57 protein-coding genes and 1 pseudogene (1 of these 58 only partly in view) are annotated in these 55,641 nt (G+C 70.9%); 29 read left to right on the top strand and 29 right to left on the bottom strand.

Going from position 1 to position 55,641, the window contains the following annotated elements; translation table 11 throughout:
• A protein-coding gene (locus tag AB0J90_RS12590) for a TioE family transcriptional regulator (RefSeq protein WP_363595161.1) crosses the window boundary here: on the bottom strand, positions 1-447 show its 5' portion. 186 nt of this gene lie to the left of the window's left edge; only the first 447 of its 633 coding nucleotides appear in the window; the start codon lies at positions 445-447; its stop codon lies beyond the left edge, outside the window.
• A 131-nt stretch (positions 448-578) separates the two neighbouring features.
• Here AB0J90_RS12590 and AB0J90_RS12585 point away from each other — a divergent pair, with 131 nt between their 5' ends.
• Together AB0J90_RS12585 and AB0J90_RS12580 are read left to right on the top strand one after the other, a co-directional pair.
• The gene (locus tag AB0J90_RS12585) at positions 579-1,763 is read left to right on the top strand and encodes an erythromycin esterase family protein (protein WP_363595159.1); all 1,185 of its coding nucleotides are present in this window, start codon (positions 579-581) and stop codon (positions 1,761-1,763) included.
• A gap of 71 nt (positions 1,764-1,834) precedes the next feature.
• Positions 1,835-2,362, top strand: coding sequence for an LURP-one-related family protein (locus AB0J90_RS12580; RefSeq protein WP_363595157.1), 528 nt, complete (start codon positions 1,835-1,837; stop codon positions 2,360-2,362).
• Between the two features lie 108 nt (positions 2,363-2,470).
• Here AB0J90_RS12580 and AB0J90_RS12575 read toward each other — a convergent pair whose 3' ends face one another.
• Both AB0J90_RS12575 and AB0J90_RS12570 read right to left on the bottom strand, forming a co-directional pair.
• Entirely contained in the window at positions 2,471-3,097 is a 627-nt protein-coding gene (locus tag AB0J90_RS12575) for a hypothetical protein (protein ID WP_363595155.1), read from the bottom strand.
• A 274-nt stretch (positions 3,098-3,371) separates the two neighbouring features.
• Positions 3,372-3,908, bottom strand: coding sequence for a lipoyl domain-containing protein (locus AB0J90_RS12570; RefSeq protein WP_363595153.1), 537 nt, complete (start codon positions 3,906-3,908; stop codon positions 3,372-3,374).
• A gap of 176 nt (positions 3,909-4,084) precedes the next feature.
• Here AB0J90_RS12570 and AB0J90_RS12565 point away from each other — a divergent pair, with 176 nt between their 5' ends.
• Positions 4,085-5,887, top strand: coding sequence for a 5'-nucleotidase C-terminal domain-containing protein (locus AB0J90_RS12565; protein ID WP_363595151.1), 1,803 nt, complete (start codon positions 4,085-4,087; stop codon positions 5,885-5,887).
• Between the two features lie 127 nt (positions 5,888-6,014).
• Entirely contained in the window at positions 6,015-6,794 is a 780-nt protein-coding gene (locus AB0J90_RS12560) for an alpha/beta hydrolase (RefSeq protein WP_363595149.1), read from the top strand.
• A gap of 13 nt (positions 6,795-6,807) precedes the next feature.
• Here the strand turns inward: AB0J90_RS12560 and AB0J90_RS12555 are convergent, their stop codons facing one another.
• Positions 6,808-7,005: a hypothetical protein gene (locus AB0J90_RS12555; RefSeq protein WP_363595147.1), complete on the bottom strand. Its 198-nt coding sequence runs from the start codon at positions 7,003-7,005 to the stop codon at positions 6,808-6,810.
• Positions 7,006-7,202: 197 nt separating this feature from the next.
• Between AB0J90_RS12555 and AB0J90_RS12550 the strand changes: the two genes are divergently transcribed.
• The 5 genes from AB0J90_RS12550 (at position 7,203) to AB0J90_RS12530 (ending at position 10,345) form a co-directional block, all read left to right on the top strand.
• Positions 7,203-7,979, top strand: a complete 777-nt coding sequence (locus AB0J90_RS12550) for a hypothetical protein (protein WP_363595145.1) — start codon at positions 7,203-7,205, stop codon at positions 7,977-7,979.
• Between the two features lie 74 nt (positions 7,980-8,053).
• Positions 8,054-8,374: a hypothetical protein gene (locus tag AB0J90_RS12545; protein ID WP_363595143.1), complete on the top strand. Its 321-nt coding sequence runs from the start codon at positions 8,054-8,056 to the stop codon at positions 8,372-8,374.
• Positions 8,375-8,415: 41 nt separating this feature from the next.
• Positions 8,416-9,219, top strand: coding sequence for a hypothetical protein (locus AB0J90_RS12540; RefSeq protein WP_363595141.1), 804 nt, complete (start codon positions 8,416-8,418; stop codon positions 9,217-9,219).
• Positions 9,216-9,635: a hypothetical protein gene (locus tag AB0J90_RS12535; protein WP_363595139.1), complete on the top strand. Its 420-nt coding sequence runs from the start codon at positions 9,216-9,218 to the stop codon at positions 9,633-9,635. Before AB0J90_RS12540 ends, AB0J90_RS12535 begins: the two co-directional genes overlap by 4 nt.
• Entirely contained in the window at positions 9,632-10,345 is a 714-nt protein-coding gene (locus AB0J90_RS12530; protein ID WP_363595137.1) for a hypothetical protein, read from the top strand. The genes AB0J90_RS12535 and AB0J90_RS12530 overlap by 4 nt, the downstream gene beginning before the upstream one ends.
• A gap of 64 nt (positions 10,346-10,409) precedes the next feature.
• On the opposite strand, the gene AB0J90_RS12525 is transcribed toward AB0J90_RS12530, so the two are convergent.
• Positions 10,410-11,525 carry a geranylgeranyl reductase family protein gene (locus tag AB0J90_RS12525; RefSeq protein WP_363595135.1) on the bottom strand — a complete coding sequence of 372 codons (1,116 nt, stop codon included), beginning with the start codon at positions 11,523-11,525 and terminating at the stop codon, positions 10,410-10,412.
• Between the two features lie 484 nt (positions 11,526-12,009).
• Between AB0J90_RS12525 and AB0J90_RS12520 the strand changes: the two genes are divergently transcribed.
• From AB0J90_RS12520 to AB0J90_RS12485, 8 genes are all read left to right on the top strand, one after another.
• Positions 12,010-13,884 (top strand): S8 family peptidase, encoded by a 1,875-nt coding sequence (locus AB0J90_RS12520; protein WP_363595133.1) that lies wholly within the window; start codon positions 12,010-12,012, stop codon positions 13,882-13,884.
• 223 nt (positions 13,885-14,107) lie between these two features.
• Positions 14,108-14,344: a hypothetical protein gene (locus AB0J90_RS12515; RefSeq protein WP_363595131.1), complete on the top strand. Its 237-nt coding sequence runs from the start codon at positions 14,108-14,110 to the stop codon at positions 14,342-14,344.
• Positions 14,325-15,782 carry an MFS transporter gene (locus AB0J90_RS12510; RefSeq protein WP_363595129.1) on the top strand — a complete coding sequence of 486 codons (1,458 nt, stop codon included), beginning with the start codon at positions 14,325-14,327 and terminating at the stop codon, positions 15,780-15,782. The genes AB0J90_RS12515 and AB0J90_RS12510 overlap by 20 nt, the downstream gene beginning before the upstream one ends.
• Before the next feature lie 123 nt (positions 15,783-15,905).
• Positions 15,906-16,106 (top strand): hypothetical protein, encoded by a 201-nt coding sequence (locus AB0J90_RS12505; protein ID WP_363595127.1) that lies wholly within the window; start codon positions 15,906-15,908, stop codon positions 16,104-16,106.
• A gap of 66 nt (positions 16,107-16,172) precedes the next feature.
• The gene (locus AB0J90_RS12500) at positions 16,173-16,661 is read left to right on the top strand and encodes an Asp23/Gls24 family envelope stress response protein (protein ID WP_363595125.1); all 489 of its coding nucleotides are present in this window, start codon (positions 16,173-16,175) and stop codon (positions 16,659-16,661) included.
• Positions 16,658-16,990 (top strand): hypothetical protein, encoded by a 333-nt coding sequence (locus AB0J90_RS12495; protein WP_363595123.1) that lies wholly within the window; start codon positions 16,658-16,660, stop codon positions 16,988-16,990. The genes AB0J90_RS12500 and AB0J90_RS12495 overlap by 4 nt, the downstream gene beginning before the upstream one ends.
• A gap of 3 nt (positions 16,991-16,993) precedes the next feature.
• Positions 16,994-17,518, top strand: a complete 525-nt coding sequence (locus AB0J90_RS12490; RefSeq protein ID WP_363595121.1) for a hypothetical protein — start codon at positions 16,994-16,996, stop codon at positions 17,516-17,518.
• Entirely contained in the window at positions 17,515-18,114 is a 600-nt protein-coding gene (locus AB0J90_RS12485; RefSeq protein ID WP_363595119.1) for a hypothetical protein, read from the top strand. Before AB0J90_RS12490 ends, AB0J90_RS12485 begins: the two co-directional genes overlap by 4 nt.
• A 21-nt stretch (positions 18,115-18,135) precedes the next feature.
• On the opposite strand, the gene AB0J90_RS12480 is transcribed toward AB0J90_RS12485, so the two are convergent.
• The 8 genes from AB0J90_RS12480 to AB0J90_RS12445 all read right to left on the bottom strand — a co-directional run bounded on the left by AB0J90_RS12480 (position 18,136) and on the right by AB0J90_RS12445 (position 27,459).
• On the bottom strand, positions 18,136-18,819 hold the full coding sequence (locus AB0J90_RS12480; RefSeq protein ID WP_363595117.1) for a response regulator: 684 nt from the start codon (positions 18,817-18,819) through the stop codon (positions 18,136-18,138).
• A 22-nt stretch (positions 18,820-18,841) separates the two neighbouring features.
• Positions 18,842-21,385: a DUF4118 domain-containing protein gene (locus AB0J90_RS12475; RefSeq protein WP_363595115.1), complete on the bottom strand. Its 2,544-nt coding sequence runs from the start codon at positions 21,383-21,385 to the stop codon at positions 18,842-18,844.
• Positions 21,386-21,431: 46 nt separating this feature from the next.
• A complete protein-coding gene (locus tag AB0J90_RS12470) occupies positions 21,432-22,313 on the bottom strand; it encodes a potassium-transporting ATPase subunit C (protein WP_363595113.1) in 882 nt (293 codons plus the stop codon).
• Positions 22,313-24,502 (bottom strand): potassium-transporting ATPase subunit KdpB, encoded by a 2,190-nt coding sequence (kdpB, locus tag AB0J90_RS12465; protein ID WP_363595111.1) that lies wholly within the window; start codon positions 24,500-24,502, stop codon positions 22,313-22,315. Before kdpB ends, AB0J90_RS12470 begins: the two co-directional genes overlap by 1 nt.
• A gap of 23 nt (positions 24,503-24,525) precedes the next feature.
• On the bottom strand, positions 24,526-26,181 hold the full coding sequence (gene kdpA, locus AB0J90_RS12460; protein WP_363595109.1) for a potassium-transporting ATPase subunit KdpA: 1,656 nt from the start codon (positions 26,179-26,181) through the stop codon (positions 24,526-24,528).
• A complete protein-coding gene (kdpF, locus tag AB0J90_RS12455) occupies positions 26,182-26,271 on the bottom strand; it encodes a K(+)-transporting ATPase subunit F (protein ID WP_363595107.1) in 90 nt (29 codons plus the stop codon).
• Positions 26,268-26,399, bottom strand: a complete 132-nt coding sequence (locus AB0J90_RS12450) for a hypothetical protein (RefSeq protein ID WP_363595105.1) — start codon at positions 26,397-26,399, stop codon at positions 26,268-26,270. The genes kdpF and AB0J90_RS12450 overlap by 4 nt, the downstream gene beginning before the upstream one ends.
• Positions 26,400-26,778: 379 nt before the next feature.
• Positions 26,779-27,459 (bottom strand): copper resistance CopC family protein, encoded by a 681-nt coding sequence (locus AB0J90_RS12445; RefSeq protein WP_363595103.1) that lies wholly within the window; start codon positions 27,457-27,459, stop codon positions 26,779-26,781.
• Between the two features lie 151 nt (positions 27,460-27,610).
• On the opposite strand from AB0J90_RS12445, the gene AB0J90_RS12440 reads away from it, so the two are divergent.
• Positions 27,611-28,030, top strand: a complete 420-nt coding sequence (locus AB0J90_RS12440; RefSeq protein WP_363595101.1) for an OsmC family protein — start codon at positions 27,611-27,613, stop codon at positions 28,028-28,030.
• A gap of 17 nt (positions 28,031-28,047) precedes the next feature.
• On the opposite strand, the gene AB0J90_RS12435 is transcribed toward AB0J90_RS12440, so the two are convergent.
• Positions 28,048-28,998 carry an endonuclease/exonuclease/phosphatase family protein gene (locus tag AB0J90_RS12435; protein ID WP_363595099.1) on the bottom strand — a complete coding sequence of 317 codons (951 nt, stop codon included), beginning with the start codon at positions 28,996-28,998 and terminating at the stop codon, positions 28,048-28,050.
• A 118-nt stretch (positions 28,999-29,116) separates the two neighbouring features.
• On the opposite strand from AB0J90_RS12435, the gene AB0J90_RS12430 reads away from it, so the two are divergent.
• The 3 genes from AB0J90_RS12430 to AB0J90_RS12420 all read left to right on the top strand — a co-directional run bounded on the left by AB0J90_RS12430 (position 29,117) and on the right by AB0J90_RS12420 (position 32,363).
• Positions 29,117-29,839, top strand: a complete 723-nt coding sequence (locus tag AB0J90_RS12430) for a Clp protease N-terminal domain-containing protein (protein WP_363595097.1) — start codon at positions 29,117-29,119, stop codon at positions 29,837-29,839.
• Positions 29,836-31,155: an MFS transporter gene (locus AB0J90_RS12425; protein WP_363595095.1), complete on the top strand. Its 1,320-nt coding sequence runs from the start codon at positions 29,836-29,838 to the stop codon at positions 31,153-31,155. The genes AB0J90_RS12430 and AB0J90_RS12425 overlap by 4 nt, the downstream gene beginning before the upstream one ends.
• Before the next feature lie 293 nt (positions 31,156-31,448).
• Positions 31,449-32,363, top strand: a complete 915-nt coding sequence (locus AB0J90_RS12420) for a hypothetical protein (protein ID WP_363595093.1) — start codon at positions 31,449-31,451, stop codon at positions 32,361-32,363.
• 12 nt (positions 32,364-32,375) lie between these two features.
• Here AB0J90_RS12420 and AB0J90_RS12415 read toward each other — a convergent pair whose 3' ends face one another.
• Both AB0J90_RS12415 and AB0J90_RS12410 read right to left on the bottom strand, forming a co-directional pair.
• On the bottom strand, positions 32,376-32,921 hold the full coding sequence (locus tag AB0J90_RS12415) for an ATPase (protein WP_363595091.1): 546 nt from the start codon (positions 32,919-32,921) through the stop codon (positions 32,376-32,378).
• Positions 32,922-33,103: 182 nt separating this feature from the next.
• A complete protein-coding gene (locus tag AB0J90_RS12410) occupies positions 33,104-33,550 on the bottom strand; it encodes a response regulator (protein ID WP_363595089.1) in 447 nt (148 codons plus the stop codon).
• A gap of 206 nt (positions 33,551-33,756) precedes the next feature.
• Between AB0J90_RS12410 and AB0J90_RS12405 the strand changes: the two genes are divergently transcribed.
• Positions 33,757-34,593, top strand: a complete 837-nt coding sequence (locus AB0J90_RS12405) for an aldo/keto reductase (RefSeq protein WP_363595087.1) — start codon at positions 33,757-33,759, stop codon at positions 34,591-34,593.
• Between the two features lie 75 nt (positions 34,594-34,668).
• Here the strand turns inward: AB0J90_RS12405 and AB0J90_RS12400 are convergent, their stop codons facing one another.
• Positions 34,669-34,989, bottom strand: a complete 321-nt coding sequence (locus tag AB0J90_RS12400; protein ID WP_363595085.1) for a hypothetical protein — start codon at positions 34,987-34,989, stop codon at positions 34,669-34,671.
• Between the two features lie 166 nt (positions 34,990-35,155).
• Here AB0J90_RS12400 and AB0J90_RS12395 point away from each other — a divergent pair, with 166 nt between their 5' ends.
• Positions 35,156-36,136, top strand: a complete 981-nt coding sequence (locus tag AB0J90_RS12395) for a DUF2267 domain-containing protein (protein WP_363595083.1) — start codon at positions 35,156-35,158, stop codon at positions 36,134-36,136.
• 61 nt (positions 36,137-36,197) lie between these two features.
• Here AB0J90_RS12395 and AB0J90_RS12390 read toward each other — a convergent pair whose 3' ends face one another.
• Together AB0J90_RS12390 and AB0J90_RS12385 are read right to left on the bottom strand one after the other, a co-directional pair.
• Entirely contained in the window at positions 36,198-37,382 is a 1,185-nt protein-coding gene (locus AB0J90_RS12390) for a ThuA domain-containing protein (protein ID WP_363595081.1), read from the bottom strand.
• A gap of 178 nt (positions 37,383-37,560) precedes the next feature.
• Positions 37,561-38,856 carry an ROK family transcriptional regulator gene (locus tag AB0J90_RS12385; protein WP_363595079.1) on the bottom strand — a complete coding sequence of 432 codons (1,296 nt, stop codon included), beginning with the start codon at positions 38,854-38,856 and terminating at the stop codon, positions 37,561-37,563.
• A 174-nt stretch (positions 38,857-39,030) separates the two neighbouring features.
• Between AB0J90_RS12385 and AB0J90_RS12380 the strand changes: the two genes are divergently transcribed.
• Positions 39,031-39,870, top strand: a complete 840-nt coding sequence (locus tag AB0J90_RS12380) for a fused MFS/spermidine synthase (RefSeq protein ID WP_363595077.1) — start codon at positions 39,031-39,033, stop codon at positions 39,868-39,870.
• A gap of 26 nt (positions 39,871-39,896) precedes the next feature.
• Here AB0J90_RS12380 and AB0J90_RS12375 read toward each other — a convergent pair whose 3' ends face one another.
• The gene (locus AB0J90_RS12375; protein WP_363595075.1) at positions 39,897-41,204 is read right to left on the bottom strand and encodes an NAD(P)/FAD-dependent oxidoreductase; all 1,308 of its coding nucleotides are present in this window, start codon (positions 41,202-41,204) and stop codon (positions 39,897-39,899) included.
• Positions 41,205-41,323: 119 nt separating this feature from the next.
• Between AB0J90_RS12375 and AB0J90_RS12370 the strand changes: the two genes are divergently transcribed.
• Both AB0J90_RS12370 and AB0J90_RS12365 read left to right on the top strand, forming a co-directional pair.
• On the top strand, positions 41,324-42,772 hold the full coding sequence (locus tag AB0J90_RS12370; protein ID WP_363595073.1) for a M20/M25/M40 family metallo-hydrolase: 1,449 nt from the start codon (positions 41,324-41,326) through the stop codon (positions 42,770-42,772).
• Positions 42,773-42,946: 174 nt separating this feature from the next.
• The gene (locus tag AB0J90_RS12365) at positions 42,947-44,038 is read left to right on the top strand and encodes a hypothetical protein (protein WP_363595071.1); all 1,092 of its coding nucleotides are present in this window, start codon (positions 42,947-42,949) and stop codon (positions 44,036-44,038) included.
• Between the two features lie 67 nt (positions 44,039-44,105).
• On the opposite strand, the gene AB0J90_RS12360 is transcribed toward AB0J90_RS12365, so the two are convergent.
• Entirely contained in the window at positions 44,106-44,516 is a 411-nt protein-coding gene (locus AB0J90_RS12360; protein WP_363595069.1) for a hypothetical protein, read from the bottom strand.
• 136 nt (positions 44,517-44,652) lie between these two features.
• Between AB0J90_RS12360 and AB0J90_RS12355 the strand changes: the two genes are divergently transcribed.
• Positions 44,653-46,380: a DEAD/DEAH box helicase gene (locus AB0J90_RS12355; RefSeq protein ID WP_363595067.1), complete on the top strand. Its 1,728-nt coding sequence runs from the start codon at positions 44,653-44,655 to the stop codon at positions 46,378-46,380.
• Positions 46,381-46,402: 22 nt separating this feature from the next.
• On the opposite strand, the gene AB0J90_RS12350 is transcribed toward AB0J90_RS12355, so the two are convergent.
• The 3 genes from AB0J90_RS12350 to AB0J90_RS12340 form a co-directional block, all read right to left on the bottom strand.
• Complete coding sequence (locus AB0J90_RS12350; protein ID WP_363595065.1) at positions 46,403-47,377, bottom strand: alpha/beta hydrolase; 975 nt, start codon at positions 47,375-47,377, stop codon at positions 46,403-46,405.
• Positions 47,378-47,478: 101 nt separating this feature from the next.
• Positions 47,479-48,723, bottom strand: coding sequence for a phosphatase PAP2 family protein (locus AB0J90_RS12345; RefSeq protein ID WP_363595063.1), 1,245 nt, complete (start codon positions 48,721-48,723; stop codon positions 47,479-47,481).
• A gap of 188 nt (positions 48,724-48,911) precedes the next feature.
• On the bottom strand, positions 48,912-50,066 hold the full coding sequence (locus AB0J90_RS12340) for a nucleotide disphospho-sugar-binding domain-containing protein (protein ID WP_363595061.1): 1,155 nt from the start codon (positions 50,064-50,066) through the stop codon (positions 48,912-48,914).
• 191 nt (positions 50,067-50,257) lie between these two features.
• Between AB0J90_RS12340 and AB0J90_RS12335 the strand changes: the two genes are divergently transcribed.
• Entirely contained in the window at positions 50,258-51,250 is a 993-nt protein-coding gene (locus tag AB0J90_RS12335) for a methyltransferase domain-containing protein (protein WP_363595059.1), read from the top strand.
• On the opposite strand, the gene AB0J90_RS12330 is transcribed toward AB0J90_RS12335, so the two are convergent.
• The gene (locus AB0J90_RS12330) at positions 51,232-52,422 is read right to left on the bottom strand and encodes a 4-hydroxybenzoate 3-monooxygenase (RefSeq protein ID WP_363595057.1); all 1,191 of its coding nucleotides are present in this window, start codon (positions 52,420-52,422) and stop codon (positions 51,232-51,234) included. The genes AB0J90_RS12335 and AB0J90_RS12330 overlap by 19 nt on opposite strands.
• Positions 52,419-53,114, bottom strand: coding sequence for a hypothetical protein (locus AB0J90_RS12325; protein WP_363595055.1), 696 nt, complete (start codon positions 53,112-53,114; stop codon positions 52,419-52,421). Before AB0J90_RS12325 ends, AB0J90_RS12330 begins: the two co-directional genes overlap by 4 nt.
• A 628-nt stretch (positions 53,115-53,742) precedes the next feature.
• Between AB0J90_RS12325 and AB0J90_RS12320 the strand changes: the two genes are divergently transcribed.
• On the top strand, positions 53,743-54,486 hold the full coding sequence (locus AB0J90_RS12320) for a hypothetical protein (RefSeq protein WP_363595053.1): 744 nt from the start codon (positions 53,743-53,745) through the stop codon (positions 54,484-54,486).
• A 34-nt stretch (positions 54,487-54,520) separates the two neighbouring features.
• Here the strand turns inward: AB0J90_RS12320 and AB0J90_RS12315 are convergent, their stop codons facing one another.
• The 3 genes and pseudogenes from AB0J90_RS12315 to AB0J90_RS12305 all read right to left on the bottom strand — a co-directional run.
• Complete coding sequence (locus AB0J90_RS12315; protein ID WP_363595051.1) at positions 54,521-54,811, bottom strand: DUF6510 family protein; 291 nt, start codon at positions 54,809-54,811, stop codon at positions 54,521-54,523.
• A 1-nt stretch (position 54,812) separates the two neighbouring features.
• On the bottom strand, positions 54,813-55,577 hold the full coding sequence (locus tag AB0J90_RS12310; protein ID WP_363595049.1) for a ferredoxin reductase: 765 nt from the start codon (positions 55,575-55,577) through the stop codon (positions 54,813-54,815).
• A pseudogene (locus AB0J90_RS12305) lies at positions 55,547-55,641 on the bottom strand (molybdopterin-binding protein); the annotation flags it as partial. The gene AB0J90_RS12310 and the pseudogene AB0J90_RS12305, both read right to left, overlap by 31 nt.

Below are 55,641 nucleotides of genomic sequence, written 5' to 3'. Positions count from 1 at the left end.
GGCCAGCAGCACGTCGCGCACGTCGGCGGAGGCATAGACGCGGTAGCCGGTACGGGGGTCGCGCCGGGGCACGACCAACCCGGCCCGCTGCCACTTGCGTAGCGTCGCCGGCCGGATGCCAAGCCTGCGAGCCAGCGGTCCGATGAACGTCTCACCCGGCTCCGGTTCGTACGGCGGCGCCAGGTCGTGCAGCGCTCGTTCGACGGCCTCGAGCGTGCGCCGATCGCTGGCCAGCTGCGCGTGACTCTCGTCGATCAGCCGCAGCGCCTCGTCGACCACACCGCCGTTCACGGCTCGCATGATCGCGCCCGCCGTCGCGTGGCCATGCGCGGGGATCAACACCAGGAACGTCCGCAATGCCGCCGCATGGCGCGCGACGTAGACGCGGTAGCCGTGCGGCGAACGCTCGGCCGGCGGCAGGATCCCTGCCTCCTCGTAGTTGCGCACCGCCTGGGTAGAGAGCCCATGCTCGCGGGCCAAGTCGACAGGCCGCAACCGCATTTTGAAGGTATCTCCTCACCAGCAGCCAAAAACGCTGTCAAAGTTTACACCGAAGGTTCAACGATAGGGTTGAGGGAATGACGACCTCGATCGGGGACGCCGCGCGTCCCTTCAGCGGCGGCGACCTCAGCACGCTCCTGTCCCCCAGCACCCGCCTACTCGGCCTCGGCGAGCCCACCCACGGCGTCGAAGCCTTCCTCGAACTGCGCAACGAGCTCTTCCGTCACCTGGTCGAACACGAGGGCTACCGCTCGATCACCATCGAAAGCGACTGCCTGGCAGCGCTGGTCGCCGACGCGTACGTCGGCGACGGCACCGGGACCCTCGACGACGCGATGAGTCGCGGCTTCAGCCACGGTTTCGGCGCCTCATCCGGCAACCGTGAGCTTCTGCGCTGGATGCGCGTCTACAACAAGCAGCGCCCCCCGTACGAGCGGCTCCGCTTCTACGGCTGCGACGGTCCCCTGGAGATAACCGGCGCGGCCAGCCCTCGTCCAGCTCTGATCGCACTGCACGACTACCTGGCCGCTCAGCTTGACCTGCCTTGGAGCCGCGAGAGCCTCGACGACCTGATCGGCCCCGACGAACGCTGGACCAACGCGGACGCCATGATGGATCCCACCCAGTCCGTCGGCCGCACCCCCGAGGCCAGGGAACTGCGCCTGATCGCCGACGACCTGAGAGCGCTACTCGCCTCGCACGCCCCGCAACTGACGGCCGCCCCCTCCCCCGACGACTGGTGGCTCGCCGACCTGTACGCCCGCACCGCCACCGGACTCCTGCGCTACCACGCCGGCATGGCCGGTACCACACCCAGCCGCCTCGGCTCACTGATGCACCTACGCGAAGGCATGATCGCCGACAACCTCGACGCCACTGTCCGGCGCGAGGCTCGTCGCGGCCCCACCCTCGCCTTCGCCCACAACCGCCACCTGCAGCGCGACAAGAGTCACCTGCAATTCGGCGGCCAGCCGCTCCAGTGGTGGAGCGCGGGCGCAATCGTCGGCACCCACCTGGGCGACCAGTACGCCTTCGCCGCCACCACCTTCGGCACCCGTGGCTCCGACGTCCCTGATCCCGACAGTCTCGAAGGCGTCCTGTCGGCTCTCCCCCACGCCCGCGCCGTCGTCGATCCCGGCCGCCTCGACGCCGCCCTCGACCGGAAACTGACGCCACGCATCCCGGCCGACCACACGTACTTCTCGCTCGACCCGGCGACCATCGACCAGGTCGACGCCATCGTCTTCGTCAAGGAAATCTGAGCCACTCGCGGCGTCGAGGGTGAGCAGGTCCTCCAGATGCCACTGAAGCGGCCTGGTGCGAGGATGCAGGCATGTACCTCATCCGTGAGCGCCTCTTCGACATCGGCGACGACTTCGACATCACCGACGACAACGGCCGGAAGGTCTTCCACGTCGACGGCAAGGTGCTGACCCTGCGCGACAAGCTCGTCATCGAGGACGCGACCGGTGAGGAGGTCGCCTCGGTGCACCGGCAGCTCGTCGCGCTGCGTCGCACGTACACGATCAAGATCGGCGGCGAGAAGGCCGCCGAGGTACGCAAGAACCTCTTCACACCGTTCCGCGACAAGTACACGATTGACATACCGGGGCCGCATGATCTCGAAATGCGTGGTGACCTGCTGGACCACGAGTACACGGTGGAGCAGGACGGGCATGAGGTCGCTTCGGTGTCGAAGAAATGGTTCACCATCCGCGACACGTACGCGGTGAAGATCTTCGGGGACGAGAACCACCTGCTCATCCTGGCCGGCGTCCTCGCGCTGGATCTCGCGCAGTCCCGCGCCGAGAAGGAACGTGAGGAGAAGGAGCGCAAGGAGAAAGCAAAGAAGGACGGCTGAACACACCAGGGTCGCCGCGAGCTCTCGGCCCACCTCGGCGAGATACGAAAACGCCGCTGGCCGGGTCCCCAGATTCGGGGACCCGGCCAGCGGGTTATTGCTTGATGTTTACTTGGTCCAGACGTCCTGCACGATGTGCGCGGCCTGGTTCTCCCACTGCGCGTACGCATCCGGGAACGCCGACACCTGAACCTTCTGCGCCGCATCCGTCAGCGGCATATCCTGCCAACCATCAACCTGCTTCAGGTTCTTCAAGAACGCGGTCGAAGCGTAGGTCGGGTCCGTGATCTGCTCCGGAGAACCCCAACCCGAACTGGGTCGCTGCTGGAACAGACCCAGCGAGTCGTGGTCGTTCATGTCACCCAGATGACCCAGGTTCTCCAGCTTCGACTCCTGCATCGAGGTCGCAACCGCAATCACCGCACCACGCTCACCCATGCCGAGCTTCTTCGCCGTGTCCGTGATGGCCTTGGCGTTAGCGAGCTGGTCCTTGCTCAGATCAATGCTCGACTGCGCACCCTGCGTACCATGCGGCACCAGCTTGTCCATACCCGGCTTGTCGGCCGTCACTTGAGCGACCGTGGTCATCGCCGGGGCAGCGTGCTCAGCCGGGGACGCGAATGCATGACCGACAGGCCCCGCAACCGCACCACCCACGAACGCGAGGCTGGCAACACCCAGGGCGGTCTTACGAACGAACGAAGTCTTGGTAACAGCGGTGAAAGTCGTCTTCACGATGGTTCACCTTCCATTCGGGGGTACCAAGCACGCGCACACAGGGGGAAGCGGCGCTGCACTCGGAAAGAAGTACGAGGCCACAGCCGGCACGAGGCGAGAACACAACCCCGGCGCTGCTCCGGTCGTACGCGATGTATAACCACCCCCAGCCCGCCAACATTCCGCCAACCCGCCCCCGACGAGAGTTGATCAAGCCCAAAAACCTCGCATAAATCACGCGGGTCCACCACACATCACCCGGCAGCCGTTGTCGGACGGGGCGCTATTGCGGTCAGGCGGGTCTGATGAGCATTATCGGCTCACCCACGGCTATGTCGACTGGTGGCTGGACGAGTACGGCGACGACCGTGCCGGAGAGTTCCGAGGAGACCTCTATATCGACCTTGTCGGTCGATATCTCGCACACCGCCTCACCGACGCGTACGGCTTCACCTGGGGTTTTCCGCACCGACGTGACGGTAGCGGCACTCACCGTCCCGCCGAGCCACGGCAGGACAACGGCCATGGTCGCCGTGTCCTCGACCGAAGCCGCCGTCACCGTCGGGGGTCGACCGGGTGCTCCTCGTAGGAGGGAGGCTGCCGCTGCGGCGGCCAGCAGCCCGCACATGACCAGCAGGGTACGGAGATGCAGATGTTCGTGCGCGACAACGTCGACCGCCACGCACGGGACCACCGGGTAGAACCACCAACGCCTGACCCCCTCGGACCAGCTCACCGGAAGGGTCGGTCGTCGAGGCCGGAGCGGCTTGCCGAAGGTGACGATCGCCGCGAGTACGGCGGTCACGACGAGAGCCACAACATCCGCCACGATTCAGCAACCTATGACACGACGTCAACGGATTCAGCGCACCGCGTTTCGACAAGGTATGCGGTGGGTGGCCGGGACGTGTCGTCTTCGGTCTGCACTGGCGCCGCCCCGAGCGGATGGTTATCGTGCCGACGACGCCCACGAGGCCCCACCCACCGTCATTGGAAAGGCGCGTAATGACCTCTCCCTCCGGCCCGTCCCGCCGCCAGCTTCTGGTCACCGCGGCGGCTGCCGCCGCGGCTGCACCGCTGGTCGCCGCCGCTCCGGCTCAGGCGCACCGGCCCACGAAGCCGAAAAGCTGGGACCTTACCGTCCTGGGCACTTCGGACACTCACGGTAACGTCTACAACTGGGACTACTACAAGGACGCCGAGTACGACGACAGCGCCCACAACGACATCGGCGTGGCCAAGCTGACCACCCTGGTCAAGCAGATCCGCAAGGAGCGGCGGGGCAAGGCGACCCTGGTGCTGGACGCTGGAGACACGATCCAGGGCACGTCGCTGGCGACGTACTACGCCAAGCAGGAGCCGATCACGTCGACCGGCGAGAAGCACCCGATGGCGCGGGCGATGAACGTGCTCGACTACGACGCCGTGACGCTGGGCAACCACGAGTTCAACTACGGCCTGCCCCTGCTCGACCTCTGGATCCGGCAGCTCGGGTTCCCGGCCCTGGCCGCGAACGCGGTCAACGCGCGCACCGGCAAGCCGGCGTACACGCCGTACATCATCAAGAAGGTCGACCTCGGCGCTGGTGCACCGACGCTGCGGGTCGGCATCCTCGGTCTGACCAACCCCGGCGTGGCCATCTGGGACAAGGGCAACGTCGAGGGCAAGCTCAGGTTCGAGGACATGATCGCGACCGCCGCGAAGTGGGTGCCGGTGATGCGCCAGCGCGGCGCCGACATCGTGCTGATCTCCGCGCACGGTGGCGACAACGGTACGTCGAGCTACGGTCCGGAACTGCCGAACGAGAACCCGGTCGCGCTGATCGCGCAGCAGGTCCCCGGCATCGACGCGATCCTCTTCGGCCACGCGCACAACGAGGTGGTCGAGCGGTTCGTCACGAACACCGCCACCGGTGTGCAAGTGCTGACGTCGGAGCCGTCGCGGTGGGGCCAGCGGCTGACCCGGATGGACTTCACGCTCACCCGGGAACACAACTGCTGGAAGATCACCAGCAAGCACGCCACCATGCTGAACACGAACACGGTGGTCGAGGACCCGAAGGTGCTCGCCGCCGTACGGGCGCAGCACAACAAGACCGTCGCGTACGTGAACCAGGTGGTCGCCACCTCCGCGGTCGAACTGCCCGCGACGGAGTCCCGTTACAAGGACACCCCGATCCTCGACTACATCAACAAGGTGCAGACCGACGTGGTCGGCGCGGCTCTGGTGGGCACCGCGTACGCGAGCCTGCCGGTGTTGTCGATCGCCGCGCCGTTCAGCCGTACGGCGGTGTTCCCGGCCGGCGACGTGAAGATCAAGGATGTGGCCGGGCTCTACATCTACGACAACACCCTCGAGGCCGTGCTGATCAGCGGTGCTGAGGTGAAGGCGTATCTGGAGTACTCGGCGAAGTACTTCCGGACGCTGGGCCCGGGTGCCCCGGTGGACCCCGCGACGATCAACGACCCGTCGGTGCCGGACTACAACTACGACACCATCTCCGGCGTCGACTACGACATCGACATCAGCCGCCCGGTCGGGCAGCGGATCACCCGCCTGACCCACCCCGGTACGGGCACCCCGGTCGCCGACGGCGACCAGTTCGTGATCGCGGTGAACAACTACCGGCGCAGCGGCGGCGGCAACTTCCCCGGCATCGTGAAGACCCAGATCTACAACCAGCAGCAGGAGATCCGCCAGCTGCTGATCGACTGGGCGCAGGAGAAGGGGACCATCGACCCGGCGGACTTCTTCGTGCCGAACTGGCGCCTGGTACGCGAGGGCGTCCCGGTGGAGTTCCCGAGCTGACCTGCTTCGACGTACCTGACGGTGGTCCTCGTCCGAGCGGGTGAGGACCACCGTCGTCGTCGGCGACCGGGGCAGCGCGGAGCGTACGGCGCCCGCCCTGGCGGCGCGCTTGGTAGCGTGCGTACCCGTGGGTGATCTTCGTGCCGCGGACGGTACTCGGCTCGCGCTGCACGACTTCGGCGGTGCCGGCCCGCCGGTTCTGCTCCTGCCCGGCCTCTGCGGTTACGCGGGTGAGTGGTCGGCGACCGTCGCCTGGCTGACCGGCACCCATCACGTGTACGCGCTCGACCCGCGCGGCCATGGCGACAGTGAGCGGCGGCCCGCCGACGTCTCCCGAGATGCCCACGTCGGGGACACCGTGGCCGCCCTGTCCGTGATCGGCCCCGCTGTCGTGGTCGGCCAGTCCCTGGGCGGGCACACCGCCCTGCTGACCGCCGCCCGCCTTCCCTACCTGGTCACCCGGTTGGTGCTGGTGGAGGCGGGCCCGGAGGGGCCGGACGACAACACAGCGGCCGGCATCGACAACTGGCTGAGCGGCTGGCCGGTGCCGTTCCCGGACCAGACCGCGGCGGCGGAATTCCTCGGCGGCGGTCTCGTCGGCCCCGCCTGGGCTGGCGGCCTGCGCCAACAGGCGGATGGCTGGTATCCGGCGTTCGACCGGGACATCATGGTCGCCACGATCGCCGCCGCCACCGGACCACAGTGGGACGAGTTCGAACGGATCATCTGTCCGATCCTCGTGGTCAGGGGCGAGCGGGGCTTCGTCTCCGTCGGCGAGTACGCACGGATGCTGCAGCAGCCGACGGTCACCGGGGTCGAGGTGCCGGGGGCCGGTCACGACGTGCATCTGGACAGTCCGGACCCGTGGCGGGCCGCACTCACGGAGTTTCTCGCCGAACCCGTCTGACCGGCTGATTGCCTCAGCCTGCGGCCGTACGCAGCATCCAGTCGTCTTCGCCGCCGGCCGGTGCCGCCCGGTCCGGGCGCTGGCCGGTCTCGACCAGTTGGACGTGGTCCTCGGGCCGCACCCGGGCGGGCAGCCGGCCGAACCGCACGTGTCGCAGGTGCGCCAGTTCCTCGTCGGTGCTGCGTCCCTCGGGTTCCTTTTCGGTCGCCATACCTGCCTCCTCGGTCCTGTCCAGTGTGACCCGTACCGACCCTCGGCGACCACTCGGTGACTGATTCGCGGCACCCGGTGACTGATTCGCGCCACCGGGTGGAGGAGTCGAAAACGCAACCGGTCACGGGCGGTGCGCGTACCGGGTCTGCGGTTAGGGTGCATCAGGTGCCAGGGGAGGAAACGGAAGGTGCGCGGTTGAGCGGGGACACCGATCCGGATTTCGGACGACTGTGGGCCGAGGCGGACGACCTCGCCCGACGGGTGGGCACGGCGAGTGACCCGGCCACCCGCTACCGGGGCAGCGATCCGGCCGACGTGGTGACCGTCCAGGTGGACGGTGACGGCCGGGTGCGGCACGTACGGGTGGACCAGGGTTGGCGTCGGGTCGGTGGCGCGGGCGGCCTCGGCACGGCCGTGCAGGCCGCGATCGAGGCGGCTGCCCTGGACCGGCTACGTGACCTGGACGCCCGGCTCTCCGAGGGGCTCGTGGCGCAGGACGCGCCTGGACCGGCGCCGACCCCGCCGCCGGGGGCCGCTGCCCGTGACCGGTCGGTTGACGAGCTGGTCGCGGCGTTGTCGGAGCAGCCGGATGCGGCGGCGACGGTCGAGGCGATGCGGCAGATGGTGCGGATGCTGCACGACCTCGACGCGGATCTCGACGTGTTGTCGCGGCAGGTCGCCGACCGGCAGACCCGGTCGTACGACGGACGGGACGCGGGCCGGCACGTAAGCGTACGGATCACCGGCGACGGCGCCCCGGTCGGCGTCGAGTACGACGCGCGGTGGCTCTACGACACCCACGAGGTCAACATCGGCCGGGCGACCCTGGAGGCGTTCGAGGCGGCGTACCTGGTGGCCGGTCGGGAGACCGTGCAGGGGCTGGTCGCCGACAGCAGGGTCGGTGCGTTGGGCCGGTTGTCCGGCGACCCGCTCGAACTCGCCCGCCAGTTGGGACTGTACCGGCGGCCGTGAGAGCGGCGCCGACCGTACGTCCGCCCGAGTCCGGCCGGCTTTCCCGGCCCGGCCGACGATTGTGAGGAAAGACCGTGCCACCGAGCAAAGAGCAGATCGAGGCGTCGATCGCCGCCCTGCACGAGGGTGCCCGCTCCTGGGGTCGGCACGCCGACACGATGGACGCGGCCTCGAAGTCGGCCTCCGCGCAGAGCCTGGGCCCGTTCGAGCTTTCCGGTCTGGCGTCGCTCACCGGCCTGGTGGAGACGTACGGCGAGTTGCAGGAGAAGCTCGCGCGGCTGCTCCGCGAGGGCGCGGCCAACTTCGACGCGATCGGGTCGGCGCTGCGTACGGCGGCCGACGGGTACGAGGCCGACGAGCGCGACGCGGTGCACCGGATGCGCGGCATCTACTAGGGACCGAGTCATGATCCAGTGGCAGACAAGGACGGTGTGCGGTGGCGCCGAGCCCCGGTGAGCAGGAGTTCCGCGAACTGATCGAGGAGTTCGAGGCCGCGCTGAAGCGCGTACAGCAGAAAACGGAGGAGATCGTCGACAACGTCAACCGGGTGTTGTCGAAGGTGCCCGGCTTCGTCGGCGACGGGATCCGCGAGTCGACCGAACGGTTCGTCTCCCTGATCAACAAGATCTACACGGAGCTGGACAAGTACGTCGCCAAGCCGGGGTGGCCGCCAGCCCTGCTGCGGGTCGGCAACGCGTGGGCGGACGACGTCGGTTCGCCGGTCAGTGCGCTCGCCGGGGCGGCGGACCCGGACAAGTCGGCGATCCTGGACGAATGGAAGGGGCCGGCGGCGGACGCGTACAAGCGGATGCTGGGCGCGCAGCTCAAGTCGATCACCTCGATCAAGAAGGACTTCACCGACGCCATCCACAGCGCGTTGACCGCCACCGCCGCGGCGATCGTGGTCTGGTGGGGTTCGATCCTCGTCGCGATCACGGCGCTGGTGGGGGGCCTGATCGGTGCCGCCGCGTCGACCGCGTCGGTGTTCGGCGCGCCGGCCGGGCCGTTCATCGCGATCGCGGCCTGTCTGGTGTTCCTGACCGCCCTCACCGCGGGAACCGGCACCCTGTACGGCGTGACCGCGGTGCAGGAGGGCAATCTTCGGGACCGGGTCAACGAGTGGTTGGCGTTCGACGGGCACCGCTGGCCGGTCTCCGCCGCCGACAAGATCTCCGACGGCACCCTGCGGGACAAGGCTCCGGCGGTCGCGGACGGCACGGACTGGCGTCTGGAGCCATGACCGGACCGACCGGGGCCGAGGACCCTCGACGCACCGCCCGGCGGCGGGCCGCCGCAGCCGGCGCGCTGCTCGTCGCGTACGCGCTGCTGCTGGCCTTCGTCTGCTACCTGCTCGGGATCGACACGGCCGAGGTGCTGATCCCGGTCGCGGTGGCGCTCGGTGCGGGGGTGCTGGGGTGCGTACCGGTGGTCGTGGCGAACCTTCGCCTGGCGGCGGGGGCGACCGGTGGCCGGTGGCTGCTGCTGATCACGTTCCTACTGACCGGGCTCGCGGTAGCCGGGTTGTTCGTGGTGGGCGTGTTCGAACTCATCGCGGGGGATGCGGCGGTCGGTGGGATCGCGGGCGGGGCGATCGTGTTGGTGCTCGGTCCCCTGGTGCCGGCGGCGCTGTCGTTCTCGGCGACGGGCCGCCGATGACGCCGGCCGAGTCCGACGGGCTGTGGGCGGGCCTGATCGGTTTCGGTTGTCTGGCCGCGGTCGCGGTGCTGGCGCTGCTGGTGGTCCTCGTTCTCGTCGGCCGGCGCCGCAACGGGCAACGCCGGGAATCACTGCGGCGGTGGGCCGGTCGCAACGGTTGGGTGTACGTGCCGCTGCCCACCCTGGACTGGGGGACGAGGCTGCCGGGTGGCAACCGTGGCGGTGTCTCGGTTGTCGTGTCCGGGGTGGTCGCCGGTCAACGGGTGAGTGTCGCCGAGTACGAGCACACCGAGACGTACACCGGTACGGGCTCCGACGGCATGGGTGGCACCACCAGCACGACCTCCAGCCACAGCCACCCGTACGTGGTCGTGGTGGTGCACCTGGGGCACGCGTACCCCTCGGTGGAGGTGTCGCCGCGCGGCGCGGCGGCGAAGGTCGGACGCGCACTGCTCGGCGGTGGTGGCGCGGTGACCGGTGACCGGGACTTCGACCGGGCGTTCCAGGTCGACGGCGACCCGGTGGCGGTGCGCTGGGTGCTCTCCCCCGCGCTCGTCGCCGCGCACGTGGCGGGATCGGTGCCGCCCTGGATCCTGCACCAGGGCGAGCTGATGACCTATCTGCCGGGCCGACTGGAGCAGGTGGACCGGATCCCGGCGCTGGCCGAGCCGCTGACCCGGGTGGCGGCGATGCTGCCCCGGCTGACCTGACACCGGCGGGTTGCCGGCCCGGCTGACCTGACACCGGCGCGTTGCCGGCCCGGTTCGAGCGGGGTCAGGACCGGAGCAGGGCGAGCGCGGCGCGGACCGGCATCCGGGTCAGGGTGCGCTGGAACGACGCCTCGCCCTGGCAGAACCGGGCGAACATCCGCCAGCCGGGCCGGGTGGCGACCACCGCGTGGAAGACGCCGGGGTGCCGGGTGAACGCGCCCAGCAGCCGGCGCCCGGCGGCCATCGGCGGCGCCAGCTGCTGGTGTACGGCGGTGACGTACCCGTCGAGGTCACCGCGCGCCGCGGCGGCTCCGGCGAGTGCTCCGGAACGCAGCGCGAAGCTGATCCCCTCGCGGGTCCACGGCTCCAGCAGACCGGCCGCGTCACCGGCGACCAGGACCCGGTCCCGGCGCAGCGGTGAGGACTCGCTGCGGCAGCGGGTGAGGTGCCCGGAGTCGTGGATCGGCTCGATCCCGCCGAGCCCGAGCCGGTCGACGAAGTCGCGCAGGTAGCGCCGGGTCGCCTCACCCCGGCCCCGCTCGGCGATCACACCGACGGTGAGCACGTCGCCCTTGGGAAAGACCCAGGCGTACGAGCCGGGGATCGGGCCCCAGTCGAGCAGGAGCCGGCCCTGCCAGTGTTCCCGGACCGGTGCCGGGACCGGCAGTTCCACCTCGAGGCCGAGGTCGACCTGGTCGTACTCGACGCCGACGTGACGGGCGGTGATCCCGGAGGAGCCGTCCGCGCCGACCACCACGCCCGCGGTCAGCGAGGTGCCGTCGGCGAGACGGATGCGTACGCCGGTCGGGTCCTGGCCGATCGCGCGCACCGCGACCCGCTCGCGGATCTCGGCGCCGGCCTCGGCGGCGGCGTGGCGCAGCCGGTCGTCGAACTCGGGGCGTCGCACCATGAGGACCAGCGGGGAGCCGTGTTCGCGGCTGAATTCGCGCCGGCCGTCGTGGGTGAACGTCACGTTGTGCACCCGGTCGTCGGCGGGCACCTCGATCCGCCCGTCGAGGGCTGCCAGGGAGGTGCCGATCAGCCCGCCCCCGCAGGTCTTGTAGCGGGGATGTTCGGCCCGCTCCAGCACGATCGTACGGGCTCCGGCCCGGGCGGCGGCGTAGGCGGCGGAGAGGCCGGCCGGCCCGGCGCCGACGACGGCGACGTCACATGCGGTCACGGGAGCAGCCTAGAGGAACGGCCGTCGGGCGTCTGATCGCGCTGACCGTACGCCCCGACCCCGCCCACGTTCGGCCCGACGCCTGCCTACTTCTTTGTTGTAGCAACGGCCGCGCAAGGCTGCTGGAAGCACGATTATGTTTCGTCGCGATTGCCGGAGACATTTGTTTACGCCGATCCCTGTTTCAGATCCTGTGCCCGATGTGTCGCCCACGGATACATTCACACACCCAAACGTGAAGCAGAAACCAAGTCCACTCAGGTTTATTCGGCAAGGGAGAAGATGCGCTCCCACCTCGGACGTCGCTCCACGCATCGCGAGCAGGCCCGGCCGGAACAGCACAGGATACGCGACCCGGCAACCAAATCATACATCTCTACATTTCAATGAATTGCCCATAGCATTTCCACCAATCAGTTACCGGGAACCATCGATCGGTGGACCACGAGTCCACCGACCGAGCATCGGAAGGGGAGCACGAGAGATGACACTCTCAGGGTCACCGGGGCGCCGCTGGCGCATCGGAGCAGCCGTCACGGCCGTGGCCACCGCCGCGGTCGCGTTCGCCAGTCCAGTCGCCGCCGCACCCGCCGAGGGGCAGATCCTGCAGGCCGGCGGCGTCACGGCGGTGGCCGGCTCGTACGTCGTGGTGTTCAAGGACGCCTCGGTCGCCCAGACCAACGTCACCGACACCGCGCAGAGCCTGGCCAAGCGACACGGCGGCACCGTCGCCCGTACCTACCAGCACGCCCTGCGCGGCTTCGAGGTGCGGCTGTCCGAGGCCGCGGCCAAGCGGCTCGCCGCCGACTCGTCGGTGAAGTACGTCCAGCAGAACCACACCGTGCGCCTCGCCGCCACCCAGTCCCCGACCCCCTCCTGGGGCCTGGACCGGATCGACCAGCGCAACCTGCCGCTGAACAACTCCTACACCTACCCGAACAACGGTGCGGGCGTACGGGCGTACATCATCGACACCGGGATCCGGTTCGCCCACAACGACTTCGGCGGCCGCGCGGTCACCGGCTTCGACGCGGTCGACGGCGGCGCCGCCGACGACGGCAACGGGCACGGTACGCACGTCGCCGGCACCGTCGGCGGAAACGCGTACGGCGTGGCCAAGGGCGTGACCCTGGTCGGCGTACGGGTGCTCGACAACGGCGGCAGTGGCTCGTACGCCGGTGTCATCGCCGGCATCGACTGGGTGACCGGCGACCACGACCCGGGTGAGCGGGCGGTCGCCAACATGAGCCTCGGCGGCGGTTTCGACCAGGGCGTGAACGACGCGGTGACCCGGTCGATCGCGGACGGCGTGGTCTACGGACTCGCGGCCGGTAACGAGTACAGCTCCAACGCCTGCAACGTCTCCCCCGCCAGCACCCCGAACGGGATCACGGTCGGGGCGACGGAGTCGAACGACGCCAAGGCGTCCTACTCCAACATCGGCACCTGCCTGGACATCTTCGCCCCGGGTAGCGCGATCACCTCGGCCTGGAACACCAGCAATACCGCGACCAACACCATCAGCGGCACCTCGATGGCCACCCCGCACGTGGTCGGCGCGGCTGCCCTGGTGCTGTCGGCCAGCCCCAGCTACACCCCGCAGCAGGTACGCGACAAGCTGGTCAACGACGCCACCAACGGCGTGGTGACCGGCGCGGGCACCGGTTCGCCGAACAAGTTGCTCTACATCGGAAACGTGGTCCCGCCGACCCAGGACTTCTCGATCTCGGTGGCGCCCGGCGCCGGCACGGTCAACCCGGGACAGTCGGTGACCGCCACGGTCAGCACCGCCACCACGGTCGGCAGCCCGCAGTCGGTCGCGCTGACCGCGAGCGGCCTGCCCAGCGGGGCGACCGCGACCTTCAGCCCGGCCTCGGTCACCTCGGGCGGGTCGTCCACCCTCACCATCAGCACCACCTCCGCGACCCCGTCGGGCACCTACACGGTGAGCATCACCGGCACCGGTCCGGTCACCACCCAGGCGACCTCGTACTCGCTGACGGTCAACGGGGCACCCGGTTGCACCCAGACCAACGGCAACGACGTGGCGATCCCCGACAACACCACGGTGGAGAGCACGATCACCGTCTCCGGCTGTGCGCGCAACGGCCGTACCAACGCCACGGTCGCGGTGAACATCGTGCACACGTACCAGGGTGACCTCGTGGTCAGCCTGATCGCGCCGGACGGCAGCGCCTACGTGCTGCACAACCGCACCGGCGGCAGCACCGACAACATCAACACGACCTACACCGTCAACCTCTCCAGCGAACCCGCCAACGGCACCTGGAGGCTCCGCGTCCAGGACGCGGCGACCATCGACACCGGATACATCAACAGCTGGACCCTGGCGCTCTGATGCTCTGACGCCACCGACCGGTTCGAATCGGACCGGTTCCCACCGGAGCCCCGGCACCACGCCGGGGCTCCGGCCCGTCCATCGGAGCCGGCACCGCGTCGGCGAGGGTCAAGGACGGCAAACCTCGCATGTACGTCCCGCCGGTCGGGAATCATCGGCTGGGGGCGGGGTATCCGCCCGGTCGTGAGGTGCCCGACAGTGTGGTCGAGCGGAGGAGCTTTCCATGCGACAAATACAGCTATCCGACGTCGAGGAGCGGGTGTACGCGGCGGTGACCGCCCTCGAGGCGAAGGGGCAGGTGCCGTATCCGGCCGCCATCGCCAGTGAGTCCGGCCTGGCCGAGGAGCAACTGACGGCGCCGCTGCACAACCTCTCGGTGAAGAACCTGCTGCACCGGGAGGACTCCCCGCTGGCCGGGCTCGACTTCGGTCCCCGGTGGTGTGCGCATCAAGCCGCATAGCAGCCAGGGCGGGACGAACCGCCAGCGCAACCTCGCGCTGGCGGTGGGCCTGATCGCGACGTTCATGACCCTGCTCGACGTGAGCATCGTCAACGTCGCGGTGCCGTCGATCGAACGGGCGCTCAAGGCGTCCCCGAGCGAACTGCAGTGGGTGCTGTCCGGCTACGCGCTCACCTTCGGTCTGGTCCTCGTCGCGGCCGGACGGTTCGGCGACATCCGCGGTCGCCGCAACGTGTTCATCGCCGGGCTGGCCCTGTTCACCGCGTCCAGCGCGGCCGCCGGGCTGGCCACCTCACCGGAGTGGCTGATCATCGCGCGCCTGATCCAGGGCGCCGCCGCCGGAATCGTGAACCCGCAGGTCGTCGGCATGATCCAGCAGATGTTCCAGGGGTCCGAGCGGGGTCGGCCATTCGGCCTGCTCGGCTCGGTCATCGGCCTGTCGACCGCGATCGGGCCGCTGCTGGGCGGGGTGCTGATCGCGCTCATGGGTACGCACGAGGGCTGGCGGCTGGTCTTCTTCGTGAACGTACCGGTCGGCATTGCCGCCATCATCTTCGGCTGGCGGGTGCTGCCGCCGCACCACCCCGGTCCGCGAAAGAGCCTAGACCCGGTCGCGGTGCTGCTGCTCGGCCTCGGCGTGACGCTGTTGCTGCTCCCGCTGATCGAGGAGCGGCAGTGGCAGGGCTTCCTCAAGTGGCTGCTGGTACCCGCGGCCGTACTGGTGCTGACGGGGTTCGTGTACTGGGAGCGGCGCTACGGGCGTCGGGGTGAGCCGCTGTTCGACCTCGCCCTGTTCCGCCACCGCTCGTACACCCTGGGCAGCCTGATCGCGCTGCTCTACTTCGCCGGGTTCACCGCGCTCTTTTTCATCTTCACCCTGTTCCTGCAGAACGGCCTGCGCTACAGCGCGCTGGCCGCCGGCCTGGCCGTGACCCCGTTCGCGCTCGGCTCCGCCGGTACGGCGATCCTCGGCGGCCGGCTGGTCAACCGGTTCGGCCGGCCGCTGGTGGCGATCGGGCTGACCCTGGTCGCGATCGGGCTGGTCGGCACCATGGTGGCGCTGCACTTCGTACCGGGACACGGCGCCCCGTACGCGACCGCCGCGCCGCTGCTCGTCGCCGGTCTCGGCAGCGGACTGGTGATCACCCCGAACCAGACACTCACCCTTGCCGAGGTGCCGGTGGAGCGGGGCGGCGCGGCGGCGGGCATGCTCCAGACCGGGCAGCGGATCGGCTCGGCGGCCGGGATCGCCGGCGTCGGTACGGTGTTCTTCAACGCCCTCGCGGCCACCCACAACGGTTGGTCGAGGGCCTTTCGGGACGCGCTGCTCATCGCGCTCGGCTTTGTCCTCATCGCCCTCGTCGCCGCCGTGTTCGACATCGTCGCCGGTCGGCGCGCCGCCCATCGACGAGGTACGGCGGCGGTCGCTGACGGATAAACCCGTCGGAGGCACACAGGCATGTGATCTGGCTCACCCGATTGTCGGAGTCGATCGGGTTCGGATCGGCGCCATCGGTGTATGCAACGGGCGAACGTGCGTCCGCCACCGGGGAGGTAAGCAATGTCCCGCCAGCAGTTCGGTTTCGTGATCGGCTTCCTTATCGCGGCGGTCTGGGCCGTCGCCGGTTTCGGCGCGGCGGCAGGCGCCGTCCTTGCCGGTCTTGTCGGCTGGATCGCCGTACGGGTGATCGACGGCGACCTCTCGGTGGCCGGACTCGCCGACCGGGCCAGCGCCAACCGGCGCCGCTCGCCCACCTCGTAAGGCATCCGCGTTACCTGCTGGGCACCCTGCCCGGACCGGACCAGGAACGAGTTCAGGAGGCAGCAGATGGCTGACACCGATACCCGGACCGATGGCCGGGAGAAGATCAAATCCCCGAGCCAGCTCGTCCAACCCGGTGGCGGGCAACCCGCCCGCGCCCAGATCACCACCGATTCCGGGAAAACCCGGATCGCCGAGGGCGTGGTCGCGAAGATCGCCGGATTCGCCGCCCGGGAAATCCCCGGCGTGCAGTCGATGGGCTCCGGCATGGCCCGCCGGGTCGGGCAGCTGCGTAACCTCGTGCCGGGCGGGTCGGAGGCGTCGGACCAGGGCGTCTCGGTCGAGGTCGGCGAACGCGAGGCCGCCATCGACCTGGACATCGTCACCTGGTACGGCCAGAGCATCGTCGACGTCACCAGCGCGGTACGCCGCAACGTCATCGACCGGGTGCAGGCGATGACGGGTCTGAACGTGATCGAGGTGAACATCAACGTCGACGACGTGGTGGTGGACGGCGAGCAGAGCGGCAGCGGTCCGGGGACGCGTACGCAATGACCGACCAACGGACACGCACCGACCCGGTGGCCCTGGCCAGCGCGGTACGCGACGCCGTACTCGGGGTGGACGGGGTGAGCGGGCTGAGCACCGGCGGACCGGTGGAGGTGGCCACCCTGTACGCCGGGGGCCGGATCGCCGGCGTACGGCTGGGCGACGAACGCGTCGAGGTGCACATCACGGTCGAGGCGGTGCCGATCGGACCCGTGGGCGAACGGATCCGCACCGCCGTACGGGCCGTACTGGAGCGGGCCGGCGCGGACCGGCCGGTGGAGGTTGTCGTCGACGACGTCGACCTGGCGGCGCTGACCGCCGAAACCCGGAGGTGAGGCATGCGGGTGGTCAACCGGCTGGCGTCGCTACTGCTGGCCATCATCCTGCTCGGCGGCGGACTGCTGCTCGCGGCGGAGGCCGCGGCGGTCGCCCTGGACCTGCCGTCACTGCTGGTCGACCGGACGAGCTGGTTCGACACGCTGACCACCACCACGGTCGGCGACCCGGTGATCTTCGCGATCGCGATCGCGGTCGGTGTGCTGGGCCTGCTGATCCTGCTCACCCAACTGCGCCGGTGGACGCCGAACCGGCTCGCCGTACCGCTTGCCGACGGATGGCACCTGCATCGCAGGTCGGTCGAGCACCGGCTCGCCGGGGCCGCCGACCGGGTTCCCGGCGTACGGGACGCGCGCGCCCGCGTACGCCGGCACGGCGACTCGTGGTCGTCACGGATCCGCGCCGTGGGTGACCCGTCCGCGCGCCCGCAGGTCGAGAGCGCCGTACGGCAGGAACTCGACCGGCTGGCCGCGCCGCCGGCCGACCGGCTCGACATCGAGCTGTCCCGGGAACGGAGGACGGTATGAGCCACGCCGGCAACCGGGTGCTCTGGACGGTGATCGGTCTGCTGCTGACCGCCCTGGGTGCGGCGGCCGCGGTGGCGAACCTCGGTCACCTGCCCGGAATCGACGAACGCGCACCACTGATCTGGTCGGCGTTCCGGGGCGTGTTCCGGGACATCTCGCCGTGGGGTCCGATCGTGACGATCGCCCTGGGTTTGCTGCTCGCCTTTCTCGGCTGGACGCTGCTGCGTCGGCAACTGCGTCGGGCCTCCGACCCGGCGATGGACGAGTACGACCTGCGGGCGGTGACCGGCGACCGGGCGGCGGACGGCAGCGGGCCGGGGATCACCATCGTCCAGGGCTCGTCCCTGGCCGACGGCCTCGAACGCGACCTCACCCGCGACCCGCAGATCAGCCGGGCCTCGGTCTGGCTGACCGGGGATCCGCCGACCCCGGAGGTCAGGATCAAGCTCTACGTGAGCCCGCAGGCCCCGCTGAGCACGCTGCGCGAGTACGTGCAGGCGGCGGTGGACCGGTTCGCCGCCACCTCCGGGTTGCGCCCCCGGCACCTGGACATCACCGCCCGGGTCGACGCGGGCGGCACCGCGCGGGTGCACTGAGCCGGCGACCCCGCACCCGGGCTACTCGGGCTGGAACCGGTAACCCATGCCTGGTTCGGTCAGCAGGTGGCGCGGCCGGGCCGGGTCGTCCTCCAGCTTGCGGCGCAACTGGGCCATGTACTGGCGCAGGTAGTTGGTCTCGGACTGGTACTGCGGCCCCCACACGTCGTGCAGCAGCTGTCGCTGGCTGACCAGCCGGCCCGGATTGCGGATCAGGATCTCCAGCAGGTGCCACTCGGTCGGGGTGAGCCGCACCTCCCGCCCGTCGTCCGACCGGACCGTACGGGCCGCCAGGTCAACCGTGAAGCGGCCGACGGTGACGGTGGCGACCGTCTCACCGGCACCGGCGGTACGGCGGGTCACCGCCCGTACCCGGGCCAGGAGTTCGTCCACCCCGAACGGCTTGGTGACGTAGTCGTCGGCACCGGCGTCGAGGGCGAGGACCTTGTCCTGGCTGCCGGCCCGCCCGGAGAGCACGATGATCGGGATGTTGGTCCAGCCGCGCAGGCCCCGGATCACGTCCACCCCGTCCATGTCCGGCAGGCCCAGGTCCAGCACCACCAGGTCCGGGGGCTGACTGGCGGCCAGCCGCAGCGCGTCGGCGCCGTCGGCGGCGACCGCCACCTCGTAGCGCCGGGCGCGCAGGTTGATCCGCAGCGCCCGCAGGATCTGCGGCTCGTCGTCGACCACGAGCACCCGGGTCACGCCGGCCCTCCGGCTGGTCCGATCATGCGTTGTCTCCTTCGGCCGCCGGCAGGCTGAGCACCATGGTCAGCCCTCCGCCGGGGGTGTCCTCGGGCACCAGTGTGCCGCCCATCGCCTCGGCGAGGCCACGGGACAGCGCCAACCCGAGGCCGACCCCGGCGTGGTTGTCCCGGTCGCCGTGCCGCTGGAACGGCAGGAAGGCCCGTTCCCACTGGTCGTGCGGCAGCCCTGGACCGTAGTCGGTCACCCGGAGTTCGACCAGCCCGCCGTGCTCGCTGGCCGAGATGGACGGCGGCCGGTCCGGTGGGCTGAACCGCAGCGCGTTGGCCACCAGGTTCACCAGCACCCGCTCCAGCAGGCCGGGGTCGGCCAGCACCGCCCGCAGGTGCGCGGGCAGGCTCACCCGTACTCCACGGGCCGGCTCCCCCATCTCGTCGAGCACCGGCGGGACCGCGTCCTCCAGCCCGATCGGGGCCAGCGACAGCCCGAGTACGCCGGCCTGCAACCGGCTCATGTCAAGCAGGTTCGTCACCAGCCGGGTCAACCGGTCCAGCGACTCGTCCGCGGTGGCCAGGAGTTCCTCCCGATCGGACTCGTCGAAGTCGACCTCGTCGCTGCGCAGACTGGTCACCGCCGCCTTCGCCGACGCCAACGGCGTACGCAGGTCGTGGCTGACCGCGGCGAGCAGCGCCGTACGCATCCGGTCGGCCTCGGCCAGCGGCCGGGCGGTCGCCGCCTCCTCGGCCAGCCGCTCCTGACGCAGGGCGAGCGCGGCCTGGGCGGCAAACGCCTCCACCACCCGCCGGTCGGCGGCGGCGAGCACCCGGCCGCAGAGCACCAGGGACAGGTTCTCGGCAGCCCGTACCTCCACGTCGCCGCCGGCCGGGGTGAGGCACGGTGCGGGCCCGACGGTGCCGGCCACCTGCCATGCCCTGGGGTCACGCTGCCGGTCCGGACCGGCGGACACCTCCGGTGCCCGTTCCAGCAGGGTGACCGAGGTGAGGCCGAAGGTCTCCCGCAGCCGTTCCAGCAGGGCGGTCAGCGGGCGGGTGCCGCGCAGCACGCTGCCGGCGACCATCGCCAGCGTCTGGGCGTCTGCGCTGGCCCGCGCGGCCTCCCGGGTACGCCGTGCGGCGAGGTCGACGACCATGCTCACCGCCGCCGCCACCAGCAGGAACACCACCAGGGCGAGCAGGTTCTCGCGCTGGGAGATGGTGAACGCGTGCAGCGGCGGGGTGAAGAAGAAGTTGATCACGAAGGAGGCGGCGACCGCGGCCAGCAACGCCGGCCAGAGCCCACCGACCAGGGCCACCGCGATCACCATGCCCAGGAAGAGCAGGATGTCGCTGGCCAGGGAAAGGTCGTCGGCCAGCAGCCGGAGCAGCACGGTGAGCACCGGCAGGCCGATCGCGGCCAGCCCGAAGCCGCTGAGCCGGCGGCGCCGGGACAGGGCGCTGGTCACCGACGGCGGTCGCCGGCCGTGTCCCATCTGGTCGTGGGTCACCAGGTGTACGTCGATCGACCCGGACAGCGCCACCGTGGTGACGCCGACGCCTCGGGAGAAGATCTGCGCCAACCGGCCGCGCCGGCTGGCGCCGAGCACGATCTGGCTGGCGTTCACGCCGCGGGCGAAGTCCAGCAACGCGGTCGCGATGTCACCGCCCACCACCTGGTGGTAGGTGCCGCCGAGGCTTTCCACCAGGACGCGTTGCCGGGCGAGCTGGGTGGGGTCGACGCCGGTCAGCCCGTCGCTGCGACTGACGTGTACGGCGAGCAGGTCGGCGCCGGTCGGCGTACGGGCCGCGACCCGGGCCGCCCGGCGGATCAGGGTTTCGCCCTCCGGTCCACCGGTGAGCGCCACCACGACCCGCTCCCGCGCCTCCCACTTGGCGCCGATGTTGTGCTCGGCCCGGTAGCGGTCGAGCTGGTCGTCGACCTTGTCCGCGAGCCAGAGCAGGGCCAGCTCGCGCAACGCGGTGAGGTTGCCGACCCGGAAGTAGTTGCCGAGCGCGGCGTCGATCTTGTCGGCCCGGTAGATGTTGCCGTGCGCCATCCGTCGGCGCAGCGCCTCCGGGGTCATGTCGACCAGTTCGACCTGCTCCGCGGAGCGGACCACGTCGTCGGGCAGGGTTTCCCGCTGGGTGATCCCGGTGATCTGCTCGACCACGTCGTTGAGCGACTCCAGGTGCTGGATGTTCACCGTGGAGAGCACGTCGATGCCGGCGTCGAGCAGTTCCTGCACGTCCTGCCAGCGCTTGGCGTTGCGGGAGCCGGGCACGTTGGTGTGGGCGAGTTCGTCCACCACCGCGATCTCGGGCCGCCGGGCGAGCACCGCGTCGAGGTCCATCTCGGTGAACTCGGCACCCCGGTAGTTCATCGTCCGGCGCGGCACGATCTCCAAGTCACCGAGCATCGCCGCGGTGTGCTTGCGGCCGTGGGTTTCGGCGAACCCCACCACCACGTCGGTGCCCCGCTCGGCGCGGCGGTGCGCCTCCTCCAACATCGCGTACGTCTTGCCCACACCGGGGGCGGCCCCGAGATGGATGCGCAGTTGTCCACGTGCCACCAGTCGATCCTGCCGCATCTGCACTCGGAGCCACCCCCGGTAGGGGTCAGCTGTTGCCGGGGAACTGTCGGTCCAGGGCGAGGTTGAGCTCCAGTACGTTCACCGCGGGCTCGCCCATGAAGCCCAACGCACGCTCGGTGGTGTACCGGTCGACCAACGCCCGTACGGTCGCCACGTCGGTGCCCCGCTCCCGCGCCACCCTCGGCGCCTGGAGTCTGGCGTACGCCTGGCTGATGTTCGGGTCGAGTCCGCTGCCGCTGGCGGTGACCGCGTCGGCGGGCACCACCGGCTCAGCCGGGGCGTCGCCCCGGATCGGGGTGACGATCCCGTGGCTGTAGTCCTGGCCGATCTCGGCGCACTCCACGGTCACCCCCTGGTAGGTGGTGACGAACGGGGTGGCCGGGCAGGCCTGGTTGATGCTGACCGCCCGGGTCACCGGCCCGGTCAGGCCGTCGCGGTGGAACACCGACAGCACCGCGCCGATCCCGTCGGGGGTGCAGTACGGCCGGGCACCGCTGACCCCCTCCAACTCACCGATCGCCCGGCTGCGCTCGCAGACCTGGGTGAGCAGGCTCTGCGAGGCGTCGTCCGGGTTGGCGGCGAGGGTGTCGACCACACTCTCCGGGCCGAGGTTGCTGGCACTGGTCGAGGTCGGGTCGTAACCGTCACCCGCGGCCGACGGCCGGCTCTGGAAGTAGCGCGGTACGGCGTTCCCGTCCGCGTCGGTGAAGAGCTGGCCGATCAGCCGGCTGCCGACCGTGCGGCCGTCGGCGGTCTGCACCAGGGAGCCCTCGGCCCGGCTGTGCAGTCCGGGAATCTGCGCGACCGCGACCATGGCCAGTGGGTAGGCCAGACCGAGCAGGGCGGTGAAGACCAGCACCGCGCGGAACGCGGCGAGGTGCTGGGCGAGCCAGGAAGGTAGACGCATCACGAAATCCCCGGGATGAACTGGATGATGAGGTCGATGATCTTGATACCGACGAACGGGGCCACGATCCCACCGAGCCCGTACAGCCACAGGTTGCGGGCGAGCAGCGCCGAGGCGCTGCTCGGCCGGTACCGCACGCCGCGCAGGGCCAGCGGCACCAGGGCGATGATGACGATCGCGTTGAAGATGACCGCGGACAGGATCGCCGAAGTCGGACTGGACAGCCGCATGATGTTGAGGGTGTCCAGGCTGGGGTAGATCCCGGCGAACATGGCCGGGATGATCGCGAAGTACTTCGCGATGTCGTTGGCGATGGAGAACGTGGTGAGCGCGCCGCGGGTGATCAGCAACTGCTTGCCGATCTCCACGATCTCGATCAGCTTGGTCGGGTCCGAGTCGAGGTCGACCATGTTGCCGGCCTCCTTCGCGGCCGACGTACCGGTGTTCATCGCCACGCCGACGTCCGCCTGGGCCAGCGCCGGCGCGTCGTTGGTGCCGTCACCGGTCATCGCGACCAGCCGGCCACCCTCCTGCTCCCGCTTGATCAGCGCGAGCTTGTCCTCCGGCGTCGCCTCGGCCAGGAAGTCGTCCACCCCGGCCTCGTCCGCGATCGCCTTGGCCGTACGCGGGTTGTCACCGGTGATCATGACGGTACGGATGCCCATCCGGCGCATCTCGTCGAAGCGCTCCCGCATCCCGCTCTTGACCACGTCCTTGAGGTGGATCACCCCGAGAGCGCGGGCCGGCTGACCCTCGACGTACTCGGCGACGACGAGCGGCGTACCGCCACTGCCGCTGATCCCGTCGACGATCTCGCCGACCTGCTCGGTCGGGTGGCCGCCGTTGTCGCGTACCCATTTCATGACGGCCGCCGCGGCGCCCTTGCGGATCTGGCGTACCGGACCGTCTGCCGGGCCGAGGTCGACGCCGCTCATCCGGGTCTGTGCGGTGAACGGCACGAAGGTGGCGTGCGGTACGACGCCAGCCTCCCGCTCCCGCAGGCCGTACTCGTTCTTCGCCAGGACGACCACCGAGCGCCCCTCCGGGGTCTCGTCCGCCAGGCTGGACAGCTGCGCGGCGTCCGCGACCTCCTCCGGGGACACCCCCTCGACGGGCAGGAACTCGGAGGCCTGCCGGTTGCCGAGGGTGATGGTGCCGGTCTTGTCCAACAGCAGGGTGTCGACGTCACCGGCCGCCTCGACCGCGCGGCCGCTCATCGCCAGCACGTTGCGCTGGACGAGCCGGTCCATGCCGGCGATGCCGATCGCCGACAGCAGCGCGCCGATGGTGGTCGGGATGAGGCAGACCAGCAACGATGCCAGCACGATGCCGGTGACTCCGTGGGCGTCGACCGCGGCGGTGTCCGGCGCGGCGGCCTGGAACGCCTTGGAGAAGATCGCCAACGGCTGCAGGGTGACCACCGAGAGCAGGAAGATGATGGTCAGCGCGGCGAGCAGGATGTTGAGTGCGATCTCGTTCGGCGTCTTCTGCCGGTTCGCGCCCTCGACCAGGGCGATCATCCGGTCGATGAAGCTCTCCCCCGGCTTCTGGGTGATTTTCACGATGATCCGGTCGGAGAGGACCTTGGTACCACCGGTGACCGCACTGCGGTCACCGCCCGACTCGCGGATCACCGGCGCGGACTCGCCGGTGATGGCCGACTCGTCGACGCTGGCGATCCCCTCGACCACGTCGCCGTCACCGGGGATGATCTGCCCGGCGTCGACCAGCACGATGTCGCCGAGACGCAGTTCGGTCGCGGCGACCGCATCCTCGCGGTAACGGCTGGCCGGGGTGTTGGGCGACCAGCCGGTGAGCCGGGTCGCGATGGTGTCCTTCTTGGCCTGCCGCAGGGTCGCGGCCTGTGCCTTGCCCCGCCCCTCGGCGACCGCCTCGGCCAGGTTGGCGAAGAGCACGGTCAGCCAGAGCCACACCGTGATCAGCCAGGCGAAGACGCTGGGGTCGGCGATCGCCAGCACCGTGGTGAACACGGCACCGACCTCGACGATCAGCATCACCGGGTTGCGCCAGAGCGTACGCGGGTCGAGCTTTCGCGTCGCGTCCGGCAGAGACCGGAGCATCTGCTTCGGATCCAGCAGGCCGCCGCCGATCCGACTGCTCGGATCGCCGGATCCGCCCGACGGTGGGCGCCCACCCGACGAGGCGGGGGCCAGCGGAGTGCTAGTCATGTTCTCTTTCCTCAACATGTCTGTCACAGGCCTTCGGCCAGCGGGCCGAGGGCGAGCGCGGGCAGGAAGGTCAGCGCCACGAGGATCACCGTCACGCCGACGACCATGCCGACGAAGAGCGGACGGTGGGTCGGCAGCGTGCCCTCCGACGCGGGTACGGGTTTCTGTCGGGCGAGCGACCCGGCCAGGCCGAGTACGAAGATGATCGGCAGGAAGCGCCCGAGCAGCATCGCCAACCCCAGCGCGGTGTCCCACCAGCCGGTGTTGACGGTGATCCCGCCGAACGCCGAACCGTTGTTGTTGCTGGCCGAGGTGAACGCGTACAGGACTTCGGAGAGGCCGTGCGGACCGACGTTGAGCGCGGTGGCGTTGTTGCCGGTGCCGAACGCCAGCGCCGTGCCGACCAGCACCAGGGTCGGTGTGATCAGGAAGTAGAGCGAGGCGAACTTGATCTCCCGAGCGCCGATCTTCTTGCCCAGGTACTCCGGCGTCCGCCCGACCATCAGACCAGCCACGAACACCGTGATCACGGCGAGGATCAGCAGGCCGTACAGGCCCGCCCCGACACCGCCCGGTGCCACCTCGCCGAGCATCATGTTGACCATCGGCATCATGCCGCCGAGCGGGGTGAACGAGTCGTGGAACGAGTTGACCGCACCGGTGGAGGTGAGCGTGGTCGCCGCCGCGAAGGTGGCCGAGTTCGACACCCCGAAGCGGACGTCCTTGCCCTCCATCGCCGCCCCGACCGCATGCGGCACCGTGCCGCCACCGCCCAGTTCGAACGCGTTGGTCAGGGCGATGCTGGCGATGGCCAGGATCGCCATCACGGCCACGATCGCGTAACCCTGCCGGTTCTGCCCGACCAGGCGACCGAAGACCCGGGGCAGGCTGAACGGGATCACGAAGATCAGGAAGAGCTGCAACCAGTTCGTCCAGGTGGTCGGGTTCTCGAACGGGTGGGCGCTGTTGGTGTTGTAGAAGCCGCCGCCGTTGGTGCCGAGTTCCTTGATCACCTCTTGGCTGGCCACCGGTCCACCGGTGATCGTCTGGGTGCCGCCGGTCAGGGTGGTGACGTCCGTACCGCCGTGCAGGTTCTGCACCATGCCCGCGGCGACGAACACGACGGTGCCGATGACCGCGATCGGGAGCAGGATCCGCAGGGTGATCCGGGTCAGGTCGACCCAGAAGTTGCCCAACCTGTCGGTCCGGCTGCGGGCGAAGCCACGTACCAGCGCGACCGCGACCGCGATGCCCACCGAGGCGGAGACGAAGTTCTGCACCGCGAGGCCGGCCATCTGCACCAGGTGGCCCATGGTCGACTCACCGGAGTACGCCTGCCAGTTGGTGTTCGTCACGAACGAGACGGCGGTGTTCCAGGCGATGTGGTTGGTCACCGGGTCGAGGCCGAGGGAGAGCCAGAGCTTGTCCTGCAGGCGCAGGAACGCGTACAGGAAGAGGATCGAGATCAGCGAGAAGGCGAGCAGGCTGCGGGCGTACACGCCCCAGGACTGCTCGCCCCGCTTGTCCACCCCGATCAGCCGGTAGATGCCCCGCTCCACCCGCGAGTGCCTGGTGCCGGCGACCACGTTGTACATGTAGTCGCCGAACGGGCGGTAGGCCGCGACCAGTGCGGCGGCGAGCACGACGATGAAGATCACGCCCGCGGTTGTCGTACTCATCTAGAAACGCTCCGGGAACAGGAGGGCTACCACCAGGAAGACAGCCAGCGCGGCCGACACGATCAGACCGACGAGGTTGACCACGTTCACAGCCGCTCCACCGCCCGGACCACCAGGGCAAGGGCCGCGAACAGTCCCACTGTCAGCAGCACGAACACGACGTCGATCACCGAACGTCTCCTCAATCGCGGGTTCATCGCGGCCGTGAGTGACCGCACGGAACCATGGAAACGCGTCCAGCCGGAGCCTGCGTCGGTTCTGACGATCCCGCTACGCCGGGTCGACCCTTCTTGACGCTCCCTTGACGTGACCGCCGGATCCGACGCACGCCGGGCGGTTCCGGGAGCACCGGCGTGCGGCCCCGAGGCCCACGCGCCACGCGACCGGCATGGGCGGGAGCAATCAAAGCGGGGGCGCCGTGGGACCGGCCGGGTCTGCGGGCCGGACGCGGGGCGAGCGACTACGGCGGACAGGAGTACGGCGACGCGTCGCCGCCGGCCGGCGACCCCGTGCTCAGCTCGCGGCGCGGATGGCGAAGGTCGACGGCGGCCAGGCGCCTGCCGGACGAGGTGTGGACCGGCAGGCGGTCGCCGTAGTTCAGCCGGCGCTGCGGCGGGCCCGGATCCGCAGGCCGAGCACGACCGCGGTCACGACGATGGCCGCGCCCAGCAGGCCGAGCACGAAGATCAGTGGGCGGGAGGAGGACCCGTCGGAGTCACGGATCGCGGTGGCCGACGGTGGTGCACCGGTGCCGGTGGCGGCGGGCACGGAAGCCGGGGCGGTGCTGGCGGCGCCGGGCACCGGCCCGGTGGTGGCCGTGGCGCCGGCCGGTGTGGGGGACGCCGGTGGGTTCGCGGCGGGCGGCGGCGGGGCGGCGCCGCTGGGTACGGGTGCCGGACCGCCCTCGGTCACGGTGAAGCTGAAGCTGCCCACGGCCGGCGGGCCAGTGACCGGGGACATCTCGTACTGCACGGTGTAACGCCCAGCGGCACCCGGCCGGACCGGTTGGCGTACGCCGACGCCCCTGATGTTCGGTGGTGACGACACGACGTCCACCCCGTCCGGCCCGGCAACGGTGATCTTCACCGAGGACGGGGACTCGTCGAACACCAGCGTGATCACCTCGGGCAGCCGGGCGATGGTCTGGTCCGCCGGCGGATCGCTCTGCCGCAGGGTTGCCTGCGCGGCCCCGGCGGACTGCGCCGGAAGCAGTGGCAGGGTCAGCCCGAACAGGATCACGGCGAGGGCGGCGAGTACACGGCCCGCGGTGCTACGCATGCGCCACACCATAGTCATCGACCGATGTCGGGGCCAGCGCTGGCACAGACCCGCGAGCGCCGATCGATCAAGGCCGACCGGCCCGCGGGCCGGAGCGTGTTTTACGGCGTGTCGGCCGGGTAGCCCGGCGGGGAGCGACAGGGGGTACGCGATGTCGGATTCGTGGGTCCGCGAGGCCACGGCGACCGCGGAGGGCGGTCAGTTGCGTACCGGTGACGGGAAGCTGTCGACCGCGCTCGCCTCCCCGCTCGCGCCGCACTGCAACGGGCTGGCACCGGAGGAACTACTGGCCGCGGCCTTTGCCGCCTGCCTGCACCACGCCGCCGTCGAGGCGGCGACGTCGGTCACCGACGAGGCGCACACCGTCCAGGTACGAGCGCAGGCCCGCCTCGGCCGCGACCCCGACGGCTGCTACCACGCGGACGTACGGGCGAGCATCGCCGCGGTGGGCTTGACCCGGCAGCAGCTGGCGAAGCTGGCCGACCGGGCTGACCGGCTCTGGCCGTTCTCGGGCAACGGCGGCGGCCGGCACACCCTCACCGTGATCCCGGCAACCTCCGGCGACCGCTGATCGGCTGCCCGCGCCGGTCAACGGAAACCGGCCGTCACCGCGCGGTGGTCACTGGCCGGGGTGCGGACCACACCGGCCGAGGCGGCGGTGAGGCCCCGGTAGAGGACGTGGTCGGGTCGGGTGAGTGGCAGCGCCGCCGGCCAGGTGAAGCCCAGCCCGCGCCCGGCGTCGGCCTGGGCGTCGGCGAGCAGGTCGGTCAGGGGGGAGATGGCCCGGTCCGTGCTGGCCGTGTTGAAGTCACCGAGCACGATCAGCCGCTGCGCGGGATCCTGCCGCAGCGCGGTGGCGAGCATGTCGACGGTGTGGTCGCGGGTCGCGGTGTCCCCCGCTCGGGCGGACCCGAGGTGGACGACGTAGACGGTGACGTCACCCTGCGGCGTCTCGACTACGGCGCGCAGTGCCCTGTTCCATCCCATTCCGGTGTCGACGCCGGCATTGTCGCGGATCGGGAACCGGCTCCAGAGGGCGACGGTGGATTCCGCGGCCCGGTACGGGAAACGGTCCCGCAGCGCCCCGGCAGCCGAGCCCTGGATCTCGCCGCCCACCTCCTGCAGCCCGATCAGGTCGGGTCCGGTGTCGGCGAGCGCGGTGACCGTCGCGACCGGGTCCGGGTTGCCGATCCTGAGGTTCTGGCTGGCCACCCGGAGCGCGACCGTCCCGCCGGCACCGGCGGGCAACCAGGCCGTGCCGAACATGACCGCCCAGACCACCAGCGGCACGAGCACCGCCAGCAGGGCAACCCGGGACCGTCGCAGCAGGGCGGCGAGCGCCAGCACCGGGATGCCGAGGCCGAGGAACGGCAGACCGCTGTCGACCAGACTGCCGACCCCGGCGATGTTCGGGATCAGGCGGTGACCGGCGATCACCGCGGCCAGGGCGACCGCTGTCAGCGCGAGGAACAGCCCGCGCCGCCGTGGCGAAGGTAGAGCCGGGCCAGGATCGGCAGGGTTCGTCTCGCTCGCGGTCACCACCGGCATCGTATCGGAGGTCACCGTCCGCGAACCGGCACCCGGCATTCGGGCCCGGCGACCCAGCATCGTCAACCAGAGGTTGACCACAGGGCTCGCGTCAACCTACGGTTGACCGATGAGCCAACCGCCCGCGCGACTCGACGAACTGATCGCGTACGTCGTCAGCCGACGCCCCGACGGACCGGCACTGGGCCACCTGTCCGACGCCACCCTGGTCGCCGAATACCTCGGCGAGGTCGCGGACCACCTGATCGGCCACTTCGTCGACGAGGCGCGCCGGTCCGGGGCGTCCTGGACCGAGATCGGTCAGCGCATGGGGGTGACCAAACAGGCGGTGCAGAAAAGGTTCGTGGCCAAACGGGCGGACACCGGCGAACTCCTGCCGCCCGGCGTCTTCGCCCGGTTCACCGACCGGGCGCAACACGTCGTACGGCAGGCGGAGGCGGAGGCGCAGCGCGCCGGCCACGAGGAGATCACCGGCGCGCACCTGCTCCTCGGCCTGTTGCACGAGCCGGACGGGCTGGCCGTACGCGCGCTGGTCGGGCTGGGCGTACCGGCCGAGACCGTCGGGGCGGCGACCAGGGCGACCCTCGATCCGGCAACCGCGCACCGGCCCACCGCGCCCGCGCTCTCCCCCGGTGCCCGGCGGGTGCGGGACCTGACCTTCCAGGAGGCGCTGCGCCTGGGACACAACTACGTCGGGACCGAACACCTGCTGCTCGGGCTGCTCCGGGACCCGGACGAGCCGGGCGCGCGGGTACTCGCGGCACTGGGTGTCACCCGGGATCGGGTGGAGGACTGGGTCGTCGAGGCGTACGCCCAGGGGTCGAACGGGTGACGGCGGCGGCACAGGAGCAGGACCCGCCGCTGTGGCGTGACCGCAACTTCACCATCTTCTGGGTGGTGCAGACCCTCTCCGTGGGCGGCGCCTCGTTCTCGTACCTCGCGATCCCGCTGCTGGTGCTCGACGCCACCGGATCGGTCACCCAGATGGGGCTGCTCACCGGGGTGGCCGGGGCGGCGTCGATCATCGCCGGGATCGGCGCCGGAACGCTGGTCGACCGGGTCGACCGCCGTACGTTGCTGATCTGGTGCGACGCCGTACGCGCGCTGCTCTACGCGCTGATCCCACTGGCGTGGTTGTTCTCCCCGCAACTCTGGCTGCTGTACGTGGTGATGCCGGTGGGCAGCGCGGTCGCGATGGTCTTCCAGGTCGGCTACGCCAGCGCGGTGCCGAACCTGGTGCCGGCGTCGCGGATCACCGAGGCGAACGGTCGGCTCTTCGCCAGCTACGCCGCCGCCGGGGTGGTCGGCCCGATGCTCGCCGGTGGCCTCTCCGCCCTGCTCGGGCCGACCGCCGCGATCGGGGTGGACGCCGCCACCTTCGCCGTCAACGCCCTCGGCCTGTGCCTGGTCCGTTTCCGGCACGCCGGAACGGCGGCGGACGGGGGTGGATCGAGCCGCACCCGGAGCCGACCGGGCTGGGACGACCTGCTGGTCGGCGCCAGGTTCCTCCGGTCGCAGCCGGTGTTGCGGGCACTGACCGGGCGGTTGGCGCTGCTCACCTTCCTGACCTTCGGCCTCACCGACCTGTACGTCTACCACCTCAAACACGACCTCGGCCGGTCCGACCGGACGGTGGGTTACGTGCTCGCGGTGGCCGCGCTCGGCACCATCGCCGCCGCGCTCCTGGTCGCCCCGGCCCGGCGCCGGCTCGGCTTCGGCGTCTGCTGGATCGGCTCGTACGCACTCGCCGCGCTCGGCATCGTCGGGCTGGGCGCCGCCGCACTCGGGCTGTCCGGCGATGCCCGTACGGTCGCGGTCCTGGTCGGCGTGGTGGTGTTCGGCACGAGCATCGCCGGCATCTGTTCGCTGTCGCTGCGGCAGGAGGTCACCCCGGACCCCCTGCTCGGCCGGGTCACCTCGGCGTTCTGGACCATCCACACGGCTCCCGGCCCGCTCGGCGCGGCACTGCTCACCCTGGCGGCGGCACGCTGGGGCACGGCCTGGGTGTTCCTGCTCGCCGGCAGCGCCTGTCTCGTGGTCGTCGCGAGCGCGCTGCGTACGCCGATCCGCCTGCCGCATCCGGAACGCGCGTCGGCGGCCGACCCGCCCGCGGCGGTGACCGGATCGGCTACGCGCACCACCGGATGAAGAGATCCCCAGCCTTCGATCGCCCGTCCGGACCGGTGGAGCTGACCTGTTCGGTCCATCTCGATGTCGGCCGAACGTGGGAGTCCGCCGATCGGCCCCGGGCCACTCCAGCACGGCGGGTGATTGCGCCCGCTCACACCGCCAACACGGACACGACGGATATGCCGGTCTTGCGTCATTCGCGCCCGGCCGCCCTGCGCTGCCGCCCGATGACCGGCTGACCAGGCAAAACTGTGGCGTATGCCACCGCACACGGCTTCCCAAGGGCCTCCGGCATTACCTAGCCTCGGCGGGTGCATCCCAACGACGAGGTGAAGCGTGAGTCGACCAGCAATGCCGGGCCCATCCGTTCGGCCGAACCGCCATCGGACGACCGACTAACTGGCCGACACCGGGCCCCCGGCCGACGGAACCCGCTGCGGCGGTCCCCCCTCCGCGACGAGGGGAACCCCCCCTCCCGGATCAGGTCCGCGGTCGGCTCGACCCCCGTCCGACTGACCCTGGTCACCGGGATCACCTGCTGCCTCGGATTCGTCGCGTTCACCGAATCACGGGCGGCCACCACGCCGACGCAACCGCTGCACGCGGCGCTGGTCGACACCGCCGCACTCGCCGACCGCGCGGCGGCGGCCGAGAAACAGGCGGCGAGCCGGGCCGAGCGGGTCGCCCCGCCGACCCCGACCCCGACGGCGACCACGCCGACACCCACCGCCACGGCCAAGAGCAAGGCACCCACCAAACCCGCCAAGCCGAAGCCGACCAAGCCGGCCAAGCCGAAGCCGGTGGCCGGGCTCGACCAGGCGCAGATGGACAACGCCGCGACCATCGTCAAGGTCGGCGTCAAGCTCGGCATCCCCCGCCAGGGTCTGGTCGTCGCCATCGCCACCGCGATGCAGGAGAGCAACCTGTACAACCTGGCAAACCCGGCGCTACCGGAGTCGCTGGACTACCCGAACCAGGGCACCGGCTACGACTACGACTCGGTCGGCCTGTTCCAGCAGCGCACCAGCAGCGGCTGGGGCGCCGTCGCCGACCTGATGCGTCCGGCGTACGCGGCCCAGGCGTTCTTCGAGGCGCTGCTGCAGATCCCCGGTTGGCAGCAGATGAGTGTCAGCGGCGCGGCCCAGGCAGTCCAGGTCTCCGCGTTCCCCGACGCGTACGCCCAGCACGAGAGCCGGGCCACCACGATCGTCGCCGCCCTGGTCTGAGCACCCGCGCGGTCACACCTGGGCCCGGTTCAGACTCTCCGCGGGCGGTACGGTGTCCGGCCCGTCCTCCCCCGCCGTCGCCCTGGTGGCCGGTACGGCCGACGGTGTGGTTTCCGGGGCGTCCTGCGGGGCGTCGACCACGGTCACGTCCCGCAGGATGTGGTCCACCTGCTCCTCGCGCAGGCGTCGGGCGTGCAACGCGGCCTCGAACTCGCGGCGTGCCTGCACCGCCTCCGCGTACACCTGGTCGCGGAGTTGGCGGGCCTCCTCCTGCGCCGCGGTCAACTCACCCCGGGCCCGCGCCAGGAGCTGGGCTGCCTCCTGCTCGGCGACGGCAAGCAGCTCGCGCATCCGCGCCGGGCCACGATCCCCCGCCGATCCCCCGGTGAGCATGCCGTGCAGCCGGGCCGCCTCCTGCCGCATCCGGATCAGCTCGTCACCGGGTCCGGCCGCGACGTCCGCCGGTGCTGCCAACCGGGCCAACCGCTCACTCAGGTCAGCCAGGCACGAATCAACCTGATCCTGGTCATAGCCCATCTTCGCGATGGAGAAATCCATGCTTTGCCCCCCAGGCAGCGTGTCTTCCTTCACCTGAATCCTCGCGAGCCGCGCGGACCGTCGGGGCAAAATCGCAAAATTATTCATCATTCGACCGGCGCCGCCGGCAAGATGCCGTCACCGGCTCACAGACCGCGATGAACTGCCACAATGCGCGGCTGGCCGGGCAGTGTGGCGGTCGGTCAGTGCCGGCGGGGCAGGACCGCGACCCGGCCGAAGAACTGGTCGATCCGGCGTACCGCGTCGTTGAACTCGTCCAGGTCGATCGGCTTGGCGACGTACGCGTTGGCCTGCAACGTGTAGCTGCCGATGATGTCGGTGTCCGCGTTCGAGGTGGTCAGCACCACCACCGGGATCGTCCGCAGGTCGGCGTCACCCTTGACCGCGCTGAGCACCTGGCGGCCGTCCATCCGGGGCATGTTCAGGTCCAACAGGATCACGTCGGGGCGCACCGCGCCGAGGTGCCGCCCCTGCCGGCGCAGGAACTCCATCGCCTCCTGGCCGTCGCTGACCACGTCGATGGCCTTGTGCACATCGGAGTCGCCGAGTGCTTCTTCGATCATGAGAACGTCACCGGGATCGTCGTCGACGACGAGGATGCGAACCGGAACCGACGAATCCGCGTGCATGCGTACCTGCCTCGGGTTGGCGGGGAGGGGACCTGACAGGTGCGCACGGGTCGCCAGTGAAGCGCCGGACGAATGCCTTGCGCACAGCGTACGCGTCGAGCGGCTGAATGCCGCTGTCCCCCGTACCGGTTTTATCCCCCGGTGCGCGGGAACGCGTCCCGGATGGCAGGTCCGGCTCGGGTGGGGAGGAAAACCAGGTGCCCGACATGGCAATCCCGACGATCACACTTCCGTCCGGCGAGGTGATCTCGGCGCTCGGGCAGGGAACCCGGGGTATGGCCGAGAACCCGAGCCGGCGCGACGAGGAGATCGAGGCGCTCCGGCTCGGCATCGACCTCGGTCTGACGGTCGTCGACACCGCCGACACCTACGCCGACGGCGGCACCGAGGAACTGGTCGCCGAGGCCATCGCCGACCGGCGCGAGAGCGTCTTCCTGGTCAGCAAGGTGGCGCCCTCCGACGACCGCAACGACACCCTCGCCGCCTGCGAACAGAGCCTCGACCGGCTCCGGACCGACCGGATCGACCTGTACCTGCTGCACTGGCGCGAGTCGGATCCGCTGGACGAGACGGTCCAGGCGTTCACCTCGCTGATGACCCAGGGTCTGATCCGGCACTGGGGGGTCAGCAACTTCGACCTGCCGGACCTGGTCGAACTGACCTCCATCGCGGGTGGGACCGCGGTCGAGACCAACCAGGTGCCGTACAACCTGGGGCGGCGCGGGATCGAGGCGGACCTGCTTCCGCTGTGCCGGGAGGCCGGTGTGCCGGTGATGGCGTACGCACCGTTCGAGCGGGGCGGGATGCTCGACCATCCGGCGTTGGCGCAGGTCGCCCGGCGCCACGGTGCCACCGCGGCCCAGGTGGGACTCGCCTGGCTGTTGCGCCAGGACATGCTCTGCACGATCCCGAGGGCGAGCACCCCCGATCACGTACGCGAAAACCGCGGCGCCGCGGACCTGGTCCTGACCGACGACGACCTAGTGGAACTGGACCTGGCCTTTCCGCCGCCCACCGGCCCGGAACCGCTCCAAGCACTCTGACCGCGCGCCACCCACCCATCGCCGCCGGGGCGAACACAGGTTCGTCGACCTGCGTCCGCCCCGGCTGGGTCAGGGTCAGGAGGTGGCGGTGGTGGGTTCGAGCAGGGCGGTGGGGACGCCGCTGCCGGAGGTGACCCGGCCCTGGTCGGCGTCGTCGGGGTGGCCGGTGTCCGGCGGTTGGAAGAGGTACCGGACGAAGTCGGCACCGGGTTCGTTGTCGTCCGCGCCCGGCCACTGCCCCACCGAGTCGACACCGATCACCTCTCGGCTCGCTCCGTCGGCATCCTCCACCAGGGCCCAGACCGTGACGGGATAGGAACGGGTGGCATCCGGTGCGAGACGCCAGCGCGAATACCATCCCGGACGAGCGGGGACGATCTCGATGATCCGCTTCATGACGACCTTCCTTCCGCGAGCATTCGGAAGTCTGCCGGTCCAGCTCGATCATGGGCCCAGCACGGGTGAGGCCCCCTCACCCCGCCGGCATGACCCCGTCCGGAGCGCCGCCCGGCCCGTCGCGTCCCGCCGTTTCGGCCGTCCGTACGGCGGGAAGGCGCAGGACATGAGCGGAAAGCAGATGGAGGGCGACAACCAGCGGCGCCGCGCGCTCGCTCGACAGGCACGTCAACGCGGGCAGCGGCCGAGCGGCGCGGGATTCACGCTCGGCTCGTCGAAGCAGCTCGAGAGCCTGGACCAGGCCCGCCGGGACGGTCCGCCGGAGGCCGGCCCGCGTAAGCCGGCCGCGGATCGGGCCGGTCTCGAACCCGCCTCGGTCCCGTCGACCGCCCCACCTGCCTGGCCGCTGCCGGACCAGGACAGTCCGAGCGGCGCCGCCGAGGTCGCCGTGATCCAGTACCGGGACCTGGTGACCGACGTCGGTCGGCGGGCCGGGGTCGACTTCGACCAGGCGCGCAGCGCGGCGGAGGCGACCGTCCTGGCTCTGGCCGAGGCACTGGGCGACGCGGACCGGGAGCGGTTGCTGGCCGCGGTACCGAACGAGTTGCACAACGGACTCTCGGGCACCGCCGCCCGCCGCCACGACCTGGGCGGTTTCCTGGCGGAGGTGGCCAGGATCAGCCAGCGAACGCCGGAACAGGCGCGGTACCAGGCCCAGGCGACGCTGAGCGCGTTGGCGGAGCGTGACCGGGAGTTGGTCGAGTCCCTGGACCTGCCGATCGACCTGCGGGACCTGCTCGGTCCACCATCGGCCGGCGGTGGTGTGGTCAGCCCGCACGGTCAGACCGCCCCGCTCACCGACGACGAACTGCGCGCCGCCCTCGCCGACCTGCCGTACTGGTCGGGTGACGGACGGTCGCTGACCCGGACCATCGAACTGCCACCGGAGAACCTCGATCGGGTGCTGGGGCGGTTGGCGGCCCTGCGACCGGAGAACGGCCGGGGTCCGCGGATCGGCCGGGAGAGCCCGTCCACCGCGGTGATCGTGGTGCGTACCGCGCGGGTCGACGCGGTGACAGCGCTCGACATCGACCTCGCCCGCCAGGTGGACGACGCGATCGACGAGGCCGGTGCCGGGTTGAGTTGATCTCGACTTCGACCGGTACCGGTCGGCGGACGCGATCACCCGCCGACCGGTACGGCGTCTGTCAGCTGCCGCCGGTGAGGGTCACCGAGTCGACGTCGAACAGCGAACCGGCGCCGCCGGTGAAACGCAGGAACAGCGGCCCACTGGCCGTCGCGGTCAGGGTGGTGGTGACCGTACGGAAGGTCTCCCAGCCGCCGGTGTTCGGCACCGCCACCGAGCCGAGCAGGGTGCCGGTGGCCGAGCCGGAGCGGACCTGCAACGTGCCACCGGCGCCGGCCGAGGAGATCCGGGCCGAGAAACCGGTACGCCCGGCGGTGCTCACCGACGCGTACCCGGTCCAGTCGCCGTTCTCGATGTAGCCGACGGTCGCGCCACCACTGGCCGCACCCTTGCCGACCACCTGGACGCCGGACTGCGAACTGAACGCCTCGGCCTCCACGGTGACCGAGCCGCCGCCACCGCCACCGCCACCGGGCGTGCAGGCGGCCGGGGCCCAGCCAGCCGCGTACCGGATGCCGCCGAGCAGGTGCGCGCGGAACGCGCTGTCGGCGTACGAGGCCTGGGTGTGACCGAAGCCGGTGTAGAACGCCCGTCCGCTCGACTGCGGGTGGCACCAGGCGATCGGGTGGTCGCCCATGGACCCACCGGAGTAGCTGGACTCGGTCAGGCTGGCCAGCACCCGTACCTGGGCGCGCGGGTTGGTGCGGTAGTTGTACCACTCGTCGGTGCGGGTCCAGGTCTGCGGCAGGTGCGCGGTGGCGGCGTGGGTACGGTCCTCCACGTTCACGTTCGCCTGCTGGATCGCCGGGTGGGAGGCGAACCAGGCGCCGACGAGCTGGCCGTAGTACGGCCAGTCGTACTCGGTGTCGGCGGCGGAGTGGACACCGACGAAGCCGCCGCCACCGTTGACGTACGACTCGAAGGCGCTCTGCTGGGTGGCGTTGAGTACGTCGCCGGTGGTGTTCAGGAAGACCACCGTACGGAACCGGGCCAGGCTCGTCGTGGTGAACTGGGCGGCGTCCTCGGTGGCGGTCACGGTGAAGTTGTTCGCCGCACCGAGGTCACGGATCGCCTGGATGCCCACGGGAATGGCGTCGTGGCGGAATCCGGCCGTCTTGGAGAAGACGAGGACCTGGTACGCCGGGTCGGCGGCCTGGGCCGGGCCGGCGGTGGCGGCGACGGCCGTGCCGGCGAGCAGCACGCCGGATGCGGCGACCGCCAGCGCGCGACGGATCGGGAGTTTCATGGTCGGCCTTTCTGATCGGGACGTTGGTAGCCGGGTGGGGAGGACGACCGGGCCGGGCGCGCGCCGCCGCGCTGACTGTCGGTCGTGGGTGGTGGGGTCGGGCCGGTCGGCTGCCGAAGGACCGCCAGCGGTGGTCGGTGGGTCGGGAGTGGACATCTGGGTGGTGGTCGGGAAAGGACTAGGGGGTACGGGCCGGCGCGCCGCGGGGCACGCCGCTTCGGTGATTACCCACCGAGGTCGGGTCGGCAATCACCCGGTCGACGACCACACCGGCTGCGCCTCTCGCGGCGGCGGTGAAGCCGAGGTCGGAGGCGACGAACCGGCAGTGAGCGGCCGGGCCGGCCACGGCGAGTCGGTCGAGTTCGGCGTGGGCGGCCGGGATCAGCCAGTCCGCCAGCGTGGCGAAGTATCCGCCGAGTACGAGCACCCTCGGGTTCACCAGGTTGACCAGGATCGCACCGCCGAGCCCGAGCCAGCGGCCGACCTCGGCCACCGCGGCCAACGCGACCGGGTCGTCGGCGGCGAGTCGGCGGTGCAGTTCGGCGACCCGCTCCTCGGGCACCCGCAGCGGTCCCGGGTCCAGGCCGTAGGCCCGGTCGGGGTTGACCGCCCGGGCCAGTTCGGCGAGTCCGACCTTGGTCTCCCAGCAGCCGATCCGGCCGCAGCCGCAGCGGCGCCCGGCGGGATCCACGGGCAGGTGACCCACCTCCCCGGAGAAGCCGTCGTTGCCGCGCAGCAGCCGGCCGTCGGAGATCACCCCACCGCCCACGCCCACCTCGCCGGTCAGGTAGACCAGGTCGCGGCTGCCGGCGGCCACGCCGTAGGTGTGTTCGGCCAGCGCGGCGAGGTTGGCGTCGTTGTCGACCACCACCCGCAGGCCGGTCGGGAGGGCGGCGGTCAGACGGGCCGCGAGCGGGAGGTCGTGCCAGTCGAGGTTGGGCGCGAGCACGACCGTGCCCCGACCGACGTCGACCAGCCCCGGTACCGCCACGGTCACGCCGACCGGCGTGGCACCGAGTTGTTCGAGGTCACGCAGCGCGTCGCGGGTGACCTCGGTGAGCGCGGCCACGCAGCGGTCCGGCCCGCCCCGAGTGGCGTCGAACGGGATGCGGCGCTCCACCAGCGCCCGACCGGCCAGGTCGGTGCCGTGTACGCCGAGGTAGTCCACGTTGATCGCGACTCCGAGAGCACCGACTCCGGCCCCGTCCAGGGCGACCGCCCGACCGGGTCGACCGGCGGTGCCGGAGTACTCCAGCCCGGTTTCGCGTACCAGCCGGCGGGCCAGCAGCTCGTCGACCAGGCTGGACACCGTCGCCTTGTGCAGGCCGGTGCCGGCCGCGATGGCGGCGCGCGAGCGAGGCCCGTGGATCCGCAGGTGGCCGAGGGTCCGGGAGAGGTTGGCGCGGCGTAGCGAGAGCTGGTCGCTGGGCGCGTGCGCCGGTCGGACCTGACCGAAACGCGGTGCAGTGGACATCGCGGCCCCTGATTCGTCTGTTGGTCCGACTAACCAACCATGCGATGCATATCGATATCAAGGGGTGACCGTCATGGATTCCTAACTATTTCGAAACCTGCCGATAACCCACCGTCCGAGGGAAAGGCCGACGTCGCCGTCGAGGGGTGGACCGGCGGCGGTTAGCGTGGCGCGGTGACGACCGAACCGCGGACACCGGCCGGGGCCAGGACCGCGACGACGGAACTCCTGATCGACCGGGTCCGCCCCAACGGACGGATCCTGCTCGTCGACGGCGTACCCCAGTCGTACGTCGACCTGGCCGACCCGACGTACCTGCACTTCGACTACGTCCGGCGGATGGCCTCGGTGGTGGACGCGGCAGCGACCGGGGGTGCCGCGCTGCGGGTGCTGCATCTCGGTGGCGGCGGCCTCACGCTGCCGCGTTACGTCGCCGCGACCCGGCCGGAGTCGGTCCAGGTGGTGGTGGAACGCGACGCCGCCCTGGTCGACCTGGTCCGCCGCGAGCTGCCGCTACCCGCGGGCGACCTACGGATACGGGTGGCCGACGCCCGCGCCGCCCTGGAGGCCGAGGCGGACGGCGCCTTCGACCTGGTGCTCGCCGACGTCTACCAGGCCGCGCAGATGCCCGAACACGTGGCCAGCGCCGAGTTCGCGGCACACGCCGCGCGGGTGCTCCGCCCCGACGGCATCTACCTGGTGAACCTGACCGACCTGCCACTGCTGGCGTTCTCCCGGGTCCAGGCGGCCACCCTGCGGGTCGCGTTCGCCGACGTCGCGGTCATCGCCAGCCGGGCGATGCTGCGCGGCCGGCGGTACGGCAACGTGGTGCTGGCCGCCGCCCGCGAACCGGGCCGGCTGCCGGTGGCCCGACTGGCGAGCCGGGCGGCACGGGACCGCGTGCCCGGCGGCGTCCTGCACGGCACCTCGCTGGACCGGTTCGTCGCCGGCAGCCGGCCCGTGACCGACGCCGCCGGCAGCCGCGGCGCGACCGACGCCGCCGACCCGGTCTGAGCCGGACCGGCGGCCGAGCGGAGCGGTCAGCGGGAGCCGACCCGGGTGGGCATCTCCGGCGAGGAACTCTCCAGCGGTACGGCGTTGGAGGCGACCAGGCCGAGTTGCACCGCCGGACGGGACAGCAGCGCGTCGAGCAGCCAGTCCACCCCCACTCGCGCCCGGTTGCTCGGCAGCGCCAACAGGTGGTAGCCACGGGTGACCGCCTTTGCCACCAACCCGGACAGCGGCACCTGCAACGGGTTCGCGGCGGCGTCCTTACCACCGAGGTCCACCACGAAACCCAGGTCGTGATGCTTGTACGCCCGCCGCCGACCACGCCCGTACGAGGCGGCGATGTTGTGCGCGACGAGCTTGCCCTGCCGTTCGGCGTGCTGGGCGGTCATCGGGGTGACCTGCCCGGGGCGGGTCAGGTCGGGCACCGCGGCGGCGTCGCCGCAGGCGTACACCTCGGGGAAGCCGGGTACGCCGAGGAACTCGTCCACGGTCAGCCGGCCCCGCTCGGTGGAGAGCCCCAGGTCGGCGACGAGCGGATCCGGCCGTACGCCGACACACCAGATCAGCGAGCGGGTCGGCACGTACTCGCCGTCACTGAGCCGTACCCCGTCCTCGGTCGCCTCCTTGACCGAGGTGCCCATCCGTACGTCGACCCCGCGGTGGTCGAGCACCCGCTGCGCGGTCACCGACATCCGCTGGTCCAGTTCGGGCAGCACCCGGTCGGCGACGTCGAGCAGCATCCACCGGGGCCGGACGTCGAATCCGGGGCGCTGGGCGGTCAGCCGGTCGGTGAACAGCTGCCCGTGCGCGGCGACCTCGGTGCCCGTGTAGCCGGCACCGACGACGACGAACGTGCTGCGGGCGACCCGCTCGCGCGCGTCGTCCGTGGCATCGGCCAACTCGATCTGGCGGACCACGTGATCATGCAGGAAGACCGCCTCGGGCATGCCCCGGAAGCCGTGCGCGTGCTCGGTCACCCCGGGAATTGGCAGCAGCTTGTTCACGCTGCCGACGGAGAGCACGAGGCGGTCGTAGCCCAGTTCCTGGTGGTCGCCCTCGGGCGGGACGAAGCCCACCCGCCGGCCGCGCAGGTCGACCCGGTCCACCTCGCCGACGATCACCCGTACGCCCGGCAGCGTGCCGGTCAGCGGGACGGTGATCCGGGTCGGTTCGAGCACACCGGCCGCCACCTCGGGCAGCAGCGGCAGGTAGAGGAAGTAGTCGGTCGAGTTGATCAGGGTGATGTCGGCCCGTCCCCGGGCGAGCCGGGACAGCCGTTTCGCCGCGTGGTACCCGGCGAAACCGGCCCCGACGATCACGACACGCGGTGTGGTCATAGCGGTGCCGTTCCCTGGCACAAGCCGGACAAACCTCGGCCCGCGGGTCGGTTCGCCCGGCCGGCGTGGGTGGATCACGGGCATTGACACCCGTCACGTTGATTGATGACGATGATCTCATGGCATCTGACGAATCGCACGGCTCACAGCCCACGAAGCCGACCCGCCGTACCTTCCTCTCCGCCGCCACCGTCACCGCCGCGGCGGCGGTGACGGTGCCACTGGTCGCCGACCCGGCCTCGGCCGGCGGCCACGGCGGGAACGACGGTCCCGGCCGGCCGGTCCGGCCGCAAGCCCCCGACCGGGAGTTGCGCCGGCTGCTGGAGGAGGTCGACCAGCGGCGGATCGAGGCGATCGTGCGTCGGCTGGCCGCATTCGGCACCCGGCACACCCTGTCGAGCCAGGATGATCCGGAGCGTGGCATCGGCGCCGCCCGGGACTGGATCCACCAGCAGTTGCAGAGCTACGTGGCGGGCTCCGCAGGCCGCTTGACGGTCGAGTTGCAGTCGTACATCCAGCAGCCGGCTTCCCGGATCCCGGTGCCGACCCGGATCACCAACGTGGTCGCCACCCTGCGCGGCACCACCTCCCCGGAGCGGGTGTACGTGATCACCGGGCACTACGACTCCCGGTGCACCGACGTCATGGACTTCACCAGCGACGCCCCCGGCGCGGACGACGACGCCTCCGGGGTGGCGGTGCTGATGGAACTGGCTCGGGTGATGTCCACCCGGCCGATCGAGGCGACCGTCGTCTTCGCCGCCGTGGCCGGCGAGGAGCAGAACCTGTACGGCTCGACCTACCTGGCCCAGCAGTACAAGGCCGCCGGCACCGACATCCAGGGCATGTTCAGCAACGACATCGTCGGCAGCAGCAGGGCCGACGACGGCACCCGCGACCCGAAGTCGGTACGGCTGTTCGCGGAGGGGGTGCCGACCTCGGAGACCCCGGGGCAGGCGAGCACCCGGCAGTCGGTCGGCGGGGAGAACGACTCGCCGTCGCGGCAGCTCGCCCGGTTCGTCAGTGACGTGGCGGACAACAGCGCCACCGGGATGGACGTACGCGTGGTCTACCGGCGGGACCGCTACCTGCGCGGCAGCGACCACATCGCGTTCCTGCGGGAGGGCTGGCCGGCGGGCCGGTTCACCGAGCCGAACGAGGACTTCGCCCACCAGCACCAGGACGTCCGGGTGGTGGACGGCAAGCAGTTCGGCGACCTGCCGGAGTTCTGCGACTTCGGTTACATCACCCGGGTGGCCCGGGTCAACGGCGCCGTGCTCTGGTCGCTGGCCCAGGCGCCCGGTACGCCGAAGCGGGCGACGATCGTGACCACGAACCTGACCAACGACACCGAGCTGCGCTGGGAACGCGGCACCGAGCCGGACCTGGCCGGATACGAGGTGCTCTGGCGGGAGACGACCGCGTCGGAGTGGACGCACGTGATCGAGGTCGGCGATGTCACCACGGTCACCATCGACCTGTCCAAGGACAACGTCTTCTTCGGCATCCGGGCGGTTGACCGGGCCGGTCACCGCAGTCCGGTCGCCTTCCCCCAGCCCGGCAGCTGACCCCGGCGGCCGGGCAGTCACCCGGTCCGACCCGGTACCCGCCCAGGCGCGGGAGATGGTAGGGACAGTCCGAAGCGACGCGGTCAGCGAAGGGTGCCCAACCCCCATGGCGATCACGGCCGGGGGTTGGGCACCCTTGCGTCACGCATTTATTTGCGTCGATCGGAGGAGCACATGAGATCCCGTCCCCTCATCCTCGCCGCCACCCTGACCGCCGCGCTCGCCGCCACCCTGCTCGGGCCCACCGGGCCGGTGCGAGCCGCCACCGCCGACAAATGGGGCTTCGCCTTCGTCGACAACCCGGCGGCGTCGGTCTGGACCGTACTCGACCCCACCCGGCAGTGGGGCAGCTGGAAGAGCACCTTCCCGGCCCTGTCGGCCGAGGGCATGAAGCTCGCCCCCGGCCGGTTCCTGGTCCGGTTCCCCCAGGTAGGCACCGGTTCCCGCGGCAACGTGCAGGTCACCGCGGTCAACCGCACCGGCCACTACTGCGAGATCGTCCGCTGGTACCAGACCGGGGTGGACGAGATCGTCGACGTCCAGTGCCACCGCCCCTTCGGTGGGCGCGACGACAGCCAGTTCACCGTGCTCTGGACGCTCAACTCGGGCATCCTGCCGGCCGGGCAGGGCAGCTACGCGTCCGTGCAGTACGGACCGGCCAGCATCGTCCAGGCGTACAACTCGACCGGGGGCAGCGTCACGGTCACCCCCGGTGGCGGTGGTTACCAGGTCCGGTTGACCGGCGTCGGCGGCGCCGCCACGCTCACCGGGAACGTCCAGGTCACCGCCGTGTCACCGAACGCCAACCCGCGCCGCTGCAAGGTGGAGAACTGGGCGGCGGCCGCGCTGGACGTCAACGTACGGGTGGTCTGCTACGACCAGGCCGGTGCCGTGGTGCCCAGCGAGTTCACCCTGTCGTACCACCGGGAACGGGCGGTTTTCGCGTCCCTCGGCCCACCCAAGTACTTCGGTTACGTCTGGTCCGCCGGAGCCGGGGCGACCAACTTCAACTACCCCAACGGGATCGGCTTCAACAGCATCGTCGCCACCGCTCCGGCCGGCCGTTACGACGTGCGCTACCCGACGCTCGGGATACGCGAGACCCACGCCCAGGTCACCGCGTACGGCACCGGGCCGAACTACTGCCACCTGACCCAGCCGTGGACGTTCGTCGGACCGGACGCGCTGGTGGACCACCTCTGCTTCGACAACACCGGCACACCACAGCCGTACCGGTTCCTCTCCACCTTCACCTCCCGCGTCTGAGCGATGTCGGGCGTCGGCGCCTCACCACCGGTGACGTCGGTGGTGAGGCCCGCGCACGGGACCACGATCAGGCCGTACGCCGGACGGTCTCGTGGTCGCGGCGGGTGAGTGTCGCGTCGACCACGAGCACCGCGGCACCCCCGTAGACGGTGACCGCCACGATGCTCGCCGCGACGATCGGCCAGGGTGTCAGGTACGCGGCGAGGAGTACCGGGACGGTGCCGGCGGCCACCGGACCCGCCACGGGCACGCCCGCCCGGCGCAGCCCCCACCACGTCAGCAGCGGAACCGCCACCATGGGCAGGCCGAGGACGAACAGGCCCAGACCGATGTTCGCGTCCGGGCTGGGGAAGGCGGAGTTGACGAACCGGTCGGTGCCGTAGCACACCGCCCAGGTCGTCGCGGTGACCGCGCCGGCGGCCAGGGCGGCGAACGCCGCGCGGCGGGAGCGGGAGGCCGTACGCGGAGTGCGTCTCATGCCGGTCATTCTCACCGGGTCAGGTCCCTGCCACCTGAGTCGCGGGGCTCAGTCCTGCCGGTAAGCACAGTCCCGTCCCGGGTAGGTACACCGGTAGTCGAAACACGCCGACGGGGGTAATGAAAAGCTTGGGGGTATGAGTTCCGAAACCGTACAGCCCGATCCAGCAATCCCCGTCGATGGCGTTGGCGACGACGACGGGTCCGGCACCTTCGCCGACCTCGGGTTGCGGGTCGAGCTGCTGGGCGCGCTGAGCGCCCTCGGCTACGAGGAACCGACCGCGATCCAGCGGGAGACGATCCCGCCGCTGCTGGCCGGACAGGACCTGCTCGGCCAGGCGGCCACCGGCACCGGCAAGACGGCCGCCTTCGCGCTCCCCCTGCTGCACCGCATGCCGGCGGACCGCCGCTCCGGCGACCCGGTGGCACTGGTCCTGGTGCCGACCCGCGAGCTGGCCGTACAGGTCTCCGAGGCGGTGCACCGCTACGGGCGCGAACTCGGCGTCCGGGTGCTGCCGATCTACGGCGGTCAGCCGATCGGCCGGCAGCTGCGGGTCCTCGACGGCGGCGTGGACGTGGTCGTCGCCACCCCGGGCCGGGCGCTGGACCACATCGCCCGAGGCACCCTGCGACTCGGACAGCTCGCCACGGTGGTGCTGGACGAGGCGGACGAGATGCTCGACATGGGCTTCGCCGAGGACATCGAGGCGATCCTGGCGCAGACCCCGGAGCAACGACAGACCGTGCTGTTCTCGGCCACCATGCCGGCCCGGATCGACGGCATGGCCCGCCAGCACCTGCGGACACCGGTACGGATCGAGATCGGCCGGGCGTCGACGCCGACCGGCACGGCACCGCTGGTCCGGCAGACCGCGTACGTGGTGGCGCGGGCGCACAAGCCGGCGGCGCTGGGACGGGTGCTGGACGCCGAGTCGCCCACCGCCGCGATCGTCTTCTGCCGCAGCCGGGAAGAGGTCGACCGGCTCACCGAGACGATGAACGGTCGGGGCTACCGCGCCGAGGCGCTGCACGGCGGGATGAGCCAGGAGCAGCGCGACCGGGTGATGGGGCGGCTGCGTACCGGCACCGCGGATCTCCTGGTCGCCACCGACGTGGCCGCTCGCGGGCTGGACATCGAGCAGCTCACGCACGTGTTCAACTACGACGTGCCGTCGGCGCCGGAGTCGTACGTGCACCGGATCGGGCGGGTCGGCCGGGCCGGCCGGCAGGGGGTGGCGATCACCCTCGCCGAGCCGCGTGAGCACCGGATGCTCAAGACCATCGAGCGGGTGACCGGCCAGCGGATCTCGATCGACCGGGTACCGACGGTCGCGGACATGCGTACCCGACGGTTGGAGCTGACCCGGGCGGCCCTGCAGGAGAGCCTGCTGGAGGACGACCTGGAGCAGTTCCGGGTGATCGTGGAGACGTTGACCGACGAGTTCGACGTGATGGAGGTGGCGCTGGCGGCGGTGAAGCTGGCCCACGAGGCGTCCGGGGTGCCGGTCGACGACGAGGAGATCCCGCAGGTCACGCTCCGGGGCGAGCGGGACGGCCGGGCGTCGCGGGACAGCCGTGGTCGGGACGGCCAGCGCGCCGGGCGGCCCCGCCAGGGCGGCATGACCTGCCTGTTCATCGGGGTGGGCCGGCGGTCCGGTATCCGGCCGCAGGACCTGGTCGGTGCGATCACGGGCGAGACCCGGGTGAGCGGGCGGGAGATCGGCTCGATCGAGATCGCCGACCGGTTCTCGCTGGTCGAGGTGCCGCAGGCGGCCGCCGACGAGGTGATCAGCCGGCTGCGGGGCACCACCATCAAGGGCCGCAAGGCGACCGTACGCCGGGACCGCGAGGGCAGCCGCGAGTAGTACCCGCGGCTACCCTCGCCGCTCACGACCGGAGTTCGAGCGGGGCCATCGCGGTGGCCGGGGAGTCGACGGAGTGGGCCTGCCCCAGCACCTCGGCGATCTGCGCGATGACCCGCCTGGCCTCGGGTATCGGGGTGAGCACCCAGTCGTGCAGCATGCCCGGATACTCGTGCAGGACGATGTCGGTGCCCTGGTCGGCGGCGAGTTGGCGCAGCCGCCGGGCATCCGGGTTGAGCACGTCCCGGGTGCCGGTGAAGAGGGTGACCCGGCCCAGGTCGCCCAGCGGACCGTTGATCGGGCTGACCTCGGCGACCGAGGGCAGGTCCGGCAGCGCGTACAGGTGCCCGAGGGATCTCAGGTGTGCGGGCTTCAGCAGCGGGTCCCGGGGCGCGATCGCGGAGATGTCGGGGTTGGTCATGGTCGCGTCGAGCCAGGGCGAGAGCAGGACCAGGTCACCGGGGCGCGGGTCGCCCGCCGGTAGGGACTGCACCAGCGCCAGCGCCATCCCGGCGCCGGCCGAGTCGCCGACGACCGCGAGCCGGTCCGGCGCCCCGAGCGCCGCGACCCGCCGGTAGAGGCGCTGGAGGGTCGGGAACACGTCCCGGTGGCCGTACTCGGGGGTCAGTGGGTAGATCGGCACGGTGATGGTGCGGTTGGTCCGCTCGGCCAGCCGGGCCACGAGGTTCCAGTGCCCGGTGCTGATCTCGGTCGCGTACGCACCGCCGTGCAGGTAGAGGATCTGTCCGGCGTCGCCGCCGGAGACCGGTGTGACCACGTACGTCGGCCAGTTCTCGAAGTCCTGCCGCTCCACCGTGACATGCCGCAGGATCGGCGGACGGTGTCCGTTCGGGTCTCTGGGCGGGGCCGAGGCGCCGATGAAACGCTTCGGCGCGAACTGCCACCGCTTCACGCCGGCGAGGGTCAGCGAAACGGTCAGGATGCGGCTGCTGATGCTGTTCACGGTCTGCGCTTCCTTCGTCTTCACGGGTTTCCGCACGAGCACGAGATTCGGTACGGGCTCGACGTTCGGTGCGGGCCCGCCGGGGGATGGTTCGGGAGCCGGGTACGCGGGGCGGGTCCCGGCAACGCGGGTAGACCTCATCGCGCCCGCACCCGTTGCCAGACGCGTGATCCGCGTATCCGGTCGCGTACCCGTACGAAGCCCCGCCGGGGCCGGTCGGCCAGTCGTTTCGCCCAGGGGAACTCCCGGCCGAGCAGCGACAGGCCGGCGAAGATGGTCAGCCAACCGGGTCCGGGCAGCACCAGCATGGCGACTCCGGCCAGGATGACCGCCCCGCCGGCCACCGCGACACCAATTCGACGCAGGGTCCGGTTCCGGCCGGGTCGCCCGCGATGCCGGGCGAGCGCCTTCGCGGTCCGGGTGCCGCGCTGCCCTACGGTGCCGCGCCCTGTTGGGCCGCGCCGCTCGACAAGGCCGCTCTTGGTCGCGCCGCGCTGCCGGACGAGGCCGGCGGTGTGCTCTCGGGCCGCGCGGCCACCCGCCCGGTGCCCGGCGGTGGCCGAGGTGGGACGCAGCGCGGGGAGGAGCAGTGGGATGGCCGCGAGGATGGCGGCGGCGACGATCCCGTCGAGCCAGTAGTGGTTGGCGGTGGCGACCACCACGGTCAGGGTGACGGCCGGGTGGACCAGCCACAGCCAGCGCCACCGGCTGCGGGTGACGGCGATGAGCCCGACCGCGACCAGCAGCGCCCAGCCGACGTGCAGCGAGGGCATGGCGGCGTACTGGTTGGTGAGGTCGTCGGCGGTCGGTGAGCCGTAGACCGACGGGCCGTACCGTGCGGCGGTGTCGATCATGCCGGTTTCGGCGAGCATCCGTGGCGGGGCGAGCGGGAAGACCAGGTGGACGACCAGGGCCACGCCGGTCAGTACGGCAAGCGTGTTGCGGGCCCGGCGGTAGTAGCCGGGGCGGCGCAGGTAGAGCCAGACCAGGAAGGCCACCGTGGCCGGAAAGTGCACGTACGCGTAGTAGCCGTTCGCCGTGCGCGCCAACGTCTCGCTCTGCGTCAACAGGTGCTGCAGGCTCGCCTCGTCGGGCAGGCCCAGAGCCCGCTCGAGGTCCCAGACCCGGTGCGCGTTGGCCATCGCGGTGGGCACGTGACCGTCGGCGATGAGCCGGCCCAGGCTGTACGCGGCCCAGAGGGCGGCTACCAGGAGCAGTTCCCGGAGCGCCCCGAGGGCGTACGGGAAGGCGAGGTGCCGCCGCGCCGGGGCGGGGACGGGTTGCCGTACCTCGATGGCGGGGCCGTCGGCGGTCGGTGGGTGCGCGACATCGACGAGGTGCCGCGCGGGCGCCGGGCCGAACTCTGCGAGGGGTACGGGCATGGTGGTTGTCCCATGGTTGATCTGCTTTTTGCCAGCTAGTAACTTCTAAAGTCCGAGCACCTATCCTTGGGCTAGCTAAGCTACAACCTCAAACGCTGGTGGGAGCGGGTCTGATGCCCGAAAGTTCCGCACGACACACTCGCCCGAGCCGCGTACCCCTTTCCAGCCCACGGCGGTAGAGTCCCCTCTCAGCCCGCCAGGCCCACCAGCCGGTCGACGAGGTCGACCGGTGCCGGAAGCTCGCTCATCCGCAGCGCCGTCGCCTTGGCCGCACCGCGTACCGCCCGGTCGCGCAGCACCGCACTCAGCACCTCGGAGTCGACCTCCTCGGGCTCCACCTGCCGGCCGACGCCGTGCCGCGCGACCAGGTCGGCGTTGACGAACTGGTCCGCACCGTGTGGCAGGACCAGCTGGGGCACCCCGGCGCTGAGCGCGGTCATGGTGGTGCCGGACCCGCCGTGGTGCACGACCGCGGCGCAGCTGGCCAGCATCGGATGCAGCGGGGTCCAACCCACCGGGCGTACGTTGGCCGGCAACCGGCCCAGCGTGGCCAGGTCGGCGTCCTCGCCGAGCGCCAGCACGAACTCGGCATCCACCCGCGCGGCCGACGCCAGCAGTCCGGCGAGTCCGCCGACGCCGGCCAGCCGGGGCACCACCGTGCCGAGGGTGACCAGCACCCGGGGCCGCGTCGGCGGTGCCCACAGCCACTCCGGCAGCAGGCCACCGGCGTTGTACGGCACGTACCGCATCGACCAGCCGGTGCCGCTGCCGGACATCAGCTCCGGCGGGGCGACATGGATCACCGCCCGCCGGGGCAGCTCCAGTGGCACCCCGTGACGCTCGAAGCTCTCCGCCAGGTACGGCAGGAAGCGGGCGGCGAAGTCGTCCTCGCGCAGCAGGTTGAAGCCGTGCTCCACCGCCGGTACGTCGAGCATCCGTGCCACCAGCAGGCCGGTCCCCTGGAGTCGGGAGTGCACCACCAGGTCCGGACGCCACCACCGGGCCAGTTGTACGGTCCGGTCGGCCATCGCCGACGACACCTGCCCGAAGGTCCGCAACAGCAGGTCGTGCGTGCGTCCACCCGCCCGCGCGATCTGCCGTCCCCGTTCCCGCATCCGGCGCGCCCGACCCGCCGGTTCGCCCACCGTACCGGCGAAGATCGCGTCGATCGCGGTGGCCGGCGCGGTGGCCACGGCCGCCAGACCGGCCCGGATCGCGGCTCCCACACCCTCCGCCGCGGTGGCGACGAGCACCTCGTGGCCGGCCGCGCGCAATGCCCAGGCCAGCGAGATGGTCGGGAACAGGTGCCCGAGCCCCGGCGAAACGGTGAACAGAACGCGCATCCTAATTTCTCCCCTTACTGGCCGAGCAATGTATTCCCGATAGCCGACATCAGCACCTGACCGGGGTATCCGGCGGCGCCGCGAATGGTTGACACACCCATACATGATTGCTAATTTCTCAACCATTACCCCGGCGTTTTCTCCCCTCCCCCGCCGGAACAATTGTCCCCTCACCGAAATGGAGCATTGGCGTGCCCGAACCGGTCGACATCCCGTTTACGCCGGACCTGCACCTGCGCCTGTTGTTGAGCCTCGACCGGGGCCAGAACGTGCAGCGTGCGGTCACCGAAGCGGTCCGCCCCGGAATGCGCGTCCTCGACGCCGGGACCGGCAGCGGACTCCTCTCCTTCATCGCGTTGGCGGCGGGTGCCGCGACCGTCGTCGGTGTCGACCGGCACCACGTGGATCTGGCCCGGGCAATAGCCGAGCACAACGGACTGGGTGACCGGCTTTCGTTCATCGAGGCGGACCTGGCGGACCTGGAGTTGTCCTCGTTCGACCCACCGAAAGGGTTCGACCTGCTGCTGGCGTTCATCCACACGAACAATCCACTGATCGACGAGGGTCGGTCACGACTGGTGTTCGAGCTGCGGGACCGGCTCTGTGCGGACGGCGCCACGGTCGTGCCGGGCGCGGTCCGGTACCGGGCGACCGGCTGTGACCGGCGGGACTGGGACCTGCACACCGAACTCACCGACCTGGAGGAGACGACGGCGGTGCTGCGCGGCGCGTACGGCCTGGACTTCCAGCCGGTGACCGACGCGGTACGGCAGGGGCTGGCGATGCGCCGGATGCGCCCCGTCGACGCGGTGGAGCACACCTGGCGCTCCCCCACCACGATGGGCGCCATCCGGTTCCCGCGTACCGACGTGCGGCTGCTGACCGAGGCGCACGACTTCGCCACGTTCGACTACGGCGCACCCGCCTTCACCGGTTTCCCCCCGCAGGTACGGCTGCGGGCGGCGGTGGCGGGTCGGCTGACCGGGGTGATCTGGACCCAGGAACTGCTCTACGCCGGGGTGCCGATGTGGACGACGGAGTCCTACAGCCCGCTGGCCAGCCCGGTCGCCGTGGTCACCGGGGACGAGCTGACGATCGCCACCGGCGACGAGTGGCGGGCGACGAACATCCTGCACAGTCGGCCGACCGGCGGGACAGGCGACGATCACTCCCACCCGATGTAGTCCTCGAGAAAGGCTGCGGCGTACGCCGGGGAGGCGAAGATCCGTTCCAGCCGGGCCCGTTGCACCCGGTGCAGGAACGGCGCCTCCCGGGTGCCCAGCCCAGGCGTGTTGACCAGGTCCATCATCCAGCCGACGAACTCCTGGGCCCGCCAGATGCGGGCCAGCCTGGTGTCCGAGTAGGCGTCCAACCGGGCGGCAGTGCCACCGGTGAACCGCTCCACCAGGGCGAGGGCGAGTTCCTCTGCGTCGGCGAGCGCGATGTTGAAGCCCTTGCCCCCCACCGGAGGCACGATGTGGGCGGCGTCGCCGGCCAGGAAGAGCGAGCCGTAACGCAGTGGCGCGCAGACCAGGCTGCGCATCCGTACGCTGCTGGTGGAGAGGATCGGGCCCTCGTGCAGGGTCCACGGCCCGTCCAGCGTCAACCGGATCCGGATCTCCTTCCAGATCCGCTCGTCCGGCCAGTCCGCCCGGCTGTCCTCCCGAGGACACTGCAGGTAGAACCGGCTCACCGTCGGCGTACGCCGCACGTGCACGCAGGAGCCCGACTCGTGGATCGCGTTGATCACGCAGTCGCTGGACGGGGCGGCCTCGGCGAGCACGGCCAGCCAGGCGTAGTCGTACTGGAATTCGTACGTGCTCAGCGCGGAGCGCGGGATGGAGCGCCGGGCGACGCCGTACTCGCCGTCGCTGCCGACCACGACCTCGCAGCGCAGCTCGGTCGGGCCGGTGCCGTCGTCCGGCTCGAGCAGGATCCGCGGCCGGTCGCCGTCGAGGTCGGCGATCGCCACCGCGGCGGTCTCGAACCGCAGGTCGCCACCGGCGGCGAGGAAGGCGTCGATCAGGTCCCGGACCAGGAACTGCTGCGGGTAGATGTAGTGCGTCCGGCCACCCGCGACGGGGTCGTAGGCCAGCGGGTAACGCTGCCCGCCCATCCGGAACTCGATCCGGTCCTCGACCGCACCGGCGGCCAGCAGACCGGCGGCGAGATCGTGGCGGCGCAGCAGCTCCACCACCCGGTGCTCGACCGTGGCGCCGCGGGCGCGTTGCTCGACGTAGGCCCGGTCGCGCCGCTCGACCACCACGCAGTCGATGCCGGCCCGTTGCAGCAGGACCGCGACCAGCATGCCGGCCGGACCCGCGCCGACGATGCCCACCTGGGTACGTTCGGTCATGCCGTTGCGCTCCGGCCGTCGTTCCCGGTGAGGGTGAAGAGCCGGGCCCGCATGATCTGCCGCAGCGCCTCCGTCCCGGACTGGGTGGTACGCCCCTGCGAGTTGGCGGCCATCCGCAGGCTGGGCAACACGTCGCCGCCGAAACGGGCGCAGATGAACCGGTGTGCGTCGTACGCGTCTATCGTCGCGTCCACGAACTCCTCGAAGTCGTCACCGGTGCGCCCCGGTCCCAACCGGGCGAGAAGGGCCCGCAGTTCGGTGAACAGCCCGGTCAGGAAGGCGTGGTCCCGGGTCTGCAAACCACTGAACCCGGCCCGTACGGCAGGCGGTGCCATCGCCGGGCGGACCAGCTTGTCGTAGTCGACCGGCCCGAAGTCGGCGGTGAACCTGATCGCCGAGGCCGAGCTGCGCATGAAGTCGCTGGCCACCCCGACGGCTGCCCGGGCCTCCGTCTCGTCGCCCCGCTCGGCGGCTCCCACGAAACAGTTGAGCCCGACGATCACACCCTGCACCACGGCGAAGAACAACTGGTGCCCGACCAGCCAGCGATGGTGGGGCAGGCTTTCGTCGACCGGGCGGGCCGGCATCGGCGGTACGTCGTGGGACAGGGGTACGCAGGCGTAGCGCAGGATGCTCTGCAGACCAGCGAAGAGGTTGCGCCACTGGGTGGCGTCGAGATTTGTCACACCCATCTGGCAGGCGTTCTCCCGTACCAGTGAATAGGAACGGACAAGGCCGCGAAGGAACGTCTCCGCAGGTTGTCCGCTTACCCGACGTACCTGGAAATAGCGGTCGTGCTCGGCGTACTCCGAATTGGGTTCGGGCGGTGGGTCGTTATCCTGGGACAAGTTGTCGGGGTCGTTCGCCAGGTCACCCGGATCCGGTACGGAATCGGGGGCGAATACGCGAGACAATGTGTCGGCCAGCGTCCGGTCTGCTACCGCCGCCCGTATCTCGGATCGGCTACTCGGAAGCAGTGCTGGGTACGGTAAGCACAAGAAACCTTCAGGCACAGACGTATCGCCCTTCTGGCAGCCCAGCCCGGTCGGGTAGCACTACACCGGCAGCGTCGGCAAGTTCCCCTGCCATTTCGCGCCATCGGCGGATTGGTGAAGCGCATAGGAATTCTCACGTCTTCGATGACGGGTGTCAATCCCTGAAGATCTCGGGCGGGGCCCACGCCATATGACGTGCATTTTGCGTTCGTGTTGCCGGTGGCGGGTCCGGCGGACCGAACCTGGCCGCCGGGTGTAAACCTGTGGTTCACAGTGTTACGGTCGTGGCGGTACCAGCGGACAGCCGAACGCGGAGGGACACCCCATGACCCGAGAACCTCGACCACTCGACCTGCCTGCGGCGTCCGAGCCCGACGAGCTGCGGGGGCTGGCCCGAGAGGTGGTGCGCCGGATCACCGACCGACTCGCCGACCAACCGGTGCCGGACAGCACCGAATCGGGGCCGAAATCGGGTGACGTCGACGACGAACAGCTCCACCGGAGCGCTTACCTGCGCCGGGTCCGGGCTGGTCAGCTCACCGACGCCCTGGTCAACGAGTTGATCGACGAGTGCGCCGCCGAGGACGCGGCGGACGCGGTGTGGCTCGGGGCGAGCCTGGCCGACCTCGGCTCGTCCACCGGCAACAGCCGGCAGGCCGCCCGTAAGCGCTGGCCCGACCTCGGTCTGATCTACCGGACCCGACGCTGGGTCGCCGGTCACCACGTGGATCTGGTCACGGTGGTCGAGCAGGTGCTCGACCACGGCGGCGACCTCGCCGCCGCCGACGGCCAGGGCGAAGCGCTCGACCGGGCGCTACCGGCCCTGCGGGACGCGCTGGCGCGAGCCCTCCGGGACCGGGACTCCGGCTCGGTCGTCGACCCACGGACCGGGCGCCCGATGCGCTGGCGGCAACTGGCCGAAACGGTCGACGTCCACCTGCGTACGGTCGTGCGGCTCGGCGTACCGACCACACCGGCGGCGGCCACCGCGCTGGCCGGCGCGCACGGTGTGCTCACCTACTACGACTCGGTCACCGCCGAGCCGGCCACCGCGACGGCGACACGGTGACCGCGGGCCGGTGCCACCGGCACGAGCGGCGGGTTCACCAGCTTGCCGGCGACTCCGGTGGCATCGGCACCTGCACGAAGACCGCGCCGCGCAGGTCCAGCCAGGCACTGGTCGGTGTGCGTACCAGCCGCATCACGACCTCCTCGCAGCCCGGACAGCGGGCCACCAGGCCCGGCGCGTGTCGGTAGACCCGCATCTGCGCGAGCGGCCCGGTCAGCCCACAGTTCGCACAGCGACCGGTTGCCGCGGTGAGGTCCACCGCGAAGAGTTCGCGCATCGGACCGGCGAGCATGTTGCCGTCGGCGTACTGCTGCTGATCGGTCATCTCAACCTCCGGTGGGACCGAATCGCTCGGTCTTGACCCGGCGGGGGTCATGACCGAGGGCGACGAGGATGTCGGCGACCGTCTCCACGAACCCGGTCGGGCCACAGACGAAACAGGTGGGTTCGAGTTCCGGTGGCCAACCGTGGCTGTTCACCTCGGCCACCCCGATCCGGCCGGCGAGTGTCGGCCAGCCGTCCGGTGTTTCCCGGGTGTAGACGTACGACACGTCCAGCCCCTGGTCGTCGCGGACCCGTCGGCGCAGCTCCTCGGCGAAGTAGACGTCGCGGTCGGTCCGCACCGAGTAGATCAGCCGGAACGGCACCCGGCTGCCGGCCGCCCGTCGCGTCCGTACCATCGCCATCAGCGGCACGATGCCCGAGCCACCGGCAACCAGCAGGACCGGTGCGGTGTCCGCGGCACGCCAGACGAACCAGCCACCGACCGGTCCGCGGATCTCCACCGGGTCGCCGACCGACAGGACATCGACCAGGTACGGCGACACCTCGCCGTCCGGTACCCGCTGTACGGTCAGCTCCACCCGGTTGCCGTCGGCCGCCGAGGCGATCGAGTAGGAGCGTTCGGCACGGTAGCCGTCCGGAGCGGTGAGTCGCACGTCGACGTGTTGGCCGGGCAGGTGGCCGGGCCAGTCCGGCACCTCCAGCACCAGCGTGCGTGAGGTGTCCGTCTCGTTCCGGGTTTCGACCAGCTCGGCTACCCGCCAGCTGGCCGCCCGGTTCAGTCGCCCTGGTACCGCTGCTCGCGCCACGGGTCACCGTAGTCGTGATATCCGGCGGTCTCCCAGAAACCCGGCTCGTCGGTCAACAACAACT

It is taken from the genome of Micromonospora sp. NPDC049523 (assembly GCF_040676775.1).
GTDB lineage: Bacteria > Actinomycetota > Actinomycetes > Mycobacteriales > Micromonosporaceae > Micromonospora_G.
Note: the sequence above shows the minus strand (reverse complement) of the source record. Positions and strands in the feature narration are given on the sequence as shown.

Excerpts from the sequence above, each read along its gene's own strand:
- AB0J90_RS12390 (WP_363595081.1), bottom strand. The coding sequence starts at position 37,382 with ATGAAACTCCCGATCCGTCGCGCGCTGGCGGTCGCCGCATCCGGCGTG.
- AB0J90_RS12330 (WP_363595057.1), bottom strand. The coding sequence starts at position 52,422 with ATGACCGAACGTACCCAGGTGGGCATCGTCGGCGCGGGTCCGGCCGGC.
- AB0J90_RS12555 (WP_363595147.1), bottom strand. The coding sequence starts at position 7,005 with ATGGCGACCGAAAAGGAACCCGAGGGACGCAGCACCGACGAGGAACTG.
- AB0J90_RS12345 (WP_363595063.1), bottom strand. The coding sequence starts at position 48,723 with ATGCCCGTACCCCTCGCAGAGTTCGGCCCGGCGCCCGCGCGGCACCTC.
- AB0J90_RS12415 (WP_363595091.1), bottom strand. The coding sequence starts at position 32,921 with ATGGATTTCTCCATCGCGAAGATGGGCTATGACCAGGATCAGGTTGAT.
- AB0J90_RS12395 (WP_363595083.1), top strand. The coding sequence starts at position 35,156 with ATGAGCGGAAAGCAGATGGAGGGCGACAACCAGCGGCGCCGCGCGCTC.
- AB0J90_RS12340 (WP_363595061.1), bottom strand. The coding sequence starts at position 50,066 with ATGCGCGTTCTGTTCACCGTTTCGCCGGGGCTCGGGCACCTGTTCCCG.
- AB0J90_RS12495 (WP_363595123.1), top strand. The coding sequence starts at position 16,658 with ATGACCGACCAACGGACACGCACCGACCCGGTGGCCCTGGCCAGCGCG.
- AB0J90_RS12315 (WP_363595051.1), bottom strand. The coding sequence starts at position 54,811 with ATGACCGATCAGCAGCAGTACGCCGACGGCAACATGCTCGCCGGTCCG.
- kdpA (WP_363595109.1), bottom strand. The coding sequence starts at position 26,181 with ATGAGTACGACAACCGCGGGCGTGATCTTCATCGTCGTGCTCGCCGCC.
- AB0J90_RS12385 (WP_363595079.1), bottom strand. The coding sequence starts at position 38,856 with ATGTCCACTGCACCGCGTTTCGGTCAGGTCCGACCGGCGCACGCGCCC.
- AB0J90_RS12320 (WP_363595053.1), top strand. The coding sequence starts at position 53,743 with ATGACCCGAGAACCTCGACCACTCGACCTGCCTGCGGCGTCCGAGCCC.
- AB0J90_RS12505 (WP_363595127.1), top strand. The coding sequence starts at position 15,906 with ATGTCCCGCCAGCAGTTCGGTTTCGTGATCGGCTTCCTTATCGCGGCG.
- AB0J90_RS12490 (WP_363595121.1), top strand. The coding sequence starts at position 16,994 with ATGCGGGTGGTCAACCGGCTGGCGTCGCTACTGCTGGCCATCATCCTG.
- AB0J90_RS12370 (WP_363595073.1), top strand. The coding sequence starts at position 41,324 with ATGGCATCTGACGAATCGCACGGCTCACAGCCCACGAAGCCGACCCGC.
- AB0J90_RS12530 (WP_363595137.1), top strand. The coding sequence starts at position 9,632 with ATGACGCCGGCCGAGTCCGACGGGCTGTGGGCGGGCCTGATCGGTTTC.
- AB0J90_RS12515 (WP_363595131.1), top strand. The coding sequence starts at position 14,108 with ATGCGACAAATACAGCTATCCGACGTCGAGGAGCGGGTGTACGCGGCG.
- AB0J90_RS12365 (WP_363595071.1), top strand. The coding sequence starts at position 42,947 with ATGAGATCCCGTCCCCTCATCCTCGCCGCCACCCTGACCGCCGCGCTC.
- AB0J90_RS12580 (WP_363595157.1), top strand. The coding sequence starts at position 1,835 with ATGTACCTCATCCGTGAGCGCCTCTTCGACATCGGCGACGACTTCGAC.
- AB0J90_RS12565 (WP_363595151.1), top strand. The coding sequence starts at position 4,085 with ATGACCTCTCCCTCCGGCCCGTCCCGCCGCCAGCTTCTGGTCACCGCG.
- AB0J90_RS12355 (WP_363595067.1), top strand. The coding sequence starts at position 44,653 with ATGAGTTCCGAAACCGTACAGCCCGATCCAGCAATCCCCGTCGATGGC.
- AB0J90_RS12430 (WP_363595097.1), top strand. The coding sequence starts at position 29,117 with ATGAGCCAACCGCCCGCGCGACTCGACGAACTGATCGCGTACGTCGTC.
- AB0J90_RS12500 (WP_363595125.1), top strand. The coding sequence starts at position 16,173 with ATGGCTGACACCGATACCCGGACCGATGGCCGGGAGAAGATCAAATCC.
- AB0J90_RS12405 (WP_363595087.1), top strand. The coding sequence starts at position 33,757 with ATGGCAATCCCGACGATCACACTTCCGTCCGGCGAGGTGATCTCGGCG.
- AB0J90_RS12325 (WP_363595055.1), bottom strand. The coding sequence starts at position 53,114 with ATGGGTGTGACAAATCTCGACGCCACCCAGTGGCGCAACCTCTTCGCT.
- AB0J90_RS12485 (WP_363595119.1), top strand. The coding sequence starts at position 17,515 with ATGAGCCACGCCGGCAACCGGGTGCTCTGGACGGTGATCGGTCTGCTG.
- AB0J90_RS12520 (WP_363595133.1), top strand. The coding sequence starts at position 12,010 with ATGACACTCTCAGGGTCACCGGGGCGCCGCTGGCGCATCGGAGCAGCC.
- AB0J90_RS12400 (WP_363595085.1), bottom strand. The coding sequence starts at position 34,989 with ATGAAGCGGATCATCGAGATCGTCCCCGCTCGTCCGGGATGGTATTCG.
- AB0J90_RS12445 (WP_363595103.1), bottom strand. The coding sequence starts at position 27,459 with ATGCGTAGCACCGCGGGCCGTGTACTCGCCGCCCTCGCCGTGATCCTG.
- AB0J90_RS12410 (WP_363595089.1), bottom strand. The coding sequence starts at position 33,550 with ATGCACGCGGATTCGTCGGTTCCGGTTCGCATCCTCGTCGTCGACGAC.
- kdpB (WP_363595111.1), bottom strand. The coding sequence starts at position 24,502 with ATGACTAGCACTCCGCTGGCCCCCGCCTCGTCGGGTGGGCGCCCACCG.
- AB0J90_RS12470 (WP_363595113.1), bottom strand. The coding sequence starts at position 22,313 with ATGCGTCTACCTTCCTGGCTCGCCCAGCACCTCGCCGCGTTCCGCGCG.
- AB0J90_RS12360 (WP_363595069.1), bottom strand. The coding sequence starts at position 44,516 with ATGAGACGCACTCCGCGTACGGCCTCCCGCTCCCGCCGCGCGGCGTTC.
- AB0J90_RS12375 (WP_363595075.1), bottom strand. The coding sequence starts at position 41,204 with ATGACCACACCGCGTGTCGTGATCGTCGGGGCCGGTTTCGCCGGGTAC.
- AB0J90_RS12535 (WP_363595139.1), top strand. The coding sequence starts at position 9,216 with ATGACCGGACCGACCGGGGCCGAGGACCCTCGACGCACCGCCCGGCGG.
- AB0J90_RS12585 (WP_363595159.1), top strand. The coding sequence starts at position 579 with ATGACGACCTCGATCGGGGACGCCGCGCGTCCCTTCAGCGGCGGCGAC.
- AB0J90_RS12440 (WP_363595101.1), top strand. The coding sequence starts at position 27,611 with ATGTCGGATTCGTGGGTCCGCGAGGCCACGGCGACCGCGGAGGGCGGT.